This is a genomic window from Brenneria nigrifluens DSM 30175 = ATCC 13028 (genome assembly GCF_005484965.1).
In the GTDB taxonomy this organism is placed as follows: Bacteria; Pseudomonadota; Gammaproteobacteria; order Enterobacterales; family Enterobacteriaceae; genus Brenneria; species Brenneria nigrifluens.
Window position 1 is genome coordinate 2,636,257 of sequence record NZ_CP034036.1, and the last position, 57,671, is coordinate 2,693,927.

Genomic DNA, 57,671 nt, shown 5'->3' on the forward strand with positions numbered 1-57,671 from the left:
ATCCCGGATTGGCGTAGTTATCATCCTGATATGAAATGGTTTGCATGGTTATTTCCGTTTCGTGGTTTTGACTGATTTAGGTGGGAAGACGCTATCTAAGGTGCAATCACTACCCAGCTTGTTGAGCGCCTCAACGATTACGCGGCATTCAATCAATCCGGGGTCGCGGAGGCTGGCTTCGTAGTTGGAGAGGCGCGAACGCCCCCAACCAAGCACCTTTGCGAACTGTGTTTGAGATAAGCCGAGCTTCTGTCGCTCAATAGAAATGTTGTTCACTGTTTTCTCCTCACAAATTGGATAAGAGAATTAGACACAAAACGTGACTAACAGTCAATAACAATACGTGAATACTTTGATTGCCACGTTTCGTGGTAGAATTTGAGGCATGAAAACAATGTCAGAAATCATCGGCGAGAGACTTAAAGATCTCCGAACAAAGAAGAACTTAAGCCAAGCGCAACTCTCAAAGTTGTGCGGATGGTCTACGGCTTCGCGCGTGGGTAACTACGAACTAGGAACAAGAAGTATTGGCGCAGATGATGCCGTTGTTTTGGCAAGAGTATTGGGAATTACCCCATCCGAATTACTGTTCGGCGAACCAGGTGATTCATCTCAGTGGTTGACTGATCAGCAAAGAAAGATGCTAGAACTTTTTAATCAGCTTCCCGAAGCAGAACGCGAGCGCATGATCGACCTCTTCCAGCTCCGACTGAAAGAAATCGACGAGTACGTGGAGAAGTACCTTAGGGGTAGGTATAAGCCGGTAGAGGATTAACCTCCAAAATATTAAAGGCCGGAAAGGTTGCCCCATCCGGCCTTTTTTACGTTTCAGGTCACTGTAAAAGTAGCCCAATCAATCGCAATAACGCGACAATGAACTCGAAAACCACAATAAGCGTGGAAATCAGATTGCTCATCCGTTCTGCTCCCTCACAAGGGAACGCGGTTACCAACACTTTGCCTTTGGGTTACCTGTCAGCGCCGATCGCCATTTTGCTAAGAACAACATACCGCACTCCCGGGTTAAGGCATCAACAGGAATAACCCGATGACCAGGATTTACAAATCCAGCATCAGGGCACGCAATGAACAACCTAATAAGTAATTACATTGAGTCCGCCGACCAAGGCGGGCTAGTTGTCAACGCCTCTTTCGAAGCGCTCGAGTTTTGACCAATGACCACTTTTAGGAGCGACCCAAGATACGGAAATGTATAACCCAAAGAATGAGATACATCTTAGCGCGCGTGATTATTAATCCACACACGGAAATTTTCAAGTTGTTTATTTTTAAACCAGTGTATTGAAAAATTAATTTTATCCGTATAGCCTTAACACTGCTAAGAACGACATACCGCAATAAGCCCATCAGTTAAGTTGATGGGCGTAATCAACCCCACTACGGTGGGGTTTTTTATTGGTTGATTATTCTGCGAACTGACCTTAATCCCTCATTTCGAACTACTGCAAATTTTGCAGTAGTTGCCCATCCCGCCGGGCGGGATTTTTTGTGCCTGAAATTCACGCCAAATCAAAGTCTCCCTCCAGAGCGCATTCGTGTGCGCGAAATAGCCACATATTGTGTTTGACATACCAGACACAATATGTGACTATCGCTTTACACAACGCAGCAACGCCACCAGCCAGAACCCTACGAAGCAATACCGCGAGTTACTTCGTATCTGCACGGTGACCAAGTAGCCAGCCCGAGGCGTAAGAACATGACGGCAGTTGCTGGAAGTAATCGCGCAGCAGGTAAAAACACGTTCCGCCAGCCTGGCGTTAATGGCAGATGTGATAAGTGGACAACGCATTGAGTGGTTTGCGGACTGATGGTTGGGATTGTTTCTTTTTTCGCGAGGATGGCATGAAAAAGACATGGACATACTCAGAGGTAACCCAGGGCGCCATTGCTGAAATTGAACGCCTGAAAAGAGAGGCTGCGCAGAGCACAGGAGTCGCGGCCGATATGCACAGGGATTGGGCGTTGGGCGTGTTTATGTTCTGGAATCGCATAACCGAAGGCCAGCAGGAACCTGGCGACTGGGAGCGTCTTCATAAACTGGCAGGGCTGAATGATGATTAATTCTCAGAAATTACGCCGGGCTCAAAAGCTGGCCAGGCGGGCCCAGGTTCAGGGCAGCAGTAAAAAATGGGATGCGGCAAATCGCATCATGGCGCGGGCAACCGGTAAGGAAATTAACTGATGGGAACACTGTACGCACTCGTTATCACCGTCTGCATGTTTGGCAGCCATTGCGAGGACGCGGTGCTGGAGATTTACGAATCCGAGCAGACCTGTATTGATGCCGCATTCGAACAACGCGTTAACGGAGAATGCCTGGCTGTTGAGGGGATTATCCGGGCTGATGACCAACAGCCAGCAATGAAGTTTTGATATCGAGTTTTGAATAATTGCCATTTGTTGGCCTGTTGCCAGCACTGGGGAAAACGCTACACGAACGGTGAGAGCCCGGGCCGGAGACGTAACCGGCACTAATTGAGGGTGGCGACCGAATAATACGCTGACTTGCGGGAAAGACCGCAACCGAATTCGATTTGGAACGCTCTCCACCGTTCGCGGTGTGTTCTCCTGACGCATAGAGAGTCAATGCTAAGGCCGTCCGATGGCGCGCAAACGGGGTCAGCCTGCGTCCTCGATAAACCACGGATAAAACAGTGCCGCCAGTCGACCAGGGCGTTATCTGGAAGGTGAGATGCCAGCACTCTCGACGGCAGTGACACCAGGGAAGTAGACCGGCGTCAGCTCCACGTTACGGAGCACCCAACTGCAAGGGTACTGGCGTATGACAGGCTCATAACCTAACCCATACGTGCCGCGGTGCCAAACGTGGCAAGTGCCCTTTCAGTTGTGGTGTATGTGCAGGCTGATGCGCCGGGTCGCGCGGTTAAACTCCGCCGTGTTGCGCAAAGAGACAAAGGTATTGCCCGTGGTGATGCGGAAATCACCTTAACAGACTAAGCCGGAGATCAGCACCGGCCACCACAACCTTGTTATTGCTGTGTGTAGTCTTTCGGCGGTGCGGAGTTTTCCCGGCCAATCCGCCATTTTTTTCACCAGCATACAGACGTAAAAAAGCCCACCGAAGCGGGCCTTTTTACCCGGTCAGCCGACCAAAGCTTTCCGGAATCGAGTTTTGAACAATGACCACTACCAGAAGGGAGCTATCAAAGTCCCGGGTAGTCTACTATCCAAAGGAGCTTAAACGCAATGATCGAATTTGCATATCTGATCAAGGCCAAGGCCAAAGCGGACGCAAAAAGCCTTTTCTGCTGGTTCAGCGCTAAATCCGAATCCCGCGGCAACCGCGAAATCCTCAACATCCTCGAAGACGCAGAAATTGAAACCGGCCGCGGCGCCGATTACCAGTTGCCTGTCCGCACCAACCTCCCCGTATTTGATGACCTGCCGGAAGAAGGTGTTCTGGATGATACCTGGTGCGACCGCTACGAACTGGCCGATGACGGCCGGACGTGGCAGAAAATCGCAGCCGGCGCACCGAATTCCGTCAACATTCAGGATGACCACGCCAGCACTGCCGGCACGCAGCCCACAGCAGCGCCGGGCGATGCCGTCGGCGGAACCATCACTATTGACCAAACGACATTTAACCAGCGGGTCATCGGCGCCTGGCTGTACGGCTCGTTCACGAAACTGTTCTCTGGCCAGCAGCACGAAATCAGAGAATTGCAACATGATATGGATGCGACTTACATTCAGAATGCCCTGCTGGCGCTGAATAACGCCAAAGAGTTGCTGCAGGTCCAGCATTGCTTCCCCGAAACGCTATTCGATCTCATTGATGCCATTAAATCCGTCTGGCCTGTAGATGGTGCTGCGCCGGACGTCGGAAGTATCGTGACATTCTCCAAAGAATGGCTGAACGCCAGGCACCCGCAGTCCGGTATTGACAATGGCCGCCCGTACCGCGATGAGGTTACCGAGAAGTGGGCGAAGAAGTCCGCTATTAAGCGTACTGATGCGGGTACGAATGCCGGTGGCGGGAATAAAACCGATCGCTCATCAGAATATGAGCATACCCTCGATACGCTGGATAAAGAAATCGCAATGGCTACATTGCCGATGGATTTCGATATCTACGAAATTCCCGGGCCGATCTACCGCCGCGCAAAAGAGATCATTGCCAACAAGGAAGAGCCGTTTAAAACGTGGAGCCAGAAACTGCGCAATATGCCCGGCATCCTGGATTTTTCGCGCGCGGCAATTTTCGCGCTTATCCGCAATGCGAATCCCGACATCACTCAGATGCCTGGATCACTCCAGACGTATATCAACGCCAATCTGACGGAGTCAAACCACGCTGGCCCGTCTCCGGAGTTACTGGCGCTGGCCCGGCACCTGCCGGCAGAAAATACAAAACCGCTCGCCACCAATGAACCCAGCAACGGCGCGGCTATTCCGCCGAAAAATACGGAATCGGTCACCACCGAAAGACAGCAACCGGAAATGAAAAATCTTGGTGATGGAATGTTCTCTATTGATGGCCTGGTGGGCGATACCCAACAAACCGCCTCAAATGAGGGAGAAAAACCGGAAAATTCTGCGGAGGCCGGCAATGTGCAGGTGGAAACGAATGACGGTCTGCAAGTCGAAACTGACGCTGCGGTACAGAAAAATGAAATCGCTGATGCAGACAATCAGGATCCGGCGCCAGCAAGTAATCCTATAGCAGAGGCGTTTTCAAAAGCGGTCGCTGAACACCCAAATTTAAGCACACTGGTTAATGACGACGAACCACAAAATGCACAGCAAAATATTCCAGAAAATATTCCTCTGGAAACTGAAACGCCAGCGCCGGATACCGAGAAACAGTCGTGGCCAGAATATTTTGAGCCTGGGCGCTATGAAGGTGTTCCGAATGAGGTTTACCACGCCGCGAACGGTATTAGCAGTACTCAAGTGAAAGATGCTCGCATCAGCTTGATGTATTTCAATGCTCGCCACGTAGCGAAAACCATCGAGAAAGAACGCTCGAAAGTTCTCGACATGGGAAATCTGGTCCACGCGCTGGCGCTGGAGCCGGAAAAACTGGACGACGAATTCAGCGTTGAGCCCGAAATTCCGGCGGGTGCGTTCACCACCACGGCGACCATCCGCGCGTTTATCGATGAACACAACACTAACCTGCCTCCGCAACTGAACGCTGACGAGATCAAAGCGTTGCTGGAGGCATACAACGTCACCATGCCCGCTCAGGTGCCGCTTGGCGCATCTGCCGACGAAACAGGACAGAGTTACATGATGCTGCCGCCGGAATATCAGCGCATTGACGAAGGTCAGAAACAAACCGCAGCGGCAATGAAAGCCTGCATCAAAGAGTACAACTCCACCCTGCCCGCCCAAGTAAAAACCAGCGGCAGCCGCGATGCACTGCTGGAGCAATTGGCTGTCATCAATCCTGATCTGGTGGCCCAGGAATCACAGAAGCCAGCACCGCTGAAAGTTTCCGGGACCAAGGCGGATCTGATTCAGACAGTTAAAGCCGTAAAACCGGACGCGGTATTTGCTGACGAGTTGCTGGACGCATGGCGCGATAATCCGGGAAATAAAATCCTGGTTACCCGGCAGCAGCTTGAAACAGCACTGGCCATTCAGGAAGCGTTGCTGGCGCACCCAACGTCCGGAATGCTGCTACGCCACCCAAGCCGTGCTGTGGAAGTGAGCTATTTCGGTATGGATGAGGAAACCGGGCTGGAAGTTCGCGTTCGCCCAGACCTGGAGATCGAGATCGATGGGCTGCGTATCGCTGCTGACTTGAAAACGATCAGCATGTGGAACGTTAAGCGTGATGCGCTGCGCGCGAAATTACATCGGGAAATCATTGAGCGGGATTATCACCTGTCTGCAGCGATGTATTGCGATGTGGCCACGCTCGATCAGTTCTTCTGGATATTCGTCAACAAAGATGAGGGCTATCACTGGATTGCCGTTATTGAAGCCTCTACCGACATTCTTGATTTGGGGCGTCTTGAATACCAGAAAACCATGCGTGAAATTGCCGAATCCTATGACACCGATACATGGCCGGCGCCGGTAACCGAAGACTACACCGACGAACTGAATGATTTTGACCTGCGCCGTCTTGAAGCACTGCGCGGACAATAAGGGGGTAGCTATGCAAAACATGAACGTATCGCTGAATGATCAAAACACAGTGGTTAACTCAAACGTCGCGCTGTTTGATTCTCAGTATCTGAACGCCATCAGCGCATTCGCACAGATTATGGCTCAGGGGGCAGCTACAGTCCCCGCCCACTTGCAGGGCAATCAAGCTGACTGCATGGCAGTGGCAATGCAAGCCGCGCAGTGGCAGATGAACCCGTTTGCGGTCGCGCAGAAAACACATCTGATTAATGGCGTGCTGGGTTATGAAGCGCAACTGGTTAACGCGGTGATTTCGCGCAGCGGCGTTTTGTCCAACCGGTTTGAATACGAATGGTTTGGCCCCTGGGAAAAAATTATCGGGCGCTTTGCGATCCGTAAAAACGATAAAGGGAAAGAATACCGGGTTCCTGGCTGGAGTCTGGCCGATGAGGAAGGTATTGGGATCAGGATACGGGCGACGCTAAAGGGTGAAGATTCCCCGCGCGAGTTGGAATTGTTTCTTGCCCAGGCTCGCGTACGAAACTCCACGTTATGGGCTGACGACCCCCGCCAGCAGTTGGCATACTTGGCTGTAAAACGTTGGTCCCGGCTTTACTGCCCAGATGTGATCCTGGGCGTGTACACGCCTGATGAGCTCGAAGAACGGAATGAAAAGGACATCACGCCGGCAAATACGGCACACGTTAGTTTGAAAGAGATTGCCGAATCAGCAGCCCCCGGCGGACCGGAAACCACGTCACCCGCGCAGGATTCCGCAAGCAATATTGATGCGCTGGCCGATGAGTTTCGTAATCAGATTGATAACGCTAATGACGTGGATCAGGCCAAGGCCATTCGTGCAGATATAGAGACGCAAAAATCAGCCCTCGGCGCCGCGCTATTCACCGAGTTGAAAAACAAGGCTGTGCAGCGTTATCACTTGGTCAATGCCCGCAACAGTATCGAAGCGGAGATCAACTCCCTGCCTCGACCTGACGAACCCGGGGCGACGGAAAGATTCGCTGCGCTGGAAAAGAAATTGGCCGCGGCAAAGCGCCACCTCGGCGACGAGCTGTACGATCAGTTCAGTATCACTCTGTGCGATATGAAGCCGGAATATATCGCCAGTTAAGATCCCGGGAGGCTCTCGCCTCCCACACCAAACTGATATTAGAAAATCTAAATCACCGAAAATAATTGAGTAACGTAATGAGGCACCCATGGGAAAACTCATCACACTGAACGAATGGTGCGATCGTCACTATTCGGGCAACCAACCAACAATACAAACTTTGCAGCGTTGGGCCAGAGCCGGGAAGATTTATCCCGCCCCGGAAAAGCATGGGCGAGAATATCGCGTACGCGAGGACGCCGTATTTATCAACCCTAAAGACTATAAGTTATCCCGCCGAATAATCGCGGAAAACAGAGGTTTTAATTCGGATCTTGTGAGGAAGGTTATCAATGGCAAAAAGGCCAGCGAGGTATGATGCCAACCTGCCGAAGAATTTAACGTATAGGCGTCGTGAAAAATCATTCTATTGGCGTAATCCATTAACCGATCAAGAATTCTCTTTAGGACGAATATCACGCAAGGACGCAATCGGGCAGGCTATAGAAGCAAATCATTATATTGAACAAAATTATGCTCCTATTGTTTTGCTGGAGAAACTACAAGACACAAAAGATGTTGTTATTACTATTGCTGAATGGCTGGAGCGTTACGATGTAATTATCAAGAGACGAGATTTGGCAGAAAATACTTATAAGATCCGATCTGGTCAGATAACGACAATTCGACAAGCGTTTGGGGATAAGGCTTTAAAAGACGTCACAACAAAGGATATAGCAGGATTTCTGGAGATATATTTTAAGCAAGGCAAGCTATCAATGGCGGGAGGTTTGCGCGCCGTTCTCTCTGATATTTTTCGCGAAGCTATTGTTGAAGGACATATAGAAAATAATCCCGTAGCGCCAACCAGAGTCCCAGCCAGTGAAGTAAAGCGGGAGCGCTTAGAACTGGAACAGTATATAGCCATTCGCCAAGCCGCCAAACATCAGCCAGCATGGTTTGGCCTATCTATGGATCTGGCTCTTGTCACGGGACAACGGCGAGAGGATGTCACTCAGATGCGCTTCAGCCATATCATTGATGGATGTTTGCTCGTCGAGCAAGGTAAGACGGGTAACAAGCTGGCATTACCAATGGATTTAGGACTAAAGGCTATCGGCCCCACTCTTGGAGACGTCATAGAACAGTGCCGGATAGCCAGCAAGTCCGATTACTTAATTAGCGCCGGCGTCAGAAAAAACAGCCCTGACGGGATGATAAATCCCGACAGCCTCACGAAAGGGTTTGTCAAAGCGAGGAAAGCCACGGGCATCAGTTTTGATGATAGCCCGCCTCCCTTTCATGAGATAAGAAGCCTTGCTGGCCGGCTCTACGAAAAGGAACGAGGAAAAGAGTTTGCTCAGAAGCTACTCGGCCACAAATCAGCCAAAATGACAGAAAAATACCTAGATACAAGAGGGAAAGAATACACTTATCTGTAAAAAACCGAATATCGATTTTCGGGGGAATTTCGGGATTTTTCGGGATCACTAAAATAAAATAATTAAATATCAATAAGTTAAAAAAAGACCGAATACGATTCCTGTATCCGGTCTAGGGAAATGGCTCTTGGGAGAGAGCCGTGCGCTAAAAGTTGGCATTTATACAAGCTGAACAAGCCTTGTCACCTAAGCGTAGCCAACTCCCTTGCATTTTCCAGTTTTCGTTCATTTGCAATTATCAAAAATGGAACAGAATTCACACCTTATCGCAACCATTAAAAGCCGGTAAATTAACATTTAATCAAGAAATCAATCACTTTATGACTTAGCATCCGGATCGCAGAGCTGTTCGGCCCGTTCGACAAAAGGCTGTAAGCTTTTCTTCTGCCCGGGTTGCTTGGGGTCATCCAACCAGATGGCGTCTATCGGCTGGGCATTGACCATACCGGCTTTCATTTGCGCAGTAGCGGCCTCGTTAAGAGGATATTGCATCAACGTCCCGGTATGCAGGGCATACAGCGCTTTGCCTGGCCGGCAAATAAGCTGAACCTCTTCCCGCGTGAACGCCCAGGCTTCTCCGTATTGCAAACGGCTTATATTCGCCAGCCTGGCGGCGGAAAAGGCATTCACGGACAGTGAAGCGAGAATCAGCAATAACAATAATTTCTTCATCATGTTGTTCCTGAGCACGATTATTCAGGCGCTTACGCCCCGTTGCAGCGGCACGATTATCCAGCTCGAAAGCAGAATTCATACCATATAAAACAGAGGGTTACTATATAGCCGCTAGCGGCGATCATAACGATAGTGCCGCATGAAGTCGAGGGGGAAAGTATAACGTTAAGGTTGCGTCACGGCAGGACAATGCGCTCGTTCAACCGATACGCATTGCCGCTATGCCGGGGTTTCGGTCAGCCTGAAGAACTCAGGCCGTTGCGCCAGTGGAGACATTTGCCGCCATTTTTTTCAGATCCTGATCGATAAAGAACAGACCGCCTTCGCTGGTATTGACCAGGGCCAGTTTATCCAGGATAGATCTGAACAGTTTTTCTTCTTCATGCTGTTCGGCCACATACCATTGCAGGAAGTTAAACGTCGAATAATCCTGTAGCGCCATTGCGGCGTGGGCCAGTTGGTTAATTTTGCCGGTGATCAGTTGCTCATGTTCATAGGTGAGTTTGAATACGTCTGCCAGCGACGTAAACTCTACCGGCGGTGCGGCAATAGCGCCTAATATCGGCATACTGCCGGTGTCATCCAGATAGTTGAACAGACGCTGCATATGCTCCATCTCTTCCTGAGAATGGGTTTTCAAAAATGCGGAAGCGCCTTCAAAGCCTTTATCGCCGCACCAGGCGCTCATCTGTAAATATAAATTAGCGGAATAAAACTCCAGGTTAAGCTGCTCGTTCAATTTTTCGATCATTTCTTTTTTTAACATAGTCATTCCTTATTTCTCAGGCAGGTAAATGCATCTTACGCTTATTATGCCTGAATAATAAAAATAAAAACATCTCATTAACCAAATTAACAAGTAATTATTTTTTCGTTTTAAATCATATAATTAAATATTGTTTAATTGATACTAATTTTCATTTTCAATAAATAATTTGTTATTGTTATTGAGAATTATTTTTATTATCACAAAGAATGGAAAATATAATTGAACCCGTTTTGTGTCCACGACTGTCAGGCAGCATCTTGCCATTTTCCCGGCGCTGTTTTACCTTGACGCACAGAATACGGTAATCGATATGCAGGAGAAAACCACATGGGACATAATTTGGCCGATCTGCCCAAAGAAGAGATGGACAAGATTAATGTGGATCTGGCCGCGTCGGGCGTTGCCTTTAAAGAACGCTATAACATGCCGGTTATCCCTGAGGTGGTAGAGCGGGAACAGCCGGAGCATCTGCGCGGTTATTTCCGTGAGCGCGTCGGCTTTTACCGCCAGCGGTCGCTACAGTTCTCACGCCTGCCCTATGAGCCTAAATCCAAATAGCGTCCGCCGGCGACACATTTCATCGCGATAAAAAATATTTTATCCTTGCATATGGCACCAAACAAGCGGTTAATGGGTTGGTAAGCCAACCTTTTACCAAGCGAGGTCAGAAATGAGTAAAGGAATGGACAGCAAAAAGAACAGCAAGAAAAAACCGCTGAAAACCGCCGTTGAAAAGCGCGCGGACAAAAAGGCCAAGAAAGCGCAGCCACAGGCGGATATCACCTAAAAGCCAACAATGCTGATCGGTAAACCCGCATTACAGCGGGTTTACTCTCACCACCTCAATCGATTTCAAGCACCATCAGCAAGAACGCATACTCCAGCGCAATATCCTCATAATGTTTGAAGCGTCCAGACTTTCCGCCGTGCCCGGCATCCATATCGGTATACAGCAGCAAAAAACGCTGATCGGTTTTTATTTCCCGCAGCTTGGCCACCCATTTTGCCGGTTCCCAATACTGAACCTGCGAGTCATGCAATCCGGTGGTAACCAGCATATGCGGATAGCCCTGAGCGGTTACCCCGTCGTACGGGCTGTATTGCCTGATATAGTCATAATAGCGACGATCGTTCGGATTCCCCCACTCTTCATACTCACCGGTGGTTAGCGGGATGGACTCGTCCAGCATGGTGGTTAGTACGTCGACAAACGGCACCTGCGCGACGACGCCTTTAAACAGATCCGGCGCAAAATTCACCACCGCGCCCATCAATAAGCCACCCGCGCTGCCGCCCATGGCGAACATTTTTTGCCGATCGCCATAACCCTTGTCGGCCAGCGCCTGCGATACATCGATAAAGTCGGTAAACGAATGCATTTTATTCAGCAATCGTCCGTCGTCATACCACTGCTGCCCCAGTTCGCCGCCGCCGCGAATATGCGTCAGCGCAAAGACAAACCCACGGTCCAGCAGGCTAAGCCGGCTGACGCTGAAATCCGCATCCATGCTGCTGCCATAGGCGCCATAGCCGTAGACCAGAATGGGATTTTGGCCGGGTTTGAAATGTTCGCGGTGATAGACCAGGGAGACCGGGACTTCAACGCCGTCGCGGGCGGTAATCCACAAACGTTCGCTGCAATAATTATCCGCGCTAAAGTCCTTCACTTCCGCCTGTTTGAGCAACCGTTGCCGGCCGGTATCCATATTCAATTCAAAGAGCGAACTCGGGGTGGTCATGGACGCGTAGCCGTAGCGCAGCAGCGCGGTTTCCGGCGTTGGGTTATACGACAGCCAGGTAACGTAGCTGGCGTCATTGAAGGTGATGTTTTTCTCTTCCCGCGTCTGCCAGTTAATTTGCCGCAGGCTGGTAAGTCCCCGCTCCCTTTCCTCCACCACCAGCCAGTCGCGAAACAGCTCGAAACCTTCAATAACGCGCTGCTCCCGCGGCGCAATCAGCGTTTCCAGGCTACCTTCCCCTGCTTCCAGCGTTCGATACAGACCAAAGTTTTTTCCTTCCCGGTTGGAGCGCAGGTAAAAGGCGTCCCGATAGTGGTCGACGCCATACTCGTGATCTTTACGCCGGGGGATAAACACCTGCGGCGCGGCGTCATGGCGCGCCGCGTCGATCAGCAGCACCTCGGTTGTGGTGGTGCTGCTAAGGTAAACGATGATATAACGTTCCGAGGTCGTCTTGCCCAGGCTGACGTAATAGGTATCATCCTTCTCCTCATACACCAGTTCATCGGCCGCCGGATCGTTTCCCAGCCGATGGCGATAAACCTGATACGGCAATAAGGTTTGCGGATGTTTGCGCACGTAATAAAGCATGCCGGAGTCAGCCGACCACTCCGCCCCGGAGGAGACCTTTTCAATAACGTCGGGCAACCACTCGCCGCTGCGCAGATCGCGAAACCGAATGTCGTACTGCCGGCGGGACAGAAAATCCTCCGACAACACCAACAGCTGATTATCCGGGCTAACCTCCAGCGTCCCCAGGCTATAAAACTCATGATTCTCCGCCCGCTGATTGCCGTCCAGCAGCGTCTCCCATTCATCCGTCACGCTTTCGGGCTGGCGACGATAGATGGGATATTCTTTGCCCGGCTCATAGCGGCTCTGGTAACGGTAACCCTTTCTGACGTAGGGAACCGACATATCCTCCGATGGTATCCGGTTGACCATTTCGTCATACAACGACTGTTTCAGCCCGTCATAAGGCGCCATCACCTCGCGGCTGTAGCGGTTCTCCTGATGCAGATAGGCCAGCACGTCAGGATCGCTACGCTGGTCGTCGCGCAGCCAATAGTAGTTATCGATGCGTGTATCATTATGAACGGTCAGCGGATGGGGTCTTTTTGCTGCTTGCGGTGCTGTCATGTTATTCAGGTCCTTGGTTCGTGAATAAAAAGAGTGGCACGATTCCCGTCCGATGCCAAGTCACGGCGGCGTTTTCCCTACCGCGCCGCATGGCCTCGGATGCGTACGCAAACGTTTTCGTTTATACTGCGCCCATTTTTCACAACCATATCGGGTATAGGCTATGTTAACGATTGGAACAGCCCTGCGCGCCGACGCCACGCGCGTGATGCTGCTTGGCTCCGGTGAGTTGGGCAAGGAAGTCGCCATTGAGTGTCAACGTTTGGGTATCGAGGTGATCGCCGTTGATCGCTACGCCGATGCGCCTGCCATGCAGGTTGCCCATCGCAGCCACGTCATTGATATGCTGGACGGCGCGGCGTTAAAGGCGTTGGTTGAATCCGAACGCCCTGATTATATCTTGCCCGAGATTGAGGCCATCGCCACCGATATGCTGGTGACGCTCGAACGGCAAGGCCATCGCGTGGTGCCCTGCGCGCAAGCAACCCGCCTGACGATGAATCGCGAGGGCATTCGCCGCCTGGCGGCCGAAACGCTGGGCGTGCCGACCTCAAGCTATCGCTTTGCCGACGACGAAACCGGCTTTCATCAGGCGGTGGCGGACATTGGCTACCCCTGTATCGTCAAGCCGGTGATGAGTTCATCTGGCAAAGGACAAAGTCTGCTGCGGGAATCCGGTCAGTTGGATAAGGCCTGGCGCTATGCCCAGCAGGGCGGGCGCGCCGGCGGCGGGCGGGTTATCGTTGAGGGATTAGTCGATTTTGATTTCGAAATCACCCTGCTGACCATCCACGCGGTGGACGGTATTCACTTCTGCGCCCCCATCGGCCACCGTCAGGAGGACGGCGACTATCGCGAATCCTGGCAGCCACAGCAAATGAGCCCGCTGGCGCTGGAGCGGGCGCAAAAAATAGCCGCCGAGGTGGTAAAAGCGCTGGGTGGCTACGGGCTGTTCGGCGTGGAGCTGTTTGTCTGCGGCGACGAGGTTATTTTCAGCGAAGTCTCGCCGCGCCCCCATGATACCGGGATGGTGACGATGATCTCGCAGGATCTGTCAGAATTTGCCCTGCATGTGCGCGCCTTTCTCGGATTGCCGATCGGCGCCATTCGTCAATACGGCGCCGCGGCCTCCGCGGTGATTCTTCCGGAGCTGGATAGCCGCAACGTGCGCTATCAGCGGCTGGAGAGCGCCTTGCTCCCCCACACCCAGATCCGCCTGTTCGGCAAACCGGAAATCAGCGGCAAACGCCGGATGGGCGTGGCGCTGGCAAGCGCGCAAACCAGCGACGATGCCGTTGCGCTGGCGAAAAAAACCGCGGCGGCGGTGAAGGTCAGCGGTTAAGCTCTGTCGAGTCGGTATAAAGCCATCCGCGTGGATGGCTTTATACCGTCGGCAACCTTGTCTTATTATCCTTTCGCCCCGGCTACCGCTTCACGCGCCAGTTCGGTGATACGCGCATAATCGCCGCTTTCCAGCGCATCGTTCGGCACCAGCCAGGAGCCGCCGACGCACAGTACGCTTTTCAGCGCCAGATAATCACGGTAGTTGTTGGGCGTAATCCCCCCGGTGGGACAGAAGCGAATTTGCGCGAACGGCCCGGCGATCGCCTGTAACGCTTTAACGCCGCCGTTGGCTTCCGCCGGGAAGAATTTAAACTCGCGTAAACCGTAATCCATCCCCAGCATCAGTTCAGAGACGGTGCTGATCCCCGGGATCAGCGGGATGCTGCCCTCCGTTGCCGCCCGCAGCAACGGTTCCGTCAGTCCCGGACTGATGGCGAATTGCGCCCCGGCCTCGGTTACCGCGGCCAGCTGTTGCGGATTGGTTACCGTACCGGCGCCAACAATCGCTTCAGGCACCGCTTTGGCAATAGCGCGGATAGCGTCTACGGCGCAGTCGGTGCGCAATGTCAGCTCCAGAACGCGAACGCCGCCGGCAACCAGGGCTTTTGCCATCGGCACCGCATGTTCCAGCTTGTTGACCACGATAACGGGAACCACGGGGCCCGCCGTCAAAATTTGTTCCGCGCTCGTTTGCCAGTTTTTCATCAAGAGTTATCTCCAGTCATGCCCGCAGGCACCATTAACGATATAGCGCGCCCCTGCCACAGGGGTCTGCATTAGCAGCAGACATCCGACCGCACCGTTAGTCACACCGATATAAAACCGCTATTCAAATTCGTTCCAGGAACGCCCGTCGCGGGTGATCATCGCCACCGACGCCACCGGCCCCCAGGTGCCGGCCTGATAAGGCTTGGGCGCGTCGTTGTCCATCGACCAGGCATCCATAATCGAATCAACCCACTTCCAGGCTTCCTCTACTTCATCACGGCGCACGAACAGCGCCTGGATGCCGCGCATGGTTTCCAGCAACAGCCGCTCGTAGGCGTCCGCCAGATGCTGCTGATTAAACGTCTCGGAGAAGCTCAGATCCAGCTTCACCGTCTGCAAACGGTGTTTGTGCTCCAGGCCGGGAATTTTATTCAGGATCTGAATTTCAATGCCCTCATCCGGCTGCAGGCGGATAATCAGTTTGTTCTGCGGCAGTTGCTGATAGGAGTCGCGGAACAGGTTCAGCGCCGGGTTTTTAAAGTACACCACCACTTCGGAACATTTGGTTGGCAGGCGTTTACCGGTACGCAGGTAAAAAGGCACGCCCGACCAGCGCCAGTCATCGATATCGACACGGATCGAGACAAAGGTTTCCGTATCGCTGATTTTATTCGCCCCTTCCTCTTCCAGATAGCCCGGCACTTTTTTGCCCTGAACAAATCCCGCCGTATACTGGCCGCGCACGGTGGTTTCATGCACGTTGCTGCGATCGATACGGCGCAAGGAGCGCAATACTTTCACTTTTTCATCACGGATGCGATCGGTTGTCAGGTCGGAAGGCGGCGACATGGCAATCATGGTCAGAATCTGCAGCAGATGGTTCTGGATCATATCGCGCATCTGACCCGCTTTATCAAAATAGCCCCAGCGCCCTTCGATGCCCACCTCTTCGGCCACCGTGATTTGTACGTGGTCGATCGTCCGGTTATCCCAGTTGGCGGAGAACAGCGAGTTGGCAAAACGCAGCGCCAGCAGGTTCAGCACCGTCTCTTTGCCTAAATAGTGGTCGATACGGTAAACCTGGCACTCGTCAAAATACTCGGCGACCCGATCGTTAATCACCCGCGAGGAGGCCAAATCCGTTCCCAGCGGTTTTTCCATCACCACGCGCGACGGCTCTTTGTTCAGCCCCGCGGCGCCCAGTCCCCGGCAGATAGCCCCAAACGTACTGGGCGGCATGGCGAAGTAGTTAATGGTGGTGCGATTTTTCTGGTCGAGCATTTTGCCCAGTTTGCTAAACCCTGGCGTATCTTCAACATCGAGATTGCAGAATTCCAACCGTGCGCTTAACGTTTGCCATAGCGCCTCGTCAATGGGTTCTTTCATAAACGTATCCAGCGCATCGCGAATGATGCGGGTATATTCCGCTTTATCCCATTCGGCCCGCCCGACGCCAATGATCCGCGTTTCCGGATGGATATGACCCGCTTTTTCCAACTGGTACAGGGAGGGCAGCAATTTACGGCGCGCCAAATCGCCCTTCGCGCCGAAAATAACCAGGTCGCATGCCTGAGCCGTTGAAGTTACCGCCATGTTCATCTCCTCGTTGCAGGATACTGTAATTTTATTACAGCAGTAATGTACTCTTTTTAACTCCGGGCAGTAAACCCGTCCCCCCAGGCAGAATTCGGTTTAAACTGACTGAACGCCGCAAAAAAAACTGGCTTGCAAGCATGACGAAAGCGCATGCTGCCTATGGCGGGAAGAGAAATTTTTCACCGTTTCTGACAACAGATTACTTTTCTGAAAGTTAGACACATGTCATGTTCTGGCAAAAAAAGCGCGCGACTTGACGTTACGCCCGCTGCCAACCGCTACAGGGTCGTAGTATATTTCACGAAATCCGCATCGGTTGCTTCTTTAGCTGAAATAGGAAAAATTCACATGGACTTCGTCATATGAATATGCTGGAAAAAATTCAGAGTCGCCTGGAAATTCTGAGCAAATCGGAAAGAAAAGTCGCTGAAGTGATCCTGAGCGCGCCGCAAACGGCAATCCATTCGAGTATTGCAACCCTGGCCAGAATGGCGGTGGTGAGCGAGCCCACCGTCAACCGTTTTTGCCGCCGTCTTGAAACCAAAGGCTTTCCTGATTTTAAACTGCATCTGGCGCAAAGTCTGGCGAATGGCACACCTTATGTGAATCGCAACGTCGAAGAAGATGATAGTGTTGACTCCTATACCAGCAAAATTTTTGAATCGACGATGGCCGGTCTGGAGCATGTGAAATCCTGTCTGGATATTGCCGCGGTTAACCGGGCGGTGGACCTGCTTACCCAGGCGAAGAAGATCTCCTTCTTCGGTTTTGGCGCCTCGGCGGCGGTCGCCCATGACGCTATGAACAAGTTCTTCCGCTTCAATATTCCCGTGGTCTACTTTGACGACATCGTGATGCAACGCATGAGCTGCATGAACTCCAGCGAGGGGGATGTCGTGGTGCTTATTTCACACACCGGAAGGACCAAGGGCCTGGTCGAGATGGCGCGGCTGGCGCGCGAGAACGACGCCACGGTGATCGCCATTACCTCCGCGGCAACGCCTTTGGCACATGAAGCCTCTCTGGCGCTGCGGGTCGATGTCCCGGAGGATACGGATGTTTATATGCCGATGGTATCCCGCATTGCGCAACTTACGCTGATCGACGTGCTGGCCACCGGCTTCACGCTGCGGCGCGGAGCAAAATTCAGAGATAACTTGAAGCGAGTCAAAGAAGCGCTGCGGGAATCACGCTTTGATAAAGGGGAAGGTTTTAGCAACCCTTTCAGCTGATTTTTTAACGCTTAACGTATTTTATTATCAAGTTATAATCGATTGGCATAAGAGATATAATAACCATAAACGGACCAGACTCAATACGGAATTCGGGTAACTCAGATGAAATAGTTTGGTTGTAAAGTTACACTTTACCCTGTTACCTGACATTAATCGCACCACTACTGCTTCACCAGTCAACGGAGTTATACATGTCCAGACGGCTCAGAAGAACCAAAATCGTCACTACCCTGGGGCCAGCTACGGACCGCGACAATAATCTGGAAAAGATCATTGCCGCAGGCGCTAACGTAGTACGCCTGAATTTTTCTCACGGCACAGCAGAAGACCATCAATTACGTGCCGATAAAGTGCGTGAAATTGCGGCAAGATTAGGCCGCCATGTTGCCATTCTTGGCGATTTGCAGGGACCCAAAATCCGCGTCTCCACCTTTAAGGAAGGTAAAATTTTCCTCAATATCGGGGATAAATTCCTGTTGGACGCCAATTTGTCCAAAGGCGACGGCGATAAAGAAAAAGTCGGTATCGATTATAAAGGTCTGCCCGGCGACGTTGTTACCGGCGATATTCTGCTGTTGGACGACGGCCGCGTACAATTGAAAGTCCTTCAGGTTGAAGGCATGAAAGTTTATACCGAAGTTACCGTCGGCGGGCCGCTGTCCAACAACAAAGGGATAAACAAGCTCGGCGGCGGGCTTTCCGCCGAAGCGCTGACGGAAAAAGATAAGCAAGATATCCTTACCGCGGCAAAAATCGGCGTTGACTATCTGGCGGTCTCCTTCCCCCGCACCGGAGAGGATCTGAATTACGCCCGCCGGCTGGCGCGCGACGCCGGCTGTCATGCGAAAATCGTCTCCAAGGTTGAACGGGCGGAAGCGGTTGCCTCCGATGAGGCCATGGACGACATTATTCTGGCTTCCGATGTGGTTATGGTGGCGCGCGGTGATTTGGGCGTTGAAATCGGCGATCCCGAACTGGTTGGTATTCAGAAGAAACTTATCCGCCGCGCCCGTAAGCTCAACCGAGTGGTGATCACCGCCACACAGATGATGGAATCCATGATCACCAATCCGATGCCGACGCGCGCCGAGGTTATGGACGTGGCCAACGCCGTGCTGGACGGCACCGATGCCGTGATGCTTTCCGCGGAAACCGCCGCGGGGCAGTATCCGGCTGAAACGGTGGAGGCGATGGCCAAGGTTTGCCTTGGCGCGGAAAAGATCCCCAGCATCAACGTCTCCAAACATCGGCTTGATACGCAGTTCGATAATACGGAAGAGTCAATCGCCATGTCGGCGATGTACGCCGCTAACCATCTGAAAGGGGTGACGGCGCTGATCGCCATGACGGAATCGGGGCGCACCGCGCTGATGATGTCGCGTATCAGTTCCGGCCTGCCCATTTTCGCCATGTCGCGCCATGAGCACACGCTGAATCTGGCCGCGCTTTATCGCGGCGTTACGCCGGTCCATTTCGACAGCTATACCGACGGCGTCGCCGCCGCCAATGATGCGGTGATCCGGCTGCGCGACAAGGGATTCCTGATGTCCGGAGATCTGGTTATTGTCACCCAGGGTGACGTGATGGGTACGGTTGGCACCACCAACACCATCCGCATTCTGCGCGTGGAATAACCGACGGCACGCCTGATGCTGATACGCGTTTAGATAAAAACCGGACGGTTCGCCCCGTCCGGTTTTTTTTATTTCACTGCGCCATATTTGGCCCGTTTAATTATCCTGGCATAGGCGTCTTTATATACAGGGTCAAGCGCGCTGTATTCGATATAGCCTGGCGGATAAAAGCGCAAAAACTAATCGCGGTAAAGATCGTCCCGGCGATAAGGTTCAATTTCTCCCGGCTTGCGGGTTTTCAGCAATTTCAAAATCCAGGTGTATTGCTCGGGGTGCGGTCCGACAAAGATTTCTATTTCCTCGTTCATACGCCGGGCAATGTAGTCATCCCCGGCGTCGGCCAGATCGCTCATCGGCGGGCGGATAAACACCTCCAGACAGCACTCTTTGGCATTATATACCGGGAACAGCGGCACAATATCGGCACGGCACACCTTCATCAGGCGGCCGACCACGGGCAACGTCGCCTTATAGGTGGCAAAAAAATCGACAAATTCGCTGTACTCCTGGCCGTGGTCCTGATCGGGAAGGTAATATCCCCAATATCCCTGGCGCACAGAGCTGATAAAAGGTTTGATGCCATCGTTGCGGGCGTGCATATGTCCGCCAAAGCGGCGACGCAGTCTGTTCCACCAGTAGTCCACCAGCGCGTTTTTCTGGTTGTGGAACATGGCGGCCATAAGTTGCCCGCGGGAACTAAGCAGCATTGCCGGAATATCCACCGCCCAACCATGCGGCACCAGAAAAATCACATTCCTGCCCTGCTCCTTCAACTGATTCAAAATCTCTTCACCGTGCCAGCGGACATGTTTTTCCACCGTTTCGGGAGCGCGTAGCCCTACTTCCACCATCATGACCATCGCCTGCGGTGCGGTGGCAAACATATTGTCGATGATAGTTTCGCGCTGGGCCTCGCTTAACTCCGGCATGCAGTACAGCAGGTTAATGCGGGCGCGCCGGCGAGCGCCCTTGGCCAGTCGCCCGACCAAACGGCCTAATCCGCCCACAACAGGATTTCTCAAACCGGCAGGCACATAGGCGATGAGCGCCATGACCCCGATACCCAGCCAGGTGCCCCAGTATCGTGGATGATAAAAAGCCTTCTGGAACTGAGGAATAAACTCAGCGCGCGTTTTTTGCTCTTTTTCCATACATCAACTCTTCAGATAAATTATGGATAGCTCGCCATTATTATCGCCGTCGCGTCGCAGAAAGCGACAAAGAGCGCAGCAGCCCATAAATAAAAACGCCGGCGGCGCAGGGCCACCGGCTAAAAACTCGCCGTCAGAAATTAATCAAACTTAAGCTGCGGAACAACCTCTTTCACCTGCGCCAGATAATCACGACGCTCTTTACCGGCCAGGCCTTCAGAACGCGGCAGTTGAGCCGTTAATGGGTTGACCGCCTGCTGGTTTACCCAGAATTCATAGTGCAGGTGCGGCCCGGTAGAGCGCCCGGTATTGCCGGATAAGCCAATGCGATCGCCGCGTTTAACTTTTTGCCCCGGCTTCACCAGGATGCGGTTCAGGTGCATATAACGCGTGGTGTACTGGCGACCGTGACGGATCGCCACATAGTTACCCGCCGCGCCGCTGCGCTTGGCTATGACCACTTCCCCATCGCCGACGGCCAGCACCGGCGAACCCACCGGCATCGCAAAATCAACGCCTTTATGCGGCGCGACGCGACCGGTAACGGGATTGAGACGGCGAGGATTGAAATTAGAGGAGATACGGAACTGTTTCATGGTGGGGAAACGCATAAACCCGCGCGTCAAGCCGGAACCTTCACGATCGTAGAATTTACCGTCTTCGGCGCGGATGGCGAAATAATCCTTACCGCCGGTATTCAGGCGAACGCCGAGCAGTTCGCTCTGTTCACTGCGGCCGTCCAGTATCTCGCGAGACAGCAGCACGGAGAAGGTATCATCTTTGCGCAGCTTGCGAAAATCCAGTTGCCATTGCAACGCCTTGATGACCGAGCTGACTTCACTGTTGGTTAAGCCTGCGTTTCTGGCGCTATTGACGAAACTGCCATTCAGCCGGCCATTCAGCACGCTGTTGCGCCATTCCCCCTTCAGCATTTCAATCCGTTCTTTAAAATCGGAACCGGCGCGTTCATAAATTCGGGTTTCACGGCGGGACATCTGCCAGGTCAGACTCTGCAATTCGCCGTTTTCCCCCAGCACCCAGGATATTTGCTGACCGATCTTGAGATTACGCAGATCGCGATTTTGTTCGGCAAGCCGGGTAACATCCGCGATATCGATGCCGTACTGGGTGAGAATGCTGCTTAACGTATCACCGGTTGAAACCACATACTCATGCACCCCGCCGTCATCAGCGACTTTATCATCCAGTTCATCCTGCGGAATTTCATCATCCGGCGTGGGCTGATCGATAGGCTCGCTGGCCTCCGGCGTCAGCGTGCTCAACTGCTGGCTGGCATCCAGAGCGATATCTTTCACTATCACCGGGGCATCATTAGCGGGGGGATAAACAAAAGGCCGCCAAACGGCGACGGCCAGTGTGATAACGGTAAGCGACCCCAGCATGACGCGGTGGGGTCTTGGTAAGCTGTTATACGCCAGAGCGATAGTTCGGACTATCTGCTGCACTTATTTCGCATCCTCATGATTTTTCCCTCAGGCAGCTCAGATACTGGCCCGACAGCTGTGACAGAAAATTCACATAGCTGTCTTTACCCAGTGCGATATCGCTTCCCAATGGATCCAGCACGCCCGAGCGCACGTCAGTTCCCTTGGCGACAGCATTAATAACGGCCGGCCTGAATTGTGGCTCAGCAAAAACACATACGGCTTTATGCTCAACCAACTGTGTTCGAATTTGATGTAAGCGCTGTGCGCCGGGTTGAATCGCCGGGTTGACGGTAAAATGGCCTAATGGGCTTAAACCATAGCGTTGCTCAAAGTAGCCATAGGCGTCATGAAAAACAAAATAACCCTTATCCCGCACAGGCGCTAGCATATTAGCAATTTTTTCATCTGTTTGCGCGATTTTATCTGTGAAATAAAGCAGATTCGCGTCTAATTTGTCTTTATTTTGAGGCATAAGTTCCAATAATTTTTCATGAATGGCGATCGCGGCCTGTTTTGCCATCTCCGGCGACAGCCAAATGTGCATATTGTACTCACCATGGTGATGCCCTTCGCTCTCTTCCTCATGCGCCGCTTCGGCCGTATGATGGTGCTCGGCCGCGTGCGATTCACCATCATGATGGTGATGCGAATCATCATGGTCGTCGCCCTCTTCGTGCCGATGCCCGGATTCTTTTACCAGTTGCGTCTTTAATGCCGGTAATTCAGCCAGAGTAATCTTCCGGGCCGGAGCAATCTGCGATAGCGGCTTGCCGAGAAAGGCTTCCATTTCCGGCCCCACCCAAATAATCAGCTCGGCGGATTGTAAACGCTGGACATCAGTCGGGCGCAGGGCATAATCATGGGGCGACGCGCCGTTGGGCAACAGCACTTCAGTTGGCGTAATGCCGTCCGTTATCGCCGAGGCGATAAAACCCAGCGGACGGATAGAGGCAACCACCGCGGCGCTAGCAGCGTTAATCGTCGCACCGGAAACCATCAGTGCGCTGGCAACAAACACACTTTTTAACCATTTATATTGTTGAATGGGCATTTGCATGTCATCTCATCGATTTAATGTGTAGTTTGTTATATTATAACATTACAGAATCTCTGCAAACCAAATTCTATGTCCACATTGGTATCGCTCAATAATATTTCAGTGTCGTTTGGCAGCAGGAAAGTCCTGTCGGATATCTCCCTGTCTCTCCAGCCGGGGCGCATTCTTACGCTTCTGGGACCCAACGGCGCGGGAAAATCAACGCTGGCGAGGGTTGTTTTGGGCCTGCTGTCGCCCACCGCCGGCACCTTGCAAAAAACGCCGGGGTTACGTATTGGCTACGTCCCGCAAAAACTCCATCTGGATCCTACGCTGCCGCTGACCGTCAGCCGTTTTATGCGCCTGCGCCCCGGCATTAAGCCGCAGGATATATTACCGGCGCTGAAACGCGTTCAGGCGGCGCACCTGCTGCAACAGCCGATGCAGAAACTGTCCGGCGGCGAAAATCAGCGGGTTCTGCTGGCCCGCGCGTTGATGAACCATCCGCAGTTGCTGGTATTGGACGAGCCGACGCAGGGGGTGGACGTCAACGGTCAGCTTGCGCTTTATGACTTGATCAATCAGTTGCGTCAGGAGTTTAACTGCGGCGTGCTGATGGTTTCCCACGATCTCCACCTGGTGATGGCCAAAACCGATGAAGTGCTGTGTCTCAACCAGCACGTCTGTTGTTCCGGCACCCCGGAAGTGGTCTCCCTGCATCCCGAATTCTTGGCCATGTTCGGCCAGCGCGGCGCCGAACAGCTGGCGGTTTACCGGCATCATCATAATCATCGTCACGACTTAAACGGACGTATCATCCTGAAAAGACAAGGTGGAAACGACGCATGATTGAACTTCTGTTTCCTGGCTGGCTGGCCGGGATATTCCTCGCCGCGGCCGCCGGCCCGCTGGGGTCGTTCGTCGTCTGGCGGCGCATGTCCTATTTCGGCGATACCCTGGCGCATGCCTCCCTGCTGGGCGTGGCCTTCGGCTTGCTGCTGGATGTCAATCTGTTCTATGCCGTTATCGCCGTTACCCTGGCGCTGGCGCTCGGACTGGTCTGGCTGGAGCGTCGTCCCTATCTGGCGATTGATACCCTGCTGGGCATTATGGCGCACAGCGCCCTTTCGCTCGGTCTGGTGGTGGTCAGCCTGATGAATAACGTGCGAGTGGACTTAATGGCGTATCTGTTCGGGGATTTGCTCTCCGTCACTCGCGACGATCTATGGATTATCGGCGGCGGCGTCGCCGTGGTGATTGCGGTACTGAGCTGGCAATGGCGACCGTTATTGTCCATGACCATCAGCCCCGAACTGGCGCATGTGGATGGCGTTAACCTACAGCGCAGCAAGCTTATCCTGATGCTGGTGACAGCCTTGACCATTGGCATCGCCATGAAGTTCGTCGGGGCGTTAATCATCACCTCGCTGCTGATTATTCCCGCCGCCAGCGCCCGCCGCTTTGCGCGCACGCCGGAGCAGATGGCCGGTTTCGCCATCGGCGCCGGTATGATCGCCATTACCGGCGGTCTGGCCTTTTCCGCCGGTTACAATACCCCCGCCGGGCCGTCGGTGGTACTTTGCGCCTCGCTGCTGTTTATCGCCAGTTTAATCAAGAAACAGCCTGCGTAGAGCAGGCTATTCCTCCCGCATCAGGCCGAAATGGCGGTAGGCGTGCTGCGTCGCCATTCTGCCCCGCGGGGTGCGCTGAATAAACCCTTGCTGAATCAGAAAGGGTTCAATCACATCTTCAATGGTTTCCCTCTCTTCGCCGATCGCCGCCGCCAGATTATCCAGCCCGACCGGGCCGCCCATAAATTTATCGATAATCGCCAGCAGCAGTTTCCGGTCCATATAGTCGAAGCCTTCGGTATCCACCGCCAGCATATCCAGCGCCAGCGTGGCGACTTCGGCGGTGATCGCCCCGGCGGATTTGACCTCGGAGAAGTCACGCACGCGGCGCAGCAGCCGGTTAGCGATACGCGGCGTGCCGCGCGAGCGCCGGGCGACTTCCAGCGCTCCGTCATGGGTGAGATCCAGCCCCAGGCACTGCGCGCTGCGGCTGACGATATGTTGCAGATCGGCGACCTTATAAAACTCCAGCCGTTGGACGATGCCAAAACGATCGCGCAGCGGCGAGGTAAGCGAACCGGCGCGGGTGGTGGCGCCAATCAGGGTAAACGGCGGCAAATCAAGCTTGATCGAGCGGGCGGCCGGCCCCTCGCCAATCATGATATCCAGTTGGTAATCTTCCATCGCCGGATACAGAATTTCCTCCACCACCGGCGACAAACGATGAATTTCATCGATAAACAAAACGTCGTGGGGTTCCAGATTGGTAAGCAACGCGGCCAAATCCCCGGCTTTTTCCAGTATCGGGCCGGAGGTGGTGCGCAGATTAACCCCCATTTCGTTGGCCACGATGTTTGCCAGCGTGGTTTTCCCCAAACCGGGAGGGCCGAAAATCAGCAGATGATCCAGGGCGTCCCCGCGTTGGCGCGCCGCCTGAATAAAAATCTCCATCTGTTCGCAGACCTGGGGCTGACCGACGTATTCCGCCAGCAGTTTCGGGCGAATGGCGCGGTCGATAAACTCCTCTTCGGGGACGGCCTCGGCGGAAATCAAACGATCGGCTTCAATCATGCATACCTCACAGCGCAGCGCGTAGTGCGTCCCTGATCAGGGTTTCGCAGTCTGAATCCGCACGGACCACTTTGGCGATCAGGCGGCTGGCCTCCTGCGGCTTATAGCCCAGGGCAATCAGGGCCGATGCGGCCTCCGCCTCGGGATCGCCGGCTTCACTATCGGCGGGGGACGATGGCATCGGGGCGACATCGCCCGTTGAATTAAACAGCTCGCCGCTCAATCCCTTAAAGCGGTCTTTCATTTCAACCACCAGACGTTCGGCAGTTTTTTTGCCGACGCCGGGCAGCTTGATCAACGCGCCGATCTCTTCCCGCTCCACCGCGCTGACAAACTGCGCGGCGGACATACCGGAAAGAATGGCCAGCGCCAGCTTCGGCCCCACGCCGTTGACCTTAATCAGTTCACGGAACAGCGCCCTCTCCTGCTTATCATTAAAGCCGAATAGCAGTTGAGCGTCTTCGCGCACCACAAAGTGCGTGAAGATGACGGCCTCCTGAGAAAGCGCCGGGAGTTCGTAAAAGCAAGTCATCGGCATGTGAACTTCATAGCCAACGCCGTTGGCTTCTATCAGCACCTGCGGCGGTTGTTTTTCCAGAATAATGCCTCTGAGACGACCTATCACCTTCTCTTCCTTTACGTTTTATCAACCAAGAATCTTGTATATACCCGTCATACTTCAAGCTGCATGTGCGTTGGCTGCATTACTCGGCCCCTCCCTGGGCCTCGCCCCGTTGGGGCCGCTGCAAGCAGCGTTCAAATCTGCTCCAGGCAGATTTGTCAGTCACCCGAATCACTTACCTGTGTAAGCTCATCGGGATTAAATGAGAGACATCCTGTCTCTCACCGGAGGCCAGCCGTTGGCTGGTCAAATTCGTTCCCGACGAATTTGTCCTTCCCTTGCCGCCTTCCTGCAACTCGAATTATCTAGGGTATAGCTTATAACATAAAAAAAGCTGGATGAATATCCAGCCTTAAGTTTCAGCGCAGGCGCCCCGGCGCCGGATAACGTTTCTCAACGCCAAGGCGGATCAGCTTCTGATTGAAATGGCAGTGGGTGATGGCTATCGCCAGCGCATCGGCGGCATCCGCCTGCGGGCTGGCGGATAACTTGAGCAGCGAGCGAACCATATGCTGCACCTGTTTTTTATCCGCCGCGCCGGTGCCCACCACGGTCTGCTTCACCAGCCGGGCGGCGTACTCAAACACCGGTAAATCATGATTCACCGCCGCCACAATCGCCGCACCGCGCGCCTGCCCCAGCTTAAGCGCCGAGTCGGGATTCTTGGCCATAAACACCTGCTCAATGGCGAAACAATCCGGGTGAAACTGGGTGATGATTTCACTCACCCCGGCGTAAATCAGCTTGAGGCGCGTGGGCAAATCGTCGACCACGGTGCGAATGCAGCCGCTGCCGAGATAAGCAAGCTGGCGCCCCTGCTGGCGGATGATGCCGTAACCCGTCACGCGCGAACCGGGGTCGATGCCGAGTATGATTGTCATCGTAACGCTCCGCCGGTTCGCCGGACGGAAAGGCGCGCCCTTTCCATCATCGTGCCGCCATTATAGTAATGCCGCCACCTCATCGGAGATCTCACCGTTGTGATAAACCTCCTGCACGTCGTCGCAGTCTTCCAGCATATCGATCAGGCGCATCAGCTTCGGCGCGGTTTCCGCGTCCATGTCCGCTTTGGTTGAAGGCACCATGGAAACTTCCGCCGCTTCGGCCACCAGGCCCGCCGCATCCAGCGCATCCTTGACTTCACCGAAAGTTTCCCACGGCGTGAAAACGTCAATGGCGCCGTCGTCATAGGTCACCACGTCGTCCGCGCCGGCTTCCAGCGCGGCATCCATCACCCTATCCTCATCCAGGCCCGGCGCGTAAGAGATCACGCCCTTTTTGCTGAACAGGTAAGCCACCGAACCATCAGTGCCCAGGTTGCCGCCGCTCTTGGTGAAAGCATGGCGCACCTCGGAAACCGTACGGTTGCGGTTGTCGCTCAGGCACTCCACCATCACCGCCGTACCGCCGGGGCCGTAACCTTCATAAATGATGGTTTCCATATTGTTGTCGTCATCGCCGCCCACGCCGCGGGCGATGGCGCGGTTCAGGGTATCGCGCGTCATGTTGTTGGACAGTGCCTTATCGATGGCGGCGCGCAGACGCGGGTTCGCCCCCGGATCGCCGCCGCCCAGCCGGGCGGCGGTAACCAATTCGCGGATAATTTTGGTAAAGATTTTGCCGCGTTTCGCGTCCTGTGCAGCCTTACGATGCTTGGTATTGGCCCACTTACTATGACCTGCCATAAAAATCTCCGAAAAAAGCCTGTTCAGGCCGGATAAATAACAAATTCCTCAATCGCCTGCCGGTTGCTCCACGACTTGGTAAGCTGCGCCGCATTGGGCGCATCCAGCCACTGGTAGGCGAGATGTTCGGTAATAACCATCTCGCGCTCCTCGGGCAGCGCCAGACAGAACCAGTGTTCCGTGTTGCGCGTCACCCCCGGCGCGTAGCGACGTCTTAAATGAGCAAAAAGCTCAAACTCAATACAGCGCCGACAGTCAAAGAGTGATAATGCCTCGGCGGATATATCAATATTAACCTCTTCTTTAACTTCACGCTGTGCGGCGCACGCCGTGCTTTCCCCCTCCTCCAGGCTGCCGGTGACGGATTGCCAGAAGTCGGGGTCGTCACGCCGTTGCAGCATCAGCACCCGCCCGGTATCGCGGGCATAAATCACCACCAGAACCGAAACGGGTCGCTTGTATGCCATCTCACTGGTTCTCGAATTTTTCGTCCTGCGCCGCTTTCCCTTTTCCCACCACCGCAATGGACAACTCCTCCAGCGCGACGGGATTGGCGAAGCTGGGGGCTTCGGTCATCAGACAGGCCGCGGCCGTGGTTTTCGGGAAAGCGATGACGTCACGAATATTATCGGTGCCGGTCAGCAACATCACCAGACGATCCAGACCGAAAGCCAGACCGGCGTGCGGCGGCGTGCCGAACTTCAGCGCATCCAGCAGGAAGCCGAATTTCTCGCGCTGGTCCCGTTCATTGATGCCCAGGATGCCGAACACCGTTTGCTGCATATCGCCGTTATGAATACGCACCGAGCCGCCGCCCACTTCATAACCGTTCAACACCATGTCATAGGCGTTGGCGATGGCGGATGACGGATTGGCCGCCAGTTCGGCGGGCGTCATATCGCGCGGCGCGGTGAACGGATGGTGCATGGCGGTCAGGCCGCCTTCGCCGTCGTCTTCAAACATCGGGAAGTCGATAACCCACAGCGGCCGCCAGCTGTCTTCGTCGGTCAGCTTCAGATCGCGCCCCAGCTTCAGACGCAGCGCGCCGAGCGCGTCGGTCACCACATTGGCGCTGTCCGCGCCGAAGAACAGAATGTCGCCATCTGCGGCGCCGACGCGTTCCAGCAGCGCGGACAGCAGGTCCGCGCTGAGGAATTTGGCGACCGGGCTTTGTACGCCATCAACACCTTTGGCGCGCTCGTTGACCTTGATATAGGCCAACCCTTTGGCGCCATAGATTTCGATAAACTTGGCATACTCGTCGATCTGTTTGCGGCTCAGCTGCGCGCCGCCCGGAACGCGGATCGCCGCCACGCGGCCTTTGGCGTCGTTTGCCGGGCCGGAGAAAACCTTGAATTCGATATCTTTTACCAGGTCGGCCACATCCACCAGCTCCAGCGGGTTACGCAGATCCGGTTTGTCGGAACCGAAACGGCGCATGGCTTCGGCAAAGGTCATGAGCGGGAAATTCCCCAGCTCCACGCCTTTGATCTCCAGCCACAGCTCGCGCACCAGTTTTTCCATCACTTCACGCACCTGCGGCGCGGTCATAAACGAGGTTTCCACATCGATCTGGGTAAACTCCGGTTGACGATCGGCGCGCAAATCTTCATCGCGGAAACATTTGACGATTTGATAGTAGCGATCGAAACCGGACATCATCAGCAGTTGTTTGAACAGCTGAGGCGACTGCGGCAATGCGTAGAATTTTCCTTTGTGCACCCGGCTCGGCACCAGATAGTCGCGCGCCCCTTCCGGCGTCGCCTTGGTCAGCATCGGCGTTTCAATATCCAGAAAACCGTGCCCGTCCATAAAACGGCGGACAAAACTGGTGATGCGCGCGCGGGTTTTCAGACGCCGGGCCATTTCCGGGCGGCGCAGATCGAGATAGCGGTACTTGAGGCGCGCTTCTTCGGTGTTGGTCTGGTTGGAATCCAGCGGCAGCGGCTCGGCGCGGTTGATGATGGTCAGCGCCGTGGCCAGCACCTCGATTTCACCGGTAGCCATATCTTTGTTGATTTGGCTCTCCGGACGGGCACGGACGACGCCCTTCAGTTGAATACAGAATTCGTTGCGCAGTTCGGACGCCTGTTTCAGTACGTCCTGGCGGTCCGGATCAAAGAACACCTGCGCCAGACCTTCGCGGTCGCGCATATCGATAAAAATCAAACCACCCAGATCGCGGCGGCGGTTAACCCAACCGCACAATGTCACTTCCTGGCCCACGTGGGACAAATTCAACTGTCCGCAATATTCAGTACGCATCGCTATGTCCTTTTACTCAGCCGCACAACCCACCCTTTTTCGCCGCGTCTGGCAACGGAAAAAGCCGTGGTGTCTTTGCTGAACGGCATGGTTTTTCTGGATTACTGTCCGGTGAAAAAAGGCGGCTATTATAAAGGAAATTCCCCCGGACGATAAGTATGAGGTAACGCTCTGCGGTTTGCCCGCACACTCTTTTTGACAATTTTCATTATCGGTTAATGAAATGATCGCTAATATAGCCTTAATTTGTTACCGGAACAGAATAATGTATATCGGATTACCTCAATGGCAACATCCTGCCTGGAGTCGTTTAGGATTGCACGATCTGGCTGATTATTCCCGCTACTTTAACTGCGTGGAAGGGAATACCACGTTTTACGCCTTACCCGGCCGCGAGCTGGTGACGCGCTGGCGCGATATGACCACGGACGAATTCCGCTTCTGCTTTAAATTTCCCTCCGCCATCAGTCATCAGGCCGCCTTGCAGCACTGTGAACAGGAGGTAGCTGCCTTCTTTCACTGTCTGGAACCGCTGGCGGGGCGCCTCGGGCAACTCTGGGTGCAACTGCCCGCCGCCTTCGGTCCGCTTCAGCTTACGGTTCTGTGGCGCTTTCTCGATGCGCTGCCGCAGGGATTCAGCTACGGCGTGGAGGTGCGCCACCCGCAGTTTTTTGCTAAAGGCGACAGCGAACGCGCCTTGAATCAGGGTCTACAGCAGCGCGGGATTAACCGCGTCATCATGGACAGCCGCCCGGTGCATCATGCCGCGCCGGACAGCCCGGCAATGCGCGAAGCGCAACGCAAAAAGCCGCGCCTGCCGGTTCACGCGCTGTTGACCGCCGCCCAGCCCTTGATTCGCTTTATCGGCAGTGAAAATCTGCAGGAGAATCTGCACTGGTTTCAGCCGTGGCTGAAAAAACTTCCGCAGTGGTCGCATGCCGAGCCTTTTCTGTTTATCCACACCCCCGATATCGGCGATGCGCCGGCGCTGGCGCAGCAGCTGTGGCCGCTGCTGAGCGATATTATTCCCGCTTTGCCGCCGCAGCCGGACTGGCCCCGGCAGGAGTCGCTATTTTAATGGCCGCGCGTCGGCGAGGCGAATAGTGCCGACGGCGCCGACGCCATTCATTAGTCCCTTTTCTTATAAACAATGTCTTCCCCCTCCTCATTTCAGATAAAAAAAGTTGCCTTGTACAGGCGACAGTTGTGCTGCGGGAAGCTATTATTCCGCAAGCCGTTTTCGGTCAGGTCACGGAGTTAAACATGGTAAGCGCGCTCTATGTAGTGCTTGGCGCATTGTTGTTGATAAAGTTGTCTGTCGACGTAGTTAAACTCAGAATGCAGTACCGCGTAGCCTATGGCGATGGCGGGTTTTATGAACTTCAGACGGCCATTCGGGTTCATGGCAATGCGGTGGAATATATTCCTATCGGCGCTATTCTGCTGGTTTTGATGGAAATGAACGGCGCCATCGCCGCGATGCTCCACCTGTGCGGCATGCTGTTGATCGTCGGGCGCCTGTTTCATTACTACGGCCTGCGCCAGCGTGAATTCCGCTGGCGACGATCGGGCATGGCGGCGACTTATGCCTCACTGATCCTGATGTCCCTGGCAAATCTCTACTATCTGCCGTGGGAAATGGTTTTCACCCTGTATTAAGACGCGACGGCGATGGAACGGAAAGGATGACGGCGCCGGCTTCATCCGTTCTCTCGCTGAAGGTCCCGTAACTGTAAAGGTGAAGGGGATACATGCTTTATCGCGTCATTCTGCTAGAATACGCCCCCTTGATTACCTATCTCAGCCATTATTTTGCCATGCCAAACCGCGACCTGCTTTTTTCCGCTCCTATTGCCAATCTGGGCGACTGGACATTCGACGAACGCGTTGCTGAAGTCTTTCCCGATATGATTCAGCGCTCCGTTCCCGGTTATTCCAACATCATTTCGATGATTGGCATGCTGGCGGAACGTTTCGTGCAACCGCATAGCCAGGTTTACGATCTGGGCTGTGCGCTGGGTGCCGCCACCTTGTCGATGCGGCGCAATATTCGCGCGCCGGGCTGTAAAATTATCGCGGTGGATAATTCGCCGGCAATGATAAAACGCTGTCGCCATCATATCGAAGCTTTCCGCTCCGACACGCCGGCAGAGGTACTTGAAGCCGATATTCTGGATATTGAAATAACAAACGCCTCAATGGCGGTGCTGAACTTCACCATTCAGTTTCTGGAGCCGGCCAATCGCCAGCTGTTGATCGACCGGGTCTATCAGGGGTTAAAACCGGGCGGCGTACTGGTGCTGTCCGAAAAATTCAGCTTTGCCGATGACAGAGTGGATGAGCTGTTGTTCAACATGCACCACGACTTCAAACGCGCCAACGGCTACAGCGAATTGGAAATCAGCCAGAAACGCAGCATGCTGGAAAACGTAATGCTGACGGATACCGTGGACACGCATAAAAATCGACTCAAACTGGCAGGCTTTGAGCACGTCGATCTGTGGTTCCAATGTTTTAACTTCGGTTCATTACTGGCGCTCAAGACAGAAGGATAGGTTGTGATCGATTTCGGCAATTTTTATCAGCAAATCGCCAAAGGCCCGCTAAGCCACTGGCTTGATACCCTGCCCCCGCAGTTAAGCCGCTGGCAGCAGGAGTCGCTGCACGGTAAGTTCAAACTGTGGTTCAACACCCTGGAACATCTTCCCGCCCTCTCCCCCACCCAGTTGGATCTGGCCGACGGCGTAACCGCCGGCATGACGCCGGATATTTCCGCCGGCCAGCGCGCAGGGATAGAAATGCTGCTGCGCAACCTGATGCCGTGGCGCAAAGGGCCGTTTTCGCTTTATGGGGTTAATATCGACACCGAATGGCGCTCCGACTGGAAGTGGCGGCGCGTGCTCCCCCATATCAGTCCGCTGCGCGATCGCCTGGTTCTCGACGTCGGCTGCGGCAGCGGCTACCATCTGTGGCGCATGGTGGGAGCGGGCGCGCGCCTGGCGGTCGGTATTGATCCCATGCAGCTGTTTTTATGCCAGTTTGAAGCGGTACGAAAACTATTGGGCGACGACCAGCGCGCCCATGTCCTGCCCCTCGGCATCGAACAGTTGCCGGAACTGGCGGCGTTCGATACGGTTTTTTCCATGGGCGTGCTGTACCACCGCCGCTCGCCGCTCGACCATCTATGGCAGTTGAAAAACCAACTGGCGTCCGATGGCGAACTGGTGCTGGAAACGCTGGTCGTGGAAGGCGATGAAAATCAGGTGCTGGTGCCGGGAGAACGCTACGCGCAGATGCGTAACGTCTACTTTATCCCTTCCGCCGCCGCGCTGACCCAGTGGCTGCGAAAATGCGGATTTGCCGATGTTCGGGTGGTGGATATCTGCGCCACCACGCCGCAGGAACAGCGCAGAACAGACTGGATGATCAGCGAATCGCTGGCCGATTTTCTCGATCCGCACGATCCACGTAAAACCGTGGAGGGCTACCCGGCGCCGGTACGCGCGGTATTGGTCGCCCGCAAGCCCTGACTCGGCGCAGAAAAATTGCAGGGAGCGGGTGCCGGATAAAACGTTAGAATCCGTCCGGAAGCTTGGAGCGCATCATCTCCTTTCTGTCAATTCTGCGGCCATCCACAATAAACGTGCCATCGCCGACGGCGTGGATGGTTCTCTGCTCGGCACGCGCGTCATCATAGTACGCCGCGATACCGTCGAGCACGATGATGCCGTATTGATCGATGATATCGATAATCCGGCACTCAATGTTGGCAAGACTCTCCTTGATCAGCGGCGCCCGGACATGCCGGCCCGCTAATGGCGTAAGTCCGAACCTGTCAAACTTGTCGGTGTTTTGCCCCGAACATGTCCCAATGCCGACAACCGTATCGATCATATCGACGGTGGGGATTGAAATCACACATTCTTTTGAGGTTTGCAGTGCGCCATATGAATAGTTCCAGGGTCCGGTCGTTATGGCGAATGATGCCGAGAAACCAAGAACCATCGTCCAGGTGATGGTCATTACATTATCTTTCCGGCCATCGTTCGTGGTAACCAGCACAACCGGTCCCGGCTCCAGCAGAGTGAACGCTTTGCCAATAGGAAGACTTTGCATATTTTCCTCCATCTTTTACTTTGCGCTCCTGGTGCAAGAATGATGCAAACCGCCGGGCGCGCGATAAAAAAAGCCCCGGCAACACGCCGGGGCTTGGTACTCGCAAGCAACCTGTTGGTATGCTGCGCGGCAAGGGTGCTCTGGCAGGCCGAGTATTACTCAACCTGAAAACCGTTATGAAACCGATGAGACTTCATAGTCCGAACTCAATGCCCGCTTCATCGCAGCCACGATATCGCCGTCAACGCCATACTGGCTGAACTCATCCATATCGCTGTGCGAGCACATGGAAACGCCGATTTTGCGATACCGCATCACGGATGAAGACCACTGTCCGGCGGAGCTGTGCAGTTCCTGAATACCGCTTTGCCGGAACTTATGAAGATTGGTTAATCGCACACCGGACCCGGCCATAATGATTGGACCACGGCTGGCCTGAGTTAGTTCACGCAATAATACCAATCCGTTTTCCGCGGTCTGCTGCTGCCCGGAGGTCAGGATCCGGGATACGCCCAGATCGGTCAGCTGTTTCAGCGCCAGGTAAGGGTTCAGGCACAGATCGAAAGCGCGGTGAAAGGTCACCGCCATGCCCTGAGTCAGCGACATGATCTCTTTCATTCGCGGCAAATCGATATGTCCTTCGGCATCAAGAATGCCCACCACCGCGCCGGGAAACCCCATATCGCGGATTTGCTCGATATCATATTTAATCGCCGCGAATTCCGTTGCGTCGTAGCAAAAATCACCGCCACGCGGCCGAACAATAGGATGAACGGGAATCGCTAGTTTTTCGCTCGCAAGACGTAAGACGCCATATCCCGGCGTTAACCCGCCGTCGCGCAGACCGGAACAGAGTTCAATCCGATCGGCGCCCGCCTGCTCGGCGGTTACTGCGCACTCAATGCTATAGCAACACACCTCCAGTTTTGGCATATCCACCTCCATTTAAAACCGCTGAATATCATTCAATTACATTTCCCCTAATTATATGAAGACCGCCGAAGCATTCTTAATTACGAGAATAGCTAATCACTATGGCATTCAAGGGCGCATCGTGAGGAGATGACGATCACAATGAACGCGATATAACTGAAATAAAAATGACATAAACCACAGTTCTATTAATGTATTAAGCCGGTTGGAAAACCATGCGGCGCCAACAATTCAAGCGCCACGGTTTTCATCCGCCACAATATCCCGAATATCAAACGGATGAAACTTTATGGTTACCTTTCCATTGGTTACGGCCGTTGTCGGATTAGGTATTCGTTCTTTTTCACCCTGCGGCGAACTGAAATGAAGTTTGACGCCGGAGGTACGCAGAGCCTGGTCGGATAAACAGGCCAGCGCCCTTAGGTGCAGCGAATCCGCATCGCCCGGCAATAGCAACTCCACATGCTCCCATCCTTCATGGGGATAACGTTTTTTTCCCGGCCAGGGCAGCTCGATACAATCAATCCGCCAGGGGCCGACTTTTATCGCCGAGTTTAATATAAACAAGCAGATAGGGCGCCCATTAATCAGGTTTTCGGCAAGCAGCGTGCCGATGCGCAATATTTGTGTTTTCCAACGCTCAGCGGTCGAAGTTTGATGGCAACGCAGCGAAATATGATCGGCGCTGAACCTGGTCAAATCCAACTGCAGTACCGCCGCAAACTCATTTAATTCGCGCTCGAAACGAACCAAATCCACCGCTAACTCTTCAGGTAACATACTGGGTACGAACTCCTTGCTATCCACGCAAACTGTTAGGGATTAATTTACATGGTGATAATATCTCATCCATGATTCTTTAACGCAGTTCTATTTTGATTTCTTTTTTAATTATTGGTTCTTTTAGTTATTCGTGCTTTCAGCACCAAATGCCATAGTAAAAACCAAAGAAAGTAAAGTTACCCAATGGATTAACAAACAAAAAAATTCTGTAGTCAGTTAACATGGAGTCCTTCACGCAACTTTTGTTGAGAGTTGTCTTAAATAAAATCATGCCCATTGAATGAAGAAAGGAAAAAGGATAATTTGAACTTCTTAATAATAAGATAGAGTCATTATCATGGTGCTATTAATCATTTCAATTCTGCTGATCGTCATTGCGGCGTACGCTATTTTTCGTCATTTTAAAACCAAAAATGAACACAAAATCGGGGTAAACTCCAAAACCAGGAAACGTTAACCAAGTGTTCTTATTGGTTCCCTTTACTATATACATAAAGAATTGCAGTAACCCTCGCCAATATCATCTTGTTTTACCTTATTCCCCCCTTTCAATGTAAGCATGTCACCCGCCGCGGTATGCCATCTGCTGACTCGTAAAGGCAAATATGGTATAAGCAGGGCTTGATTTTTTATCTAAGGTAAACCGGTGAATATTCAGGCTCTTCTCTCCGAAAAAGTCAGCCAGGCATTGGCCGCGGCGGGTGCCCCGATAGGCAGCGAAGCACAGGTCCGCCAGTCGGCAAAAGTACAGTTTGGCGATTATCAGGCCAACGGCGTGATGGCCGTTGCCAAAAAACTCGGCATGCCGCCGCGTCAACTGGCCGAAAAAGTAGTCCAGCTTTTGGCGCTGGACGGCATCGTTACAAAAACAGAAATCGCAGGTCCGGGTTTTATTAATATATTCCTTGATAAACAATGGGTTGCCAGCCAGGCAGAGAATGCACTGAATGACCCGAAACTGGGCGTAACACCGGTTGAACCACAAACTATCGTTGTCGATTATTCCGCACCCAACGTGGCGAAAGAAATGCACGTCGGTCATCTGCGCTCCACCATTATCGGCGATGCGGCGGTTCGTACGCTTGAATTCCTCGGCCACCATGTTATTCGCGCCAACCACGTCGGCGACTGGGGCACGCAGTTCGGCATGCTGATCGCCTATCTCGAAAAAGTGCAGAATGACAATGCCGGCGAGATGGCGCTGTCCGATCTCGAAGCGTTCTACCGCGAAGCTAAGAAACACTATGACGACGATGCCGCTTTTGCCGAACGCGCCAGAGGCTATGTGGTCAAGCTACAGGGGGGAGATGAATATTGCCGCCAACTGTGGCGTAAACTCATCGACATCACCATGACGCAAAATCAGCTCACTTATAATCGTCTCAACGTCACACTGACCAAAGATGACGTTATGGGCGAAAGTCTGTACAACAGCATGTTGCCGGAGATTGTCGCCGACCTGAAAGCGAAAGGTCTGGCGGTGGAGAGTGAAGGCGCGACGGTGGTTTTCCTGGATGAGTTCAAGAACAAGGAAGGCGAGCCGATGGGCGTTATCATCCAGAAGAAGGATGGCGGCTACCTCTATACCACCACCGATATCGCCTGTGCGAAATACCGCTATGAAACGCTGAATGCCGACCGCGTGCTTTACTACATCGACTCACGCCAGCACCAGCATCTGATGCAGGCCTGGGCCATTGTGCGCAAAGCCGGTTACGTACCGGATTCCGTCAGCCTGGAACACCATATGTTCGGCATGATGCTGGGCAAGGACGGCAAACCGTTTAAAACCCGCGCCGGCGGCACCATCAAGCTTTCCGATCTGCTGGACGAGGCTTATGAGCGCGCTTGCCAGCTTATCGCCGAAAAAAATCCGCAAATGGAGAGCGATGAGCTGCAACAGCTCGCCAACGTGGTTTCCATCGGCGCGGTAAAATATGCCGATCTGTCCAAAAACCGCACCACCGATTACATTTTTGACTGGGATAACATGCTGGCATTCGAAGGCAATACCGCGCCTTATATGCAATATGCCTATACCCGCGTTATCTCGATTTTTAAACGCGCCGCCATTCAGGAAGACAGCCTGACTCAGCCCATTACCCTGCACGAAGAGCGTGAATTTGTTCTTGCCACTCGCCTGCTGCAATTTGAAGAAACCGTCACCACCGTCGCCCGTGACGGCACGCCGCATGTGATGTGCGCCTATTTGTATGATTTAGCGGGCCTGTTCTCCGGTTTTTACGAGCATTGTCCAATTTTGAATGCGGAAAATGACGAACTGCGTCAAAGCCGCCTGAAACTGGCGCTGCTGACGGCCAAAACGCTGAAGCAGGGGTTGGATACCCTGGGGATTGATACCGTAGAGAAGATGTAATCCTTTGCCGCACCAGCGTGACAAACGCCCGTCTCCGGGCGTTTGTTATTTCAGACGCCGCGCCGGGCGAAATCCCGCGGGCGGAACCCCAGCAGGGCCAGCGTGACGAAGTACGCCCCCGCGCCAACCATCACCAACGCCATCAGCCGCAGCAGCCTGAAAGCCATACTGCCGCTGTCCCAGGCGGGCATCCACCACAGCATGCCGATCAACGCCAGCGACATCACCACAACCGCCGCGACCAGCTTCAGCAGAAAACGGCGCCAGCCGGGTTGGGGATGGAAAATATCCTGCTTGCGCAGTTGCCAGAACAGTAGTCCGGCGTTCAGACAGGACGCCAGGCCGATGGAAAGCGCCAGCCCCGCGTGTTGCAGCGGACCGATAAAGATCAGGTTCATCACCTGCGTCAGCACCAGCGTTACCACGGCGATTTTAACCGGCGTCTTGATATCCTGCCGCGAATAAAAACCGGGCACCAGCACTTTCACGACGATAAGCCCCATCAGCCCCACGGAATAGGCAATTAACGCACGCTGCGTCATGGCCGCATCAAAGGCGCTGAATTTCCCATATTGGAACAGCGACACCGTCAACGGCTGCGCCAGAATACCCAAGGCGACCGCGCTGGGGAGCGCCAGTAAAAAGCACAGACGCAATCCCCAGTCCATCAGCCGCGAGTATTCATCATGGTTGCCGCTGGCAAAGCTTTTCGCCAGCGAAGGCAGAAGAATGGTGCCCAGCGCCACGCCCAGCACCCCCGACGGAAACTCCATTAACCGATCGGCGTAGTACATCCACGACACCGCCCCCTCGCTGAGAAACGAGGCGAAAATGGTATTGATGATCAGCGATATCTGGCTGACGGAAACCCCCAGAACCGCCGGGCCCATCAGTTTCATCACCCGCCAGACGCGGGGATCGCGCCATTTGAGACGCGGCAATACCAGCATGCCGATCTTCTTCAGATGCGGCAGTTGGTAGCCGAGCTGAAGCATCCCCCCCACCAGCACCGCCCAGGCCAGCGCCATCACCGGCGGGTCAAAATAGGGCGTGGCAAACAGGGCGAAACCGATCATGCTGACGTTTAACAGCGTCGGCGCAAACGCCGGAACCGAGAAGCGGTTCCAGGTATTCAACACCGACCCCACCATCGACGTCAGGGAGATCAGCAGGATGTAGGGGAAAGTCACCCGCAGCAGCGCCGATGTCAGTTCAAAACGCTCGGGCGTAGCCGCGAACCCCGGCGCGGTGACCATAATCACCCACGGCGCCGCCAGCATACCCGCAACGGTGACCAACGCCAGAATCAACGTCAGCATGCCGGAAACGTAAGCCAGAAAGGTGCGGGTCGCTTCGTCGCCCTGCTGGCTTTTGTATTCGGCCAGGATAGGAACAAAAGCCTGAGAGAACGCGCCCTCGGCAAAAATACGGCGCAGCAGGTTAGGCAGTTTAAAGGCGACGAAAAAGGCATCCGTCGCCATACCCGCGCCGAAAACCCGCGCCACTATCGCATCACGCGCGAAACCCAACAGGCGTGAAAGCATGGTCATTGAACTGACGGCCGCCAGTGATTTAAGTAAATTCATCCGATTATATTCTGAAATGTCCGGGGACTATTATCGACCGTTCTGCGGTCATCCTGATTGCGCGGTGCGACTAGTCTACGCATTGCGCGCTCAATAGCCACCAGCTATTGTGATTAGCGCCGAACTTTTCAGCGCTTTCCCGGCCATCCTTATAATGCCGCGCCGGGTCATCGGGCGTTCACGCCAACAGCTCCGCCAGTTGGCGCTTAAGCTCGGCAACCTCTTTTTCCAATAGCGCGACCCTGGCGGCCAGCGGGCGTTCCTCAGCCGAGCGGTCATCCGGCGCCGGTACTGTCTCTTCAAGCGGTTCGTCGCTGAAAAGATGCATATAGCGGCTTTCCCGCTTACCGGGTTCACGCGCCAGCCGCACAACGAATGGGCCGTCTTCACGCCGCCGCATTTGCTCCAGCACGGTTTCCACTTCATTAACATCGGCAAAATCATGCAGGCGGCCGGCGCGCGTGCGCAACTCGCCGGAAGTCTGCGCGCCGCGCAGCAGCAATGTCGCCACCAGGGCCACCTCTGCCGGGGAAAACTTCAGATCGCCGAACTCAGAATTGCAAAAGCGATGCTCATATTTCATTACCCGATTGCCAAAACCGCTGAGGGTGCGCAGGAAATGTTTTTTTACCAGCAAATCCAGCGTTTGCTGGACGTCGCTTTCGCTCAGATCCATCACCGGTTCGCGGTTGGTTTTTTGATTGCAGGCCGCCGTCACGCCATTTAACGACATCGGATACTGTTCCGGCGTGGTGATCTGTTTTTCCAACATGCAGCCAATCACTCTGGCCTCGCGGGCCGTTAGCTGATATTTCATCACAATTCCTTAGCGCTGTGGCGTCCAGTCATTGTTAGTGAGAGCGGTCAGAACATGGTCCTGCCATTTGCCGTCAATAAGCAGATAATTTTTCGCATAGCCCTCGCGCACAAATCCCAGACGGGCCAGTAAATTTCCGCTGCGCTGATTATGCGGCATATAGTTAGCCATAATTCGGTGCATGCGCTGTTGACGCTGCATATAACGTAAGGCGGGCTGGAGCGCTTCGTACATCAACCCCTTCCCTTGCCATTTTTCGCCGAGAGAGTACCCCAGATAGCAGGCATGGAACGATCCCCGCAGCACATTACTGAAATTCGCCACCCCCCAGACCTCGTTTTCATCCGGATCGAGCAGCAGAAAATAGTAGGCGCTGCCTTGCTTGTGCATATCATTAATCACGCTCAGGCGCGCCTGCCAGCCAGAAGGATAGCAATGACTGACGTCTCGAACCGGTTCCCAGGGCTTAAGAAAGTCACGATTCTCCGCATAATATTCAGCAAGACGCCAGGCATCTCGCTCATAAGCCAAACGCACCACCAGCCGATCGGTCGTTAAATGAACTTTTGCTGGCGTAGAACGATAGCCAAACATTCCTCCCCCCTGGGTTGCGGGTTGTTCGATAAGTAAAATTCATCGGATATAGACAGAGCAATACTTCCTGTAAGCATAAAATATCGTATACCGCCGGTAAGCTTACTATAACCGGATAAATTCTCTGTCGTAAAACCCCCGTCGCTGAGTTATTGTTCGATTGGTTCGATAAAGCTGATTTTTTTACTCAATACCTACTCGGATAACGCTCAGACGATAAAAAAATATTATCCAGCAACAGACTATCCGAAACCGGAAATAGAGTACAAAATAGTCACGTCCGTTATTTTCTCCCTTATTCCTCGTGGTGAAACATGCCTCTGATGTCGCAAGCTCGGAGCTTGGGTAAATATTTTCTCTTACTCGATAATATGCTGGTGGTGCTGGGGTTCTTTGTGGTATTCCCCCTTATTTCCATTCGCTTTGTCGATCAACTGGGGTGGGCCGCGTTATTAGTCGGTATCGCGCTGGGATTACGCCAGTTGATTCAACAAGGATTGGGAATTTTCGCCGGCGCCATCGCCGACCGGTTCGGTGCGAAACCGATGATCGTTACCGGCATGCTATTACGCGCCGTGGGTTTCGTTTTTATGGCCATTGCCGACCAGCCGTGGCTTTTATGGTTGTCCTGCGCCCTTTCCGGGCTGGGCGGAACGCTATTCGATCCGCCTCGAACGGCGCTGGTGGTTAAGCTGGTCCGCCCCCAGGAGCGCGGCCGTTTCTATTCCCTGCTGATGATGCAGGACAGCGCCGGGGCGGTGATCGGCGCGCTGATCGGCAGTTGGCTGCTCAAGTACGACTTCGAGGTGGTTTGCTGGGTCGGCGCGGTTATTTTCGTGCTGGCGGCGGCGTTGAACGGATGGCTGTTGCCGGCTTATCGCACCTCTACGGTCAGAACGCCGATTCTGGCAGGTATGACGCGCGTTATCCGCGATCGTCGTTTCCTGACGTATGTGTTAACGCTGACCGGCTATTACATGCTCTCCGTACAGGTATTGCTGATGCTGCCGATCATGGTCAATGAAATCGCCGGTACGCCAACGGCGGTAAAATGGATGTACGCCATTGAGGCCGCCCTGTCGCTGACCCTGCTTTATCCGATTGCGCGCTGGAGCGAAAAACGCTACCGCCTGGAACAACGTCTGATGGCCGGGTTGCTGATTATGACCTTCAGCCTGTTTCCCATCGGTTTGACCAGCAGTCTGCAATCCCTGCTGATGCTAATCAGCCTGTTTTACCTGGGCGCGATTATCGCCGAACCCGCGCGTGAAACGCTGAGCGCCTCTCTGGCGGATGCCCGGGCAAGAGGCAGCTATATGGGGTTCAGCCGTCTGGGACTGGCGTTGGGGGGAGCCATCGGCTATAGCGGGGGCGGCTGGTTGTTCGACGCCGGACATGCCCTGGAGCAGCCGGAATTGCCCTGGTTCATTTTGGGCGTTATCGGCCTGCTGACGCTGGGCGCGCTCTACCGGCAGTTCAATCAGCGCCGCATTGAACCGGCCATGCTCGGCGGTCACTGATTTGCTTCTTTGTACCGCCGCATTTGATCTCGCGGGTATTGCACCCCATACTTTCCCCATACATTCAAACGATTGTTATGCCGTCATGGGGCGGAAAACGCCGTTTGCGGCCGCCCTGGCGGCCATTGTCTTCTCAGTGGATTAGAGGATAGCGAGTATGAAATTATACATTTACGATCACTGCCCTTACTGCGTAAAAGCGCGCATGATTTTCGGCCTGAAGAATATCCCTGTCGAACTGCAAATTTTAGCCAATGACGATGAAGCGACGCCTAAAAGACTGATCGGCCAGAAAATGGTGCCGATACTGCAAAAAGACGATGGCAGCTATATGCCTGAAAGCATGGATATCATTCATTACATTGATAACTACGACAAACAGCCGCTGTTGACCGGCCCGACGAATCCGGCGATCGACGCCTGGCTGCGTAAGGTATCCGACTATACCCCTCGCCTTATTATTCCGCGTTTTGCCCGCGCGGCGTTTGAAGAATTCGCCTCCGCGTCGGCCCGGCAGTACTTTATCAATAAGAAAGAGGCGCAGTTGGGCAGTTTTGAAGGTCATCTCAGCCACTCCGCGGGGCTGATTAAAAAGCTGAATAACGATCTGACGGATCTGGACCCGCTGATTGTCCAGCCTAATGCCTGTAACGGAGAGTTATCCACCGACGATATTCATCTGTTCCCGCTATTGCGTTCCCTATCCCTTGTCGCCGGCGTCACCCCGCCGTCTCGCGTCGCCGCATACCGTGACAATATGGCCAAACAAACGCAGATCACCTTGCTAAGCAGCCTGGCGCAATAAATAAAACGACAGGCAGCCTGATGAGCCGTTTGGCGCCGAAGCGGCTCATCACTATTATTCACTTTCAGGGCTATCCGATTGGTGAACCCATCCCTGCCGGTACACACTGCAGTGGCGAGATTTCACACCGAGAAATAAATTGAGGTTGGAAGAATGAAGAAGTTGGGATTGGCGGCCGCGGCATTGCTGCTGGCATTTACCCTGGGCGGCTGCAACAAACTGACGCAGTACACGCTCAATGAGCAGGAAATCAACCAATATCTGCAAAAGCATAACGACTACCGGAAGCAGTTGGGCATGCCGGGCGTGGTGGACGCCAATATTGTGTTAACCGATCTGGCCAGCCAAATCGGCAGAGCCGAACCGGGAAAAATCACCCTCTCCGGCAATGCCAGGGTGGATATCGCCTCCCTGCTGGGCAACCAGACCGCCGACATGAAGCTGACGCTGAAGGCGCAGCCGGTGTTTGATAAAGCCCAGGGGGCTATCTACCTCAAAGAGATGGAGCTGGTGGATTACAGCGTGCAGCCCGAAAAGATGCAGACCATCATCAAGACCCTGAGTCCCTACCTGAACCAGTCGCTGAAAAGCTATTTCGAACAGAAACCGGCCTATGTTCTGAATGCGGATAACAGCACCACCGAGGCGTTGGCGAAGAAAATGGCCAAAGGCATCGAAATTAAACCGGGGCAAATCGTCATTCTGTTTACCGACTGACGCGCGCTTCAGGTGACGGCAGCGCCGTTACCTGTTCCCTGCGCCGCAACTATCTACCCGCCGTTATCCGACGCTTCGTCGGCTTCTGCCAGTTCATCACGCATGGCTTCAAGCGCTTCACGGCAAATCACCGCCAGGGTGCGGTAAAACGCCGTGGCGGCATGGCTTTCCACTTTCCCTAAAAAGCGGCTGCTCCACGGCAGCAGATACTCGTCGAACAGGGCGATCTGGGCGGCGGTCTCATCCTCCTGCGCCTGATCTTCCAGCCATGACGCCGCCAGCAGCAGCCCGCCGAAGTGGTCGACGGCCCCGTCGTTCAGCGGCATACCGCGCTGTTGCAAAAAGGTCCGCACCTGCGCCGCGTCTGACGCCGTTTCATACGCCGAACGCCAGGGGGATACCGCGCAATCCGCGCCGACAAACAGAGCCTGGTAATCCGCCGCCATGGCGGCAAGGTCATACCCTTTTTGCAAACGCGCCAGCAGCGCATCCTGCTCCAGCGGCCAATGCTGCTGGAGCTTGCCCTCTTTGATCAGCGTAAACAGCGGCGCCACCAGCGGATCCTCAGGCTGGCGATAAAACAAGGTGCCCAGAATGCGGCAGACAATCGAAAACTCATTCATGCAGAAACCCGTCAATTGTTACGTGACATTGTCACAAATCGGCAAACTCGGCGATGGCCGGACTTCCCCGCTGTTCAAGGAAGTCCAACACCCGCCGGGGACTAACGTTTAACACCCGCTCCGGCGGGAAATCCACTTCCTGCAAAATACGCGCGCAGTGGGTGAAATCGCCCAGGGAGAATGCGATATGGGAGTCGGAACCTAAAGACAACCAGCCGCCGGCATCACGCACCGCGGCGGCAATGGCCCGGCAGTTGGGTTCGCTGCCTTTGCGCGAGTGCACAAATGAGGAGTTATTCAGCTCCAGAGCCACATTATATTTGGCGGCGGCTTCGGCGATGGCGCGAATATCGACGGGAAATTTAGGGTTGCCGGGATGGCTGATAATATGCGCATCGCCGTTGGCCATCGTGGCGATCATCGCGGCGGTATGAGTCTCTTTATCCTGAGGCGGGAATACCGGTTCATGAAAACCGGCGATGATTAAATCCACCTGCTCCAGCATCGGTCCGGTGCAATCAATCTCCCCCGCCACGTTTTTGATATTGGCCTCGATTCCGCGCAAAATGCCCACGCCATCTACCAGCCGCGGCCAGACACGCATGTTCATAAAGTGCCAGTAGTGCGGCGCATCAGCCATATCGGGGCCGTGATCGGTAATGGCGAACAGACGGATCTGCTTTTGCTTCGCCTCGGCGATATAGTCATGCAATGTACTATAGGCGTGAGTGCTGGCAACGGTATGCATATGTAAATCGACGGGATACATGATTTCTCCTCAGTCAGCGTTTAGCGCGCAGTATAACATTTTTACGCTTTTCGAGCAGCCGCCCCACCATCAAGTAACTTTAATTTAACAAAAATCAAACCGAGCGCCATGAAGGGCGCGAGTCAATCCCTCCCTGCCACGTTACGCACGGGCTAACACATACTCCGCCTGACCCGCGTTCACCTCCACGCCATCAACAAATAGCCGACGCCGTTCACCTGCCGGCAGGGATATTTTCAGCTTACGCCATGCCGGCTGATAGTTGCCTTCGGCGTTAAAACCGACGCGAATGGCATCCGTATCGCTCTCCATCTGCCAGTTCAGCCACAGCGCGTCTCCCTGCTGATAGCCCCAGGATTCGCCGTCATCTTCAAACAGCACGCCACTCGTCATCCCTCCGCCCAACGGTGGGAACAGCTGTAATTCGCGCCGATCATCGGCCTGCGCATCAACATGGCGCAGACGCTGGCTTAATGGCAGCCCGGCGCCGGCACGTACCAGCAGCGGCAGTTTTTCCAGTGGCGCGTCCAGCGTGATCCACTGGCCGCCGCCGTACCACTGATGGGTCGAAAAGTCATACCAGCCATGCTGATTATCCGGCAGCCACAGACGACGCTCGCGTTGCCCTGGTTCCACCACGCAGGCCACCAGCAGATCGCGCCCAAGCAGAAACTCATCACATTCGACCAAGGTCTGCGCATCATGTTCATGGTCGAGGAAGGTCGGACGCAGCATCGGCTCATCATCGGCGTGCGCCTGCCACAGCAGCGTGTAAAGATACGGCAGTAGGCGATAACGCAGCTCAATGGCGGCGCGGATCGCCGGGGTAACGGACGGATACATCCAGGGTTCATTAACGGTATGATCGTCATTCCATGAATGGATGGTAAAACGCGGATGCATCACGCCATTCTGTACCCAGCGAACAAACAGTTCCGCGTCGGGTTTATCGCCGGAGAAACCGCCGACATCATGGCCGACATTGTACAGGCCCGACAGGCTCATCCCCAGTCCCATACGGATGTTGTAGCGCAGCGAGGTCCAGTTGGTGCGGTTATCGCCGCTCCACGTTTGCACATAACGCTGCATCCCGGCGCAACCGGAACGGGAGATCAGATAAGGCCGCTTTTCCGGTGCGAAGCGCTGCTGTGCTTCCATCGATGCGCGCATCATCAGCAACGGCATCACCGGACGAATATGTTTAATCGCAATGCTTTTGCCGAAGCCGTGGCAGCGCGCTTCGCCGTCCCACACTTCATACTCGTTGTTATCATTCCAGGTGGAATCGATCCCCTTCTCCAGCAGTTGGCGGGTGACATTCTCCTGCCACCAGGCCACCGCCTGCGGATGAGTAAAATCGAGGTGCGAACCTTCATCATCCCAGAAAATGGATCGCTCCGGCGTATCGTTTTCCGAATCGCGGATAAACAGCCCTTGCGCCGCCACCTCTTCATAGCGCGGATGATCCTGCAGCAGGCAAGGCTTGATGTTGGCGGCAAGGCGCAGCCCGGCATCGTGGAACGCCTGGCTCATCGCTTCGGGTCGCGGCACTTTGTCGTAGTTCCAGTTAAACACATAGCGCTTATTGTTAATCGAGGTATAGCCGGAAGAAAGCTGGAACGAATCGCACGGGATCTCATGCTGCCGGCAGAGACGGATAAAGTTCATCAGTTGATTCTGCGCATCCGGCGCATCGGTGTAATGCATGGTGGAACCACTGTAGCCGAGGCTCCATTTCGGACCAAACAACGTTTTGCCGGTCAGCCGCACAAATGCTTTGGTGACATCCAGCACGCGCGCGCCGGTAAAGATGTAGTAGTCGATATCGCCGCTTTCGGCCTGCCAGCGGCGGTACGGCTGATGGTAATTATCCAGTTCATTGCCCAGATCGAACCAGCTGCTGCTCAGGTTATCGTAGTAGAGTCCGAAACTTACCCTGCTGCGGCGGGTAATGGTGAACGGGATATGTTTATACAGCGGATCGGTTAACGCGGCGTTATAGCCCATGGCGTCAAGATTGCGCATCTCATAGCGCTTGCCGTTGCGCGACAGGTCGCCCGCTTTCTCGCCCAGACCATAATAGCGATCGTCACTCATCCGGCGCTGGTAATGGGCGACGCCATCACCGTGCGCATTAATCAGGTAAGCGCTGGTGGGACGGTCGCTGGTCAGCTGTTGCCACTCGCCCGCGCTGTCGCGATATTGCCACTCCAGCCACAATGGCTGATGCACGATAGCTCGCAGCTGTTGCGTGGCGACCACCAACGTATCGCCCTGCTGTTCAACGGTAAAATCAGGCAAAGCGAAACCCGCCAGACTGTCGCGCTGACGCCCTTCCCACGGCACGTCGCTTTCCGGCGCGATACTCCAGGTTCTGTCGAGGGTAAACTCTCCGTGCCGTTTGATGGCGACACGGAACAGCGTCTGCTCTAGGACGTACAGGCACAGCGTATGTTTACCATCAACCGTTAATGCCACATGATGATTGTCCGAGCCAGCTAAGGACCAGTGTTTTAAGGTTTTCATCGTTACCTTCTCTTTCAGGCGCGTTTCGCGCGACGTTCAGCAATAAAAGCGATCAGGAATAGCGCGCCAATCAGGTCAAAGAAGCCCATGGCGACAAACAGCGGATTAAAGCCAATTTTGTCGGCGGTGACGCCAATAATCAGCGAGAACATGAAGCTGGAGATCCAGGCGAAAGAGCCGCGCATCCCGTTCACCGTCGCCATCTGGCCCTTATCAAACTTCTCCACCACCAGCGCGCTCAGCATGCAGGAGATAATCTGGTGACCAAAACCACCGATGGAAATTAAGCCAATGGCGACATAGGGGTTTTTGGTGATGGCGACCAGCGCCAGCGACAGCATCAGGAATGCCCCCGTCACCGAACTGGCGACCACCGAGTTCACCCGGCTGAAGCCAAACAGACGGGTATAGATGCGCGTCAGATAACCACTCGCCGCACTGCCTAAATCCGCCGCGAGGAACGGCAGCCAGGCGAACATGGCGATCTGTTTTAAATCCATGCCCATCTCTTTGGCCAGATAGAGCGGCACCCAGAAACTCAGTACGCCCCATGCCGGTTCCGCCATAAACGCCGGAATGGCGATACCGTAGAAACGTTTATTTTTCGATACCGTTTTCAGCGCCTTAAAGAAACCCAGTTTCACCGCAGGCGGTTCGTTGTCCTGATTGATAAACTCCAGCTCGCTGGCGCTTAGGTTCGGGTGCTTTTCCGGATCGTGATAAAACAGCCACCACAGCACTACCCATGCCAGCGCCAGAAAGCCGGTAAACAGAAACGCGCCCTGCCAGCCAAATGAGGCGTGGGCAAAATAGATGATCGGCGGCGCCAGCATCGCGCCAATGGAAAAACCAACGCCCGCCCAGCCAGCGGCTATCGGACGCTCCTTTTTCGGGAACCATTCGCCGAGCATTTTGGCATTGGCCGGGGTAGCCGCCGCTTCGGCGCTGCCCATCACAAAGCGCAGGATCGCCAGATGCAGCCAGCTGGCGGCTCCGGCATGGAACAGACAGGCTAACGCCCAGATCGTGGCGCAAATCAGGAAGCCGAGCTTCAGGCCAATCACGTCGATCAGCCAGCCGCAAATCGGCTGGAAGAAGGTATAGGCCAACTGAAACGCACCAACGATCCATGAATATTGTTCGGTGGTAATGCCGAGGCTGGTCTTCAACTCTGGCGCCAGAATGCCTAATGAGTTACGGGTGATGTAGTTTACCGTAACACCCGATAAAAACAGTACCAGCACCCACCAGCGCAAATTACGCCAGGTACGTTTACTGCCGGCGGCACTTATCCCCGGGTTCAAACTGCGGTTCATCTGATTCTCCACTTATTATTGACATCGTTAGCGGAACAACACCTGCTCCATCGCGGATGCCCAATCACCGTTGGAATGCAGGGGTACAACCGGTGTCAGACGCAGGAATTGTCGTGTCGTGTTACCTGAATCAACTTGTTGCACTGAACAGCAACAACTCAGAGAGGCGTGCCGGCAGGAATATTTGCCGCGATTCTTCTCCGACCATCCGGCTGGAGTGAAACATAGTTGCTAATTTTGGTCGCCTGCATGATGTTGTATTTGTGATCTGGTTAACCAAATTAGCCAATTAGGTTGACATCAACGCTTGATTAGCTGAAGTTTAACGCTGAAGAAAAACAAAAACGCGCGGAGTTGGCTGTCCACACCTCAACTGGTCAACCAATATCCAATTAGTCACCGGATATGGCGCGGCCGTACCCGGTGCGATATTCCTGATGAGGTAACAACATGAAGCAGACCTGGCGCTGGTATGGCCCCAATGATCCCGTCTCCCTCGCCGATGCCCGGCAGGCCGGCGCTACCGGTATTGTCACCGCCCTGCACCATATCCCGAACGGCGAAGTCTGGACGATAGAAGAGATCATGAAGCGCAAAGCGACGGTTGAAGCCGCAGGCTTAGTCTGGTCGGTAGTGGAAAGCGTGCCGATTCACGAAGAGATTAAAACCGGCGGCGGCCAGTGTGAGAAATGGATTAGCAACTACCAGCAGTCGCTGCGCAACCTGGCGCAGTGCGGCATCACCACCGTGTGCTACAACTTTATGCCGATCCTCGACTGGACGCGTACCGACCTGGAGTACCAATTGCCGAATGGCGCCAAAGCGCTGCGCTTCGACCAGATTGAACTTGCGGTATTTGAGCTGCATATTCTGCAGCGTCCCGGCGCGGAAAACGATTACAGCCGCGAGGAGATTGCACAAGCCGGCCGGCGTTTCGCCAGCATGAGTGAAGAGAGCAAAACGCGTCTGACGCGCAATATTATCGCTGGCCTGCCCGGTGCGGAAGAAGGCTATACGCTGGATCAGTTCCGGGCCCAACTGGCGCGTTACGAAGGGATTGGCAAAGCCGAGCTGCGTGAAAACTTCGCCCGCTTCCTGCGCGGCATTATCCCGGTGGCGCAAGAGGTCGGCCTGCGTATGGCGGTGCATCCTGACGATCCGCCGCGCCCGATTCTCGGCCTGCCGCGTATCGTCTCCACCGCCGAAGATCTGCAGTGGATGATGGAAACCGCCGGCAGCACCGCCAACGGTTTCACCATGTGCACCGGCTCCTACGGCGTGCGTGCCGATAACGACCTGGTCGCTATGATCAAACAGTTCGGCCCACGGATTTACTTCGTCCATCTGCGCTCCACACTGCGCGAAGAGAACCCCAACAGCTTCCATGAAGCCGCCCATCTGGCGGGCGATGTCGATATGTATGAAGTGATCAAGGCTATCGCCGCCGAGGAGCATCGCCGCAAAGCGGCCGGACAGGAAGAACCGATCCCGATGCGTCCGGACCACGGCCATCAGATGCTGGATGACCTGAAAAAGAAAACCAATCCGGGCTATTCGGCGATTGGCCGCCTGAAAGGTCTGGCGGAAATCCGCGGCGTCGAGCTGGCGATTCACCGCGCGTTTTTTCACTAGCAGCGGCTGACGGGACGGATGCATACCGTCCGCCTTTCCTACGACAGGAGTCCGATATGGCAAACACTATTGCCACCGCGCCGTTGACGGTGGCCCGTCCGCAGTGGGACCGCGCGCGGCTGCAACCGCGTATTGTCCAACTCGGTTGCAGCGCGTTTCATCGCGCCCATCAGGCGTTGTACACCCATCATCTGCTGGAAATCAGCGACAGCGACTGGGGCATCTGCGAAGTCAACCTGATATCGGCCAGCAGCAAGTTGCTGATGGAAAAGCTGCGCCGGCAACAGCTGCTGTATACCGTGGCGGAGAAAGGCGCAGAGAAAACCGAACTGAAAATTATCGGTGCGATAACCGACGCGTTGCATCCGGCGCTGGATGGCTGCGACGGCATTCTGCAGGCGCTGACGCGCGAGCAGACGGCGATTGTCTCCCTCACCGTGACGGAAAAAGGCTACTGCACCGATGCGGCCAGCGGGGAACTAGATCTAAATAACCCGCTGATTCAGCACGATCTTACCCACCCTGGCGCGCCGAAATCCGCTATCGGCTACCTTGTCGAGGCGCTGCGACTGCGGCGCGAACGGCGGCTGCCGCCGTTTACGGTGCTGTCCTGCGACAACCTGCGCGACAACGGCCATGTGGCGCGCGCCGCGGTGCTGGGACTCGCCCTTCAGCGTGACGCCGCGCTGGCGCAGTGGATCGCCAGCCAGGTGACCTTCCCCTGCACTATGGTGGACCGCATTGTGCCCGCAGCCACGGAAGAGAGTCTGCAGGAGATCGCCGCGCTGCTCGGCGCGTACGATCCCTGCGCCATCGCCTGCGAGCCGTTTCGCCAGTGGGTGATTGAAGATAATTTCGTTAATGGTCGTCCGGACTGGGATTTGGTCGGCGCGCAGTTTGTTGAGGATGTCGCGCCGTTCGAGCTGATGAAATTACGAATGCTGAATGGCGGCCACTCATTTCTCGCCTATCTCGGTTATCTCGGCGGCTATCAGACCATCGCTGAAACCATGAGCAATCCGGCGTACCGCCGGGCGGCATTTACGCTGATGACGGCGGAACAGGCGCCAACCCTTATAATGCCGCCAGACACCGATCTTGAGGCTTACGCCAATCTGTTGATTGAACGTTTTAGCAACCCGGCGTTGCATCACCGCACCTGGCAAATCGCCACGGACGGCAGCCAGAAACTGCCGCAGCGTATGCTGGACCCGATCCGTCGCCATCTGGCGGACGGCACCGACTGGCGTCATCTGGCGCTGGGCGTCGCGGGCTGGATGCGCTATGTGCTGGGCGTAGATGAGCAGGACAAGGCGATTGAGGTGGTTGACCCATTATCCGCCCAGTTGTACGCCATTAACCAGCGCTATCCGGCGGGTGACGAACGCGTTAGCGCGCTGCTCGCCATCAGCGCCATTTTCGGCGCTGACTTACCGGCCAATACGGCCTTCGTCGCCACCCTGCGGCAGGCTTATCAACAGTTGTGCCAGGCCGGCGCGCGCGCGGCCGTCGAATCACTGAGAGCGTCCTTATGATCCCATTTATGGATGAAGATTTTCTGCTGCAGAGCGCTACCGCGCGTCATCTGTACCATGATTTCGCCGCAGAAATGCCGATTTATGACTTTCATTGCCACCTGAATCCACAGGAAATCGCCGAAGATCGGCGCTTTGCCAACCTGGGACAGATCTGGCTGGAAGGCGATCACTACAAATGGCGGGCGTTGCGCGCCGCTGGCGTCGACGAGTCGCTGATTACCGGCAACGCCACCAGCGATTACGACAAATACCTCGCCTGGGCGGCAACGGTGCCGAAAACGCTGGGTAACCCGCTGTACCACTGGACGCATCTTGAACTGCGCCGTCCGTTTGGCATCAGCGGCACGCTGTTTGGTCCGCAGAGCGCCAAAGCCATCTGGGATCGCTGTGCGCAACTGCTGGCGACGCCGGAATTCTCCGCGCGCGGCATTATGCGCCAGATGAAGGTGCGTATGGTCGGCACTACCGACGATCCTATCGATTCGCTGCAGTATCATCGCCAGATCGCCGACGACAACGGCATTGATATTGATGTCGCGCCAAGCTGGCGCCCCGACAACGTGTTCAAAATTGAGCTGGACGGCTTTGCCGGCTACCTCAGCAGACTCGAAGCGGCGGCGGATGTGGCGATTGACAGTTTTGACGCCCTGCGCCGCGCCCTGCTGCGGCGTCTCGATCACTTTTCCGCTCATGGCTGCCGCGCTTCGGATCACGGTATCGAGACTCTGCGCTATGCGCCAGTGCCGGACGATCGGGTGCTGGATGCCATTCTGGCGAAACGCCGCCGTAGTGAAGCGCTGAACGAACTGGAAATCTCCCAGTTCAGCACCGCGGTGCTGGTGTGGCTGGGGACAGAATATGCCCGGCGCGGCTGGGTGATGCAGTTGCATATCGGCGCGATTCGCAATAACAGCACGCGCATGTTCCGTCTGCTGGGACCGGACAGCGGTTTTGATTCAATTGGCGATAACAATATCGCCTGGCCGCTGGCGCGCCTGCTCGACAGTATGGACAGCAGCGATCAATTGCCGAAAACCATCCTCTACTGTCTCAATCCGCGCGATAATGAAGTGCTGGCGACGATGGCTGGCAACTTCCAGGGCGCAGGGATCGCCGGCAAAATCCAGTTTGGTTCCGGCTGGTGGTTTAACGACCAGCGCGACGGCATGCTGCGCCAGTTGGAACAGCTGTCGCAGATCGGCCTGTTAAGCCAGTTTGTCGGCATGCTGACCGACTCGCGCAGCTTCCTGTCGTATACCCGCCACGAATATTTCCGCCGTATTCTGTGCAACCTGCTGGGACAGTGGGTGCAGGACGGCATCGCGCCGGACGATCGGCAGTGGCTGGGCCAGATGGTGCAGGATATTTGCTACCGCAATGCGGAACGCTATTTTGCCTTACCGGCGGCATAAGCGCGCCCTGGCCGCCCAATGGGTAAAATGCGGCGGCCGGGGCAGAGTCCCGTCGCGTCCGGTATGATATAGTCTGGCGAAAATAACCGAACTCGTTCATCCATTAACCAGCAGATAAAGAACACGATGAAAACACCTGGCTCACCGCAGCGCCCTTACCAGGAAGTGGGGGAAATGCTCCGTACAATGATTACGCAAAAGCAGTATGCCGTGGGCGAACGGCTGCCCCCGGAACGTGAAATCGCCGCGCTGCTGGATGTCACCCGAACGCTGGTGCGTGAAGCCCTGATTATGCTGGAACTGGAAGGTTTGATCGAAGTGCGGCGCGGCGCGGGGATCTTTGTGATTAGCGACAGCCCGGCGCAGCCAACGGCCGCGCCAACCAGCTGCAATGATGCCGGACCGTTTGAAATGTTGCAGGCGCGCCAGTTGCTGGAGAGTAATATCGCCGAGTTCGCCGCGCTGCAGGCGACGCGCGAAGATATTATCAAAATGCGTCAGGCGCTGGAGCTGGAAGAGAAAGAGCTGGCTTCCGGCGCGGTAAATGAAACCGAAAACGGCGACCGTAATTTCCATCTGGCAATCGCCGAAGCGACGCATAACAGCATGCTGGTCGAGTTGTTTAAACAGTCATGGCAGTGGCGCGAAGATAACGTGATGTGGGGCCAGCTGCACCGTCATCTGGTGAATACCCACTATCGTAAACAGTGGTTGGAGGATCATAAAAAAATCCTCGCCACGCTGATCAAAAAAGACGCGCGGGCGGCGAAGTTCGCCATGTGGCAGCATCTGGAGAATGTGAAGCAGCGACTGCTGGAGTTTTCCGATGTCGATGATATCGACTTCGATGGCTACCTGTTTGAATCCTGGCCGCTGGATGTCGCCAATAGCCACGAAATGCGTTAAGCGATCCGGAAGCGGCCCGCCTGACCACCCCGTCTTTCCGCCGGCCTCCTGCTCGCCGGGCTTGGGACGACGAGGCGGATCGCTCGCCATATAAAAAGCCCCCGCGATATGCGGAGGCTGCTCCCTCATTAATGACAAGGCACGTTAAGCGGTAACCGCCTTGTCCTCCATGGCCTGTCGCCAGCCTCCCAACCAGTAGGACCGGGCGTTTATCGATTGATACGGACAAAGCTCCCTCGGTCTGCCGGAAATACCCGCTTGATAACCACGTGAATGAGCCCTTTCAAGGCGATCGCGTTTCTGTCTCTTCATGCCTTATTTCCCTCATTATTAATCTGGTGGAAAGAAAACAGTGATTACTTTATAAGCAACCACAGACTATGAATAGCCATTATGCCGCCAAAGGTCAAGGCGCAAAATTCACGCCAATGTCACATTTGTGAGCCAGAATGGGAGTTTTCCGTAACGGAAAAGAAAGGTGCAGCGGAACGCCTGAGAGAGGCAAAACAACGCCGGGAGTCTGAGGGATCTCCATAATTGAATATGTCACATCGGAGAATATTTCGTGCGCGATAAAGCCACCATTTATCTGCTACGTTGTAGCACGCGCCCGACGCAGGGTGGTTCAAACGCCACCACCCTACGGACCCGGGCTTGTGGCTGAAATCACGCCGCTAACGCGGTACCTTCGGCGGCCGCCCCCTTTTCCGAACCGCCAGTGACGTGTTCCCGACACGGCACTGGCTTGCGCCACGTCCTGCGGAGCATTCGCGGGGTCACCCACCTCAGCGTAATTTCTTACGCCATAGGGTGAACGGTTTAAATACTGAATTTATATTTAATATCAATAAGTTACTTATAAAGATATAAACAAGTTATTCCCACAAAATAATTAAGTATTATTTGATAAATCTTATTCAATAGCAGGCTATTGTTTTTTAATGGTTTTCTTCGCGTAAAAAATCTCGCTGAGGTGGGCGTGACCGCCGGGTGAGCGGCAGGGACCGCCGCGAAAGCCAGTGCCGCGCCGGGAGCGCGTCAATGGCGGCCCGACCAGCGGTCATGAACGCCGAAGGCATCGCGTAGCGACGCGATTTCCGCGAAAAGCCCGGGGTCACGGGGGGCTGGCGCTTGAGCCCTCCGTGTCGGGCGCGTGCTGCGACGGTCGCAGAAATCGACTGAGGTTAGTGCGCACGAAACCCTCACTGCGCTTACAGAAATTCCTTTTCCCCCAGATTTGTGGGGATTCCTCAAGCCGGGAGCGTTTTTTGACGTCGCCCCCGGCGACGGCCCGTAAGGGTGGCGGCCAGGGATGGCGCGCCACAAAAATAAAGCCTCTGAAAGCGATATGCCGCGGCGCATATCCCCTCCAGAGGCACGTCGATGACGGATGTCAGTCAGCGGCAGCGGCCTGCCGGGCGATGGATTGAGCAACCTCCCGCCATCCCTGCGCCAACGTCCTGACCAGCGCATCATAGCCATCTTCGGACTGCGGCAGCACCACATTAAACGGCTGTTTACGCACCTGGCCGTGATGGTTCAGCACCCATTCCCCGCCAATCACCACGTTGCCGTCGTAGCGGCCGTGAAAAGCGGTCACCGAGATATTCAACACCGACTGCTCGCCGCCTTGCGGCTGCGTGGTCACCAGCCATCCCGGCATGCTGCGCCCCAGGTTCGCCACCAGCGATTGCTGAAGCTGCTGGTCCAGCGGACTGGCCCAGAGATTATTGCTGGCGATAACATACTGCACGTCGTTGGTCTGGTAGACCAGACCGGCGTTAGCCAGATAGTCCGCCACGCTGACGTGTTCCAGCCACAGTTGCCGGCCGTTTTGCGTCTTCTCAACCGGCGCCACCGTCTCCGAAGTAGCCGGTAACTGATAGTAGGTCTTTTGCGAGCCGCCGCCGCAGGCGGTCAGCAGCAGCGCCAACGCCAGAGTCCATCCTTTCATCATTGTTTTTTCGCCTTCTTCGGTTGAGGGTCTTCGCTGCCCGATGCCTCAAACACCAGGGCGTTGCTCTTCTCATTCAGGGTACGCAGCACCGGCTGTAGCTCGCGCAGTACCTGATCCAGGCGCTGCATATCGCCCAGCATTTTGTTATACGCCGGAGAACCGGGCTGGAAGCCCTTCATACTGCGATTTAGCTCACGCAGGGTTTGCTGCATATCCTGCGGCAGATCCTGCATCGCCTTGCTGGCGGTGATCTTGTTGAGCGAAGCCAGCGTTTTTTGCATTTCCCGCAGCGTTGCCTGACTTTCCGCCAGCGTCCGGGTGGCCTCATTAACCATGGGATCGAGCGGCAGCCCGTTGATCTTATCCAGCACCGCCA

General features: G+C 54.7%; 54 protein-coding genes (2 of these 54 only partly in view). 25 read left to right on the top strand and 29 right to left on the bottom strand.

Going from position 1 to position 57,671, the window contains the following annotated elements:
• A protein-coding gene (locus EH206_RS12435) for a toxin YdaT family protein (RefSeq protein ID WP_009113114.1) crosses the window boundary here: on the bottom strand, positions 1-46 show its start. Its footprint begins 524 nt before the window's first position; the window shows 46 of its 570 coding nt (coding positions 1-46); it begins with the start codon at positions 44-46; its stop codon lies beyond the left edge, outside the window.
• 2 nt (positions 47-48) lie between these two features.
• Complete coding sequence (locus tag EH206_RS12440; protein WP_009113115.1) at positions 49-276, bottom strand: helix-turn-helix transcriptional regulator; 228 nt, start codon at positions 274-276, stop codon at positions 49-51.
• 109 nt (positions 277-385) lie between these two features.
• Between EH206_RS12440 and EH206_RS12445 the strand changes: the two genes are divergently transcribed.
• From EH206_RS12445 to EH206_RS12475, 7 genes are all read left to right on the top strand, one after another.
• Positions 386-775, top strand: coding sequence for a helix-turn-helix domain-containing protein (locus tag EH206_RS12445; RefSeq protein WP_040343239.1), 390 nt, complete (start codon positions 386-388; stop codon positions 773-775).
• Positions 776-1,800: 1,025 nt separating this feature from the next.
• Complete coding sequence (locus EH206_RS12450) at positions 1,801-2,085, top strand: hypothetical protein (RefSeq protein ID WP_136163868.1); 285 nt, start codon at positions 1,801-1,803, stop codon at positions 2,083-2,085.
• Positions 2,086-2,205: 120 nt separating this feature from the next.
• On the top strand, positions 2,206-2,397 hold the full coding sequence (locus EH206_RS12455) for a DUF1482 family protein (protein ID WP_009113119.1): 192 nt from the start codon (positions 2,206-2,208) through the stop codon (positions 2,395-2,397).
• 834 nt (positions 2,398-3,231) lie between these two features.
• Positions 3,232-6,147, top strand: coding sequence for a RecE family exodeoxyribonuclease (locus EH206_RS12460; protein WP_009113120.1), 2,916 nt, complete (start codon positions 3,232-3,234; stop codon positions 6,145-6,147).
• Positions 6,148-6,157: 10 nt separating this feature from the next.
• Positions 6,158-7,258 carry a RecT family recombinase gene (locus tag EH206_RS12465; protein ID WP_009113121.1) on the top strand — a complete coding sequence of 367 codons (1,101 nt, stop codon included), beginning with the start codon at positions 6,158-6,160 and terminating at the stop codon, positions 7,256-7,258.
• Between the two features lie 88 nt (positions 7,259-7,346).
• Positions 7,347-7,616 carry an excisionase gene (locus EH206_RS12470; protein WP_009113122.1) on the top strand — a complete coding sequence of 90 codons (270 nt, stop codon included), beginning with the start codon at positions 7,347-7,349 and terminating at the stop codon, positions 7,614-7,616.
• On the top strand, positions 7,591-8,679 hold the full coding sequence (locus tag EH206_RS12475) for a tyrosine-type recombinase/integrase (protein ID WP_009113123.1): 1,089 nt from the start codon (positions 7,591-7,593) through the stop codon (positions 8,677-8,679). The genes EH206_RS12470 and EH206_RS12475 overlap by 26 nt, the downstream gene beginning before the upstream one ends.
• Positions 8,680-8,997: 318 nt before the next feature.
• Here EH206_RS12475 and EH206_RS12480 read toward each other — a convergent pair whose 3' ends face one another.
• A complete protein-coding gene (locus tag EH206_RS12480; protein ID WP_009113124.1) occupies positions 8,998-9,354 on the bottom strand; it encodes a YebY family protein in 357 nt (118 codons plus the stop codon).
• Positions 9,355-9,604: 250 nt separating this feature from the next.
• Complete coding sequence (gene ftnA, locus EH206_RS12485; protein ID WP_009113125.1) at positions 9,605-10,120, bottom strand: non-heme ferritin; 516 nt, start codon at positions 10,118-10,120, stop codon at positions 9,605-9,607.
• 330 nt (positions 10,121-10,450) lie between these two features.
• Here ftnA and EH206_RS12490 point away from each other — a divergent pair, with 330 nt between their 5' ends.
• Entirely contained in the window at positions 10,451-10,681 is a 231-nt protein-coding gene (locus EH206_RS12490) for a DNA polymerase III subunit theta (protein ID WP_009113126.1), read from the top strand.
• A 284-nt stretch (positions 10,682-10,965) separates the two neighbouring features.
• Here EH206_RS12490 and EH206_RS12495 read toward each other — a convergent pair whose 3' ends face one another.
• Positions 10,966-13,002, bottom strand: a complete 2,037-nt coding sequence (locus EH206_RS12495; RefSeq protein ID WP_009113128.1) for a S9 family peptidase — start codon at positions 13,000-13,002, stop codon at positions 10,966-10,968.
• A 163-nt stretch (positions 13,003-13,165) separates the two neighbouring features.
• On the opposite strand from EH206_RS12495, the gene purT reads away from it, so the two are divergent.
• The gene (purT, locus tag EH206_RS12500; RefSeq protein ID WP_009113129.1) at positions 13,166-14,344 is read left to right on the top strand and encodes a formate-dependent phosphoribosylglycinamide formyltransferase; all 1,179 of its coding nucleotides are present in this window, start codon (positions 13,166-13,168) and stop codon (positions 14,342-14,344) included.
• Between the two features lie 65 nt (positions 14,345-14,409).
• Here purT and EH206_RS12505 read toward each other — a convergent pair whose 3' ends face one another.
• Positions 14,410-15,051 (bottom strand): bifunctional 4-hydroxy-2-oxoglutarate aldolase/2-dehydro-3-deoxy-phosphogluconate aldolase, encoded by a 642-nt coding sequence (locus EH206_RS12505; protein WP_009113130.1) that lies wholly within the window; start codon positions 15,049-15,051, stop codon positions 14,410-14,412.
• Positions 15,052-15,171: 120 nt separating this feature from the next.
• A complete protein-coding gene (gene zwf, locus EH206_RS12510) occupies positions 15,172-16,647 on the bottom strand; it encodes a glucose-6-phosphate dehydrogenase (protein WP_009113131.1) in 1,476 nt (491 codons plus the stop codon).
• Positions 16,648-17,012: 365 nt separating this feature from the next.
• Here zwf and EH206_RS12515 point away from each other — a divergent pair, with 365 nt between their 5' ends.
• Both EH206_RS12515 and pyk read left to right on the top strand, forming a co-directional pair.
• Positions 17,013-17,882, top strand: coding sequence for a MurR/RpiR family transcriptional regulator (locus EH206_RS12515; protein WP_009113132.1), 870 nt, complete (start codon positions 17,013-17,015; stop codon positions 17,880-17,882).
• Positions 17,883-18,076: 194 nt separating this feature from the next.
• A complete protein-coding gene (pyk, locus tag EH206_RS12520) occupies positions 18,077-19,519 on the top strand; it encodes a pyruvate kinase (RefSeq protein ID WP_009113133.1) in 1,443 nt (480 codons plus the stop codon).
• 179 nt (positions 19,520-19,698) lie between these two features.
• On the opposite strand, the gene lpxM is transcribed toward pyk, so the two are convergent.
• From lpxM to znuA, 3 genes are all read right to left on the bottom strand, one after another.
• Positions 19,699-20,670, bottom strand: a complete 972-nt coding sequence (gene lpxM, locus EH206_RS12525; protein WP_009113134.1) for a lauroyl-Kdo(2)-lipid IV(A) myristoyltransferase — start codon at positions 20,668-20,670, stop codon at positions 19,699-19,701.
• Between the two features lie 140 nt (positions 20,671-20,810).
• Entirely contained in the window at positions 20,811-22,136 is a 1,326-nt protein-coding gene (gene mepM / locus EH206_RS12530; protein ID WP_009113135.1) for a murein DD-endopeptidase MepM, read from the bottom strand.
• A gap of 13 nt (positions 22,137-22,149) precedes the next feature.
• The gene (gene znuA / locus EH206_RS12535; protein ID WP_009113136.1) at positions 22,150-23,175 is read right to left on the bottom strand and encodes a zinc ABC transporter substrate-binding protein ZnuA; all 1,026 of its coding nucleotides are present in this window, start codon (positions 23,173-23,175) and stop codon (positions 22,150-22,152) included.
• Between the two features lie 69 nt (positions 23,176-23,244).
• On the opposite strand from znuA, the gene znuC reads away from it, so the two are divergent.
• Together znuC and znuB are read left to right on the top strand one after the other, a co-directional pair.
• On the top strand, positions 23,245-24,003 hold the full coding sequence (znuC, locus tag EH206_RS12540; protein WP_009113137.1) for a zinc ABC transporter ATP-binding protein ZnuC: 759 nt from the start codon (positions 23,245-23,247) through the stop codon (positions 24,001-24,003).
• Entirely contained in the window at positions 24,000-24,785 is a 786-nt protein-coding gene (znuB, locus tag EH206_RS12545; protein ID WP_009113138.1) for a zinc ABC transporter permease subunit ZnuB, read from the top strand. The genes znuC and znuB overlap by 4 nt, the downstream gene beginning before the upstream one ends.
• Before the next feature lie 6 nt (positions 24,786-24,791).
• On the opposite strand, the gene ruvB is transcribed toward znuB, so the two are convergent.
• From ruvB to aspS, 6 genes are all read right to left on the bottom strand, one after another.
• Positions 24,792-25,796, bottom strand: coding sequence for a Holliday junction branch migration DNA helicase RuvB (ruvB, locus tag EH206_RS12550; protein WP_009113139.1), 1,005 nt, complete (start codon positions 25,794-25,796; stop codon positions 24,792-24,794).
• A gap of 7 nt (positions 25,797-25,803) precedes the next feature.
• Positions 25,804-26,421 carry a Holliday junction branch migration protein RuvA gene (gene ruvA / locus EH206_RS12555; RefSeq protein ID WP_009113140.1) on the bottom strand — a complete coding sequence of 206 codons (618 nt, stop codon included), beginning with the start codon at positions 26,419-26,421 and terminating at the stop codon, positions 25,804-25,806.
• 356 nt (positions 26,422-26,777) lie between these two features.
• The gene (ruvC, locus tag EH206_RS12560) at positions 26,778-27,299 is read right to left on the bottom strand and encodes a crossover junction endodeoxyribonuclease RuvC (RefSeq protein WP_009113141.1); all 522 of its coding nucleotides are present in this window, start codon (positions 27,297-27,299) and stop codon (positions 26,778-26,780) included.
• Between the two features lie 60 nt (positions 27,300-27,359).
• A complete protein-coding gene (locus EH206_RS12565) occupies positions 27,360-28,103 on the bottom strand; it encodes a YebC/PmpR family DNA-binding transcriptional regulator (RefSeq protein ID WP_009113142.1) in 744 nt (247 codons plus the stop codon).
• A 23-nt stretch (positions 28,104-28,126) separates the two neighbouring features.
• Positions 28,127-28,570 (bottom strand): dihydroneopterin triphosphate diphosphatase, encoded by a 444-nt coding sequence (gene nudB / locus EH206_RS12570; RefSeq protein WP_009113143.1) that lies wholly within the window; start codon positions 28,568-28,570, stop codon positions 28,127-28,129.
• Between the two features lies 1 nt (position 28,571).
• Positions 28,572-30,368: an aspartate--tRNA ligase gene (gene aspS, locus EH206_RS12575; protein WP_009113144.1), complete on the bottom strand. Its 1,797-nt coding sequence runs from the start codon at positions 30,366-30,368 to the stop codon at positions 28,572-28,574.
• A gap of 265 nt (positions 30,369-30,633) precedes the next feature.
• Here aspS and EH206_RS12580 point away from each other — a divergent pair, with 265 nt between their 5' ends.
• The 4 genes from EH206_RS12580 to cmoB all read left to right on the top strand — a co-directional run bounded on the left by EH206_RS12580 (position 30,634) and on the right by cmoB (position 33,898).
• A complete protein-coding gene (locus tag EH206_RS12580) occupies positions 30,634-31,446 on the top strand; it encodes a DUF72 domain-containing protein (RefSeq protein WP_009113145.1) in 813 nt (270 codons plus the stop codon).
• A gap of 185 nt (positions 31,447-31,631) precedes the next feature.
• Positions 31,632-32,027, top strand: a complete 396-nt coding sequence (locus EH206_RS12585) for an MAPEG family protein (protein WP_009113146.1) — start codon at positions 31,632-31,634, stop codon at positions 32,025-32,027.
• A 158-nt stretch (positions 32,028-32,185) separates the two neighbouring features.
• On the top strand, positions 32,186-32,923 hold the full coding sequence (cmoA, locus tag EH206_RS12590; RefSeq protein WP_040343908.1) for a carboxy-S-adenosyl-L-methionine synthase CmoA: 738 nt from the start codon (positions 32,186-32,188) through the stop codon (positions 32,921-32,923).
• A gap of 3 nt (positions 32,924-32,926) precedes the next feature.
• Complete coding sequence (cmoB, locus tag EH206_RS12595) at positions 32,927-33,898, top strand: tRNA 5-methoxyuridine(34)/uridine 5-oxyacetic acid(34) synthase CmoB (protein WP_009113148.1); 972 nt, start codon at positions 32,927-32,929, stop codon at positions 33,896-33,898.
• A gap of 43 nt (positions 33,899-33,941) precedes the next feature.
• Here the strand turns inward: cmoB and EH206_RS12600 are convergent, their stop codons facing one another.
• The 3 genes from EH206_RS12600 to EH206_RS12610 all read right to left on the bottom strand — a co-directional run bounded on the left by EH206_RS12600 (position 33,942) and on the right by EH206_RS12610 (position 36,197).
• Positions 33,942-34,484 (bottom strand): flavin reductase family protein, encoded by a 543-nt coding sequence (locus tag EH206_RS12600; protein ID WP_009113149.1) that lies wholly within the window; start codon positions 34,482-34,484, stop codon positions 33,942-33,944.
• 174 nt (positions 34,485-34,658) lie between these two features.
• On the bottom strand, positions 34,659-35,417 hold the full coding sequence (gene cutC / locus EH206_RS12605; protein WP_009113150.1) for a copper homeostasis protein CutC: 759 nt from the start codon (positions 35,415-35,417) through the stop codon (positions 34,659-34,661).
• Positions 35,418-35,648: 231 nt separating this feature from the next.
• Positions 35,649-36,197, bottom strand: coding sequence for a VOC family protein (locus tag EH206_RS12610; protein ID WP_136163869.1), 549 nt, complete (start codon positions 36,195-36,197; stop codon positions 35,649-35,651).
• 649 nt (positions 36,198-36,846) lie between these two features.
• Between EH206_RS12610 and argS the strand changes: the two genes are divergently transcribed.
• On the top strand, positions 36,847-38,577 hold the full coding sequence (gene argS, locus EH206_RS12615; protein ID WP_009113153.1) for an arginine--tRNA ligase: 1,731 nt from the start codon (positions 36,847-36,849) through the stop codon (positions 38,575-38,577).
• A 50-nt stretch (positions 38,578-38,627) separates the two neighbouring features.
• Here the strand turns inward: argS and murJ are convergent, their stop codons facing one another.
• From murJ to rimJ, 3 genes are all read right to left on the bottom strand, one after another.
• Positions 38,628-40,163, bottom strand: coding sequence for a murein biosynthesis integral membrane protein MurJ (gene murJ / locus EH206_RS12620; RefSeq protein ID WP_009113154.1), 1,536 nt, complete (start codon positions 40,161-40,163; stop codon positions 38,628-38,630).
• A gap of 178 nt (positions 40,164-40,341) precedes the next feature.
• Positions 40,342-40,980 (bottom strand): YceH family protein, encoded by a 639-nt coding sequence (locus EH206_RS12625; protein WP_009113155.1) that lies wholly within the window; start codon positions 40,978-40,980, stop codon positions 40,342-40,344.
• 9 nt (positions 40,981-40,989) lie between these two features.
• Complete coding sequence (rimJ, locus tag EH206_RS12630) at positions 40,990-41,574, bottom strand: ribosomal protein S5-alanine N-acetyltransferase (RefSeq protein WP_009113156.1); 585 nt, start codon at positions 41,572-41,574, stop codon at positions 40,990-40,992.
• A 314-nt stretch (positions 41,575-41,888) separates the two neighbouring features.
• Between rimJ and mdtH the strand changes: the two genes are divergently transcribed.
• The 3 genes from mdtH (at position 41,889) to EH206_RS12645 (ending at position 44,616) form a co-directional block, all read left to right on the top strand.
• Entirely contained in the window at positions 41,889-43,094 is a 1,206-nt protein-coding gene (mdtH, locus tag EH206_RS12635) for a multidrug efflux MFS transporter MdtH (protein WP_009113157.1), read from the top strand.
• A gap of 157 nt (positions 43,095-43,251) precedes the next feature.
• Complete coding sequence (grxB, locus tag EH206_RS12640; protein ID WP_009113158.1) at positions 43,252-43,899, top strand: glutaredoxin 2; 648 nt, start codon at positions 43,252-43,254, stop codon at positions 43,897-43,899.
• Positions 43,900-44,052: 153 nt separating this feature from the next.
• Entirely contained in the window at positions 44,053-44,616 is a 564-nt protein-coding gene (locus EH206_RS12645; protein ID WP_009113159.1) for a lipoprotein, read from the top strand.
• 53 nt (positions 44,617-44,669) lie between these two features.
• Here the strand turns inward: EH206_RS12645 and EH206_RS12650 are convergent, their stop codons facing one another.
• The 4 genes from EH206_RS12650 to EH206_RS12665 all read right to left on the bottom strand — a co-directional run bounded on the left by EH206_RS12650 (position 44,670) and on the right by EH206_RS12665 (position 49,850).
• On the bottom strand, positions 44,670-45,239 hold the full coding sequence (locus EH206_RS12650; RefSeq protein WP_009113160.1) for a TorD/DmsD family molecular chaperone: 570 nt from the start codon (positions 45,237-45,239) through the stop codon (positions 44,670-44,672).
• A 31-nt stretch (positions 45,240-45,270) separates the two neighbouring features.
• A complete protein-coding gene (locus tag EH206_RS12655; protein ID WP_009113161.1) occupies positions 45,271-46,008 on the bottom strand; it encodes a phosphatase in 738 nt (245 codons plus the stop codon).
• 141 nt (positions 46,009-46,149) lie between these two features.
• Positions 46,150-48,534, bottom strand: a complete 2,385-nt coding sequence (locus tag EH206_RS12660) for a glycoside hydrolase family 31 protein (RefSeq protein ID WP_009113162.1) — start codon at positions 48,532-48,534, stop codon at positions 46,150-46,152.
• 14 nt (positions 48,535-48,548) lie between these two features.
• Entirely contained in the window at positions 48,549-49,850 is a 1,302-nt protein-coding gene (locus EH206_RS12665) for an MFS transporter (protein WP_009113163.1), read from the bottom strand.
• Positions 49,851-50,300: 450 nt separating this feature from the next.
• Here EH206_RS12665 and uxuA point away from each other — a divergent pair, with 450 nt between their 5' ends.
• From uxuA to uxuR, 4 genes are all read left to right on the top strand, one after another.
• Positions 50,301-51,482 carry a mannonate dehydratase gene (gene uxuA, locus EH206_RS12670; RefSeq protein WP_009113164.1) on the top strand — a complete coding sequence of 394 codons (1,182 nt, stop codon included), beginning with the start codon at positions 50,301-50,303 and terminating at the stop codon, positions 51,480-51,482.
• 56 nt (positions 51,483-51,538) lie between these two features.
• Positions 51,539-53,017, top strand: a complete 1,479-nt coding sequence (locus EH206_RS12675; RefSeq protein ID WP_009113165.1) for a fructuronate reductase — start codon at positions 51,539-51,541, stop codon at positions 53,015-53,017.
• Complete coding sequence (gene uxaC / locus EH206_RS12680) at positions 53,014-54,432, top strand: glucuronate isomerase (RefSeq protein ID WP_009113166.1); 1,419 nt, start codon at positions 53,014-53,016, stop codon at positions 54,430-54,432. Before EH206_RS12675 ends, uxaC begins: the two co-directional genes overlap by 4 nt.
• 126 nt (positions 54,433-54,558) lie before the next feature.
• A complete protein-coding gene (uxuR, locus tag EH206_RS12685) occupies positions 54,559-55,338 on the top strand; it encodes a Uxu operon transcriptional regulator (RefSeq protein WP_009113167.1) in 780 nt (259 codons plus the stop codon).
• Between the two features lie 144 nt (positions 55,339-55,482).
• Here uxuR and rmf read toward each other — a convergent pair whose 3' ends face one another.
• From rmf to pqiB, 3 genes are all read right to left on the bottom strand, one after another.
• Positions 55,483-55,650: a ribosome modulation factor gene (gene rmf / locus EH206_RS12690; RefSeq protein ID WP_009113168.1), complete on the bottom strand. Its 168-nt coding sequence runs from the start codon at positions 55,648-55,650 to the stop codon at positions 55,483-55,485.
• 1,081 nt (positions 55,651-56,731) lie between these two features.
• Positions 56,732-57,295 (bottom strand): membrane integrity-associated transporter subunit PqiC, encoded by a 564-nt coding sequence (pqiC, locus tag EH206_RS12695; RefSeq protein ID WP_009113169.1) that lies wholly within the window; start codon positions 57,293-57,295, stop codon positions 56,732-56,734.
• Positions 57,292-57,671: the 3' portion of an intermembrane transport protein PqiB gene (gene pqiB, locus EH206_RS12700; protein WP_009113170.1), read on the bottom strand. The gene runs 1,267 nt beyond the window's last position; only the last 380 of its 1,647 coding nucleotides appear in the window; the start codon falls outside the window, past its right edge; the stop codon is at positions 57,292-57,294. The genes pqiC and pqiB overlap by 4 nt, the downstream gene beginning before the upstream one ends.

Excerpts from the sequence above, each read along its gene's own strand:
- EH206_RS12580 (WP_009113145.1), top strand. The coding sequence starts at position 30,634 with ATGTATATCGGATTACCTCAATGGCAACATCCTGCCTGGAGTCGTTTA.
- EH206_RS12600 (WP_009113149.1), bottom strand. The coding sequence starts at position 34,484 with ATGCAAAGTCTTCCTATTGGCAAAGCGTTCACTCTGCTGGAGCCGGGA.
- EH206_RS12475 (WP_009113123.1), top strand. The coding sequence starts at position 7,591 with ATGGCAAAAAGGCCAGCGAGGTATGATGCCAACCTGCCGAAGAATTTA.
- aspS (WP_009113144.1), bottom strand. The coding sequence starts at position 30,368 with ATGCGTACTGAATATTGCGGACAGTTGAATTTGTCCCACGTGGGCCAG.
- grxB (WP_009113158.1), top strand. The coding sequence starts at position 43,252 with ATGAAATTATACATTTACGATCACTGCCCTTACTGCGTAAAAGCGCGC.
- rmf (WP_009113168.1), bottom strand. The coding sequence starts at position 55,650 with ATGAAGAGACAGAAACGCGATCGCCTTGAAAGGGCTCATTCACGTGGT.
- purT (WP_009113129.1), top strand. The coding sequence starts at position 13,166 with ATGTTAACGATTGGAACAGCCCTGCGCGCCGACGCCACGCGCGTGATG.
- znuC (WP_009113137.1), top strand. The coding sequence starts at position 23,245 with ATGTCCACATTGGTATCGCTCAATAATATTTCAGTGTCGTTTGGCAGC.
- EH206_RS12505 (WP_009113130.1), bottom strand. The coding sequence starts at position 15,051 with ATGAAAAACTGGCAAACGAGCGCGGAACAAATTTTGACGGCGGGCCCC.
- EH206_RS12565 (WP_009113142.1), bottom strand. The coding sequence starts at position 28,103 with ATGGCAGGTCATAGTAAGTGGGCCAATACCAAGCATCGTAAGGCTGCA.
- EH206_RS12465 (WP_009113121.1), top strand. The coding sequence starts at position 6,158 with ATGCAAAACATGAACGTATCGCTGAATGATCAAAACACAGTGGTTAAC.
- EH206_RS12650 (WP_009113160.1), bottom strand. The coding sequence starts at position 45,239 with ATGAATGAGTTTTCGATTGTCTGCCGCATTCTGGGCACCTTGTTTTAT.
- mdtH (WP_009113157.1), top strand. The coding sequence starts at position 41,889 with ATGCCTCTGATGTCGCAAGCTCGGAGCTTGGGTAAATATTTTCTCTTA.
- EH206_RS12495 (WP_009113128.1), bottom strand. The coding sequence starts at position 13,002 with ATGACAGCACCGCAAGCAGCAAAAAGACCCCATCCGCTGACCGTTCAT.
- pyk (WP_009113133.1), top strand. The coding sequence starts at position 18,077 with ATGTCCAGACGGCTCAGAAGAACCAAAATCGTCACTACCCTGGGGCCA.
- znuA (WP_009113136.1), bottom strand. The coding sequence starts at position 23,175 with ATGCAAATGCCCATTCAACAATATAAATGGTTAAAAAGTGTGTTTGTT.
- uxuA (WP_009113164.1), top strand. The coding sequence starts at position 50,301 with ATGAAGCAGACCTGGCGCTGGTATGGCCCCAATGATCCCGTCTCCCTC.
- EH206_RS12610 (WP_136163869.1), bottom strand. The coding sequence starts at position 36,197 with ATGTTACCTGAAGAGTTAGCGGTGGATTTGGTTCGTTTCGAGCGCGAA.
- EH206_RS12585 (WP_009113146.1), top strand. The coding sequence starts at position 31,632 with ATGGTAAGCGCGCTCTATGTAGTGCTTGGCGCATTGTTGTTGATAAAG.
- EH206_RS12490 (WP_009113126.1), top strand. The coding sequence starts at position 10,451 with ATGGGACATAATTTGGCCGATCTGCCCAAAGAAGAGATGGACAAGATT.
- murJ (WP_009113154.1), bottom strand. The coding sequence starts at position 40,163 with ATGAATTTACTTAAATCACTGGCGGCCGTCAGTTCAATGACCATGCTT.
- EH206_RS12655 (WP_009113161.1), bottom strand. The coding sequence starts at position 46,008 with ATGTATCCCGTCGATTTACATATGCATACCGTTGCCAGCACTCACGCC.
- EH206_RS12660 (WP_009113162.1), bottom strand. The coding sequence starts at position 48,534 with ATGAAAACCTTAAAACACTGGTCCTTAGCTGGCTCGGACAATCATCAT.
- nudB (WP_009113143.1), bottom strand. The coding sequence starts at position 28,570 with ATGGCATACAAGCGACCCGTTTCGGTTCTGGTGGTGATTTATGCCCGC.
- EH206_RS12675 (WP_009113165.1), top strand. The coding sequence starts at position 51,539 with ATGGCAAACACTATTGCCACCGCGCCGTTGACGGTGGCCCGTCCGCAG.
- lpxM (WP_009113134.1), bottom strand. The coding sequence starts at position 20,670 with ATGGAAAAAGAGCAAAAAACGCGCGCTGAGTTTATTCCTCAGTTCCAG.
- uxaC (WP_009113166.1), top strand. The coding sequence starts at position 53,014 with ATGATCCCATTTATGGATGAAGATTTTCTGCTGCAGAGCGCTACCGCG.
- cmoA (WP_040343908.1), top strand. The coding sequence starts at position 32,186 with ATGCCAAACCGCGACCTGCTTTTTTCCGCTCCTATTGCCAATCTGGGC.
- EH206_RS12460 (WP_009113120.1), top strand. The coding sequence starts at position 3,232 with ATGATCGAATTTGCATATCTGATCAAGGCCAAGGCCAAAGCGGACGCA.
- uxuR (WP_009113167.1), top strand. The coding sequence starts at position 54,559 with ATGAAAACACCTGGCTCACCGCAGCGCCCTTACCAGGAAGTGGGGGAA.
- EH206_RS12445 (WP_040343239.1), top strand. The coding sequence starts at position 386 with ATGAAAACAATGTCAGAAATCATCGGCGAGAGACTTAAAGATCTCCGA.
- EH206_RS12515 (WP_009113132.1), top strand. The coding sequence starts at position 17,013 with ATGAATATGCTGGAAAAAATTCAGAGTCGCCTGGAAATTCTGAGCAAA.
- ftnA (WP_009113125.1), bottom strand. The coding sequence starts at position 10,120 with ATGTTAAAAAAAGAAATGATCGAAAAATTGAACGAGCAGCTTAACCTG.
- ruvB (WP_009113139.1), bottom strand. The coding sequence starts at position 25,796 with ATGATTGAAGCCGATCGTTTGATTTCCGCCGAGGCCGTCCCCGAAGAG.
- EH206_RS12455 (WP_009113119.1), top strand. The coding sequence starts at position 2,206 with ATGGGAACACTGTACGCACTCGTTATCACCGTCTGCATGTTTGGCAGC.
- pqiC (WP_009113169.1), bottom strand. The coding sequence starts at position 57,295 with ATGATGAAAGGATGGACTCTGGCGTTGGCGCTGCTGCTGACCGCCTGC.
- EH206_RS12665 (WP_009113163.1), bottom strand. The coding sequence starts at position 49,850 with ATGAACCGCAGTTTGAACCCGGGGATAAGTGCCGCCGGCAGTAAACGT.
- znuB (WP_009113138.1), top strand. The coding sequence starts at position 24,000 with ATGATTGAACTTCTGTTTCCTGGCTGGCTGGCCGGGATATTCCTCGCC.
- ruvC (WP_009113141.1), bottom strand. The coding sequence starts at position 27,299 with ATGACAATCATACTCGGCATCGACCCCGGTTCGCGCGTGACGGGTTAC.
- cutC (WP_009113150.1), bottom strand. The coding sequence starts at position 35,417 with ATGCCAAAACTGGAGGTGTGTTGCTATAGCATTGAGTGCGCAGTAACC.
- EH206_RS12480 (WP_009113124.1), bottom strand. The coding sequence starts at position 9,354 with ATGATGAAGAAATTATTGTTATTGCTGATTCTCGCTTCACTGTCCGTG.
- EH206_RS12645 (WP_009113159.1), top strand. The coding sequence starts at position 44,053 with ATGAAGAAGTTGGGATTGGCGGCCGCGGCATTGCTGCTGGCATTTACC.
- rimJ (WP_009113156.1), bottom strand. The coding sequence starts at position 41,574 with ATGTTTGGCTATCGTTCTACGCCAGCAAAAGTTCATTTAACGACCGAT.
- zwf (WP_009113131.1), bottom strand. The coding sequence starts at position 16,647 with ATGGCGGTAACTTCAACGGCTCAGGCATGCGACCTGGTTATTTTCGGC.
- EH206_RS12625 (WP_009113155.1), bottom strand. The coding sequence starts at position 40,980 with ATGAAATATCAGCTAACGGCCCGCGAGGCCAGAGTGATTGGCTGCATG.
- EH206_RS12470 (WP_009113122.1), top strand. The coding sequence starts at position 7,347 with ATGGGAAAACTCATCACACTGAACGAATGGTGCGATCGTCACTATTCG.